Annotated in this window: 49 protein-coding genes, 1 pseudogene and 1 riboswitch (1 of these 51 running past the window's edge); of the genes and pseudogenes, 31 read left to right on the top strand and 19 right to left on the bottom strand. The window is 41.0% G+C overall.

Annotated elements, in window-relative coordinates; translation table 11 throughout:
• From ACU696_RS18725 to ACU696_RS18670, 12 genes are all read left to right on the top strand, one after another.
• On the top strand, nt 1-664 hold the 3' portion of the coding sequence (locus ACU696_RS18725; protein ID WP_109911758.1) for a FecCD family ABC transporter permease. Its footprint begins 356 nt before the window's first position; only the last 664 of its 1,020 coding nucleotides appear in the window; its start codon lies off the left edge, out of view; its stop codon occupies nt 662-664.
• Nucleotides 661-1,401 (top strand): ABC transporter ATP-binding protein, encoded by a 741-nt coding sequence (locus tag ACU696_RS18720; protein WP_123382283.1) that lies wholly within the window; start codon nt 661-663, stop codon nt 1,399-1,401. Before ACU696_RS18725 ends, ACU696_RS18720 begins: the two co-directional genes overlap by 4 nt.
• Nucleotides 1,402-1,436: 35 nt before the next feature.
• Nucleotides 1,437-1,787 (top strand): cupin domain-containing protein, encoded by a 351-nt coding sequence (locus ACU696_RS18715; protein WP_004908515.1) that lies wholly within the window; start codon nt 1,437-1,439, stop codon nt 1,785-1,787.
• Nucleotides 1,788-1,800: 13 nt separating this feature from the next.
• The gene (locus tag ACU696_RS18710; protein ID WP_109911760.1) at nt 1,801-2,571 is read left to right on the top strand and encodes a class I SAM-dependent methyltransferase; all 771 of its coding nucleotides are present in this window, start codon (nt 1,801-1,803) and stop codon (nt 2,569-2,571) included.
• Nucleotides 2,572-2,793: 222 nt separating this feature from the next.
• On the top strand, nt 2,794-4,995 hold the full coding sequence (locus tag ACU696_RS18705; RefSeq protein WP_109911761.1) for a TonB-dependent siderophore receptor: 2,202 nt from the start codon (nt 2,794-2,796) through the stop codon (nt 4,993-4,995).
• 78 nt (nt 4,996-5,073) lie between these two features.
• Nucleotides 5,074-6,174, top strand: a complete 1,101-nt coding sequence (locus ACU696_RS18700) for an ABC transporter substrate-binding protein (RefSeq protein WP_004908526.1) — start codon at nt 5,074-5,076, stop codon at nt 6,172-6,174.
• A gap of 284 nt (nt 6,175-6,458) precedes the next feature.
• Nucleotides 6,459-7,118, top strand: a complete 660-nt coding sequence (locus ACU696_RS18695; RefSeq protein WP_109911762.1) for a helix-turn-helix transcriptional regulator — start codon at nt 6,459-6,461, stop codon at nt 7,116-7,118.
• A gap of 11 nt (nt 7,119-7,129) precedes the next feature.
• On the top strand, nt 7,130-8,197 hold the full coding sequence (locus ACU696_RS18690; protein WP_117162533.1) for an alanine racemase: 1,068 nt from the start codon (nt 7,130-7,132) through the stop codon (nt 8,195-8,197).
• A 15-nt stretch (nt 8,198-8,212) separates the two neighbouring features.
• A complete protein-coding gene (locus ACU696_RS18685) occupies nt 8,213-9,373 on the top strand; it encodes a M20 family metallopeptidase (RefSeq protein ID WP_196719675.1) in 1,161 nt (386 codons plus the stop codon).
• Between the two features lie 9 nt (nt 9,374-9,382).
• Nucleotides 9,383-9,844, top strand: coding sequence for a RidA family protein (locus ACU696_RS18680; RefSeq protein WP_109911765.1), 462 nt, complete (start codon nt 9,383-9,385; stop codon nt 9,842-9,844).
• Nucleotides 9,845-9,937: 93 nt separating this feature from the next.
• Nucleotides 9,938-11,233 (top strand): MFS transporter, encoded by a 1,296-nt coding sequence (locus ACU696_RS18675; protein WP_004908541.1) that lies wholly within the window; start codon nt 9,938-9,940, stop codon nt 11,231-11,233.
• Nucleotides 11,234-11,466: 233 nt separating this feature from the next.
• Entirely contained in the window at nt 11,467-11,766 is a 300-nt protein-coding gene (locus tag ACU696_RS18670; RefSeq protein ID WP_209101879.1) for an HdeA/HdeB family chaperone, read from the top strand.
• A 112-nt stretch (nt 11,767-11,878) separates the two neighbouring features.
• Here the strand turns inward: ACU696_RS18670 and ACU696_RS18665 are convergent, their stop codons facing one another.
• Nucleotides 11,879-12,778 carry a LysR family transcriptional regulator gene (locus ACU696_RS18665; RefSeq protein WP_209101881.1) on the bottom strand — a complete coding sequence of 300 codons (900 nt, stop codon included), beginning with the start codon at nt 12,776-12,778 and terminating at the stop codon, nt 11,879-11,881.
• 99 nt (nt 12,779-12,877) lie between these two features.
• Between ACU696_RS18665 and ACU696_RS18660 the strand changes: the two are divergent.
• The 3 genes and pseudogenes from ACU696_RS18660 (at nt 12,878) to ACU696_RS18650 (ending at nt 16,231) form a co-directional block, all read left to right on the top strand.
• Nucleotides 12,878-14,208: pseudogene (locus ACU696_RS18660) on the top strand (MFS transporter).
• 14 nt (nt 14,209-14,222) lie between these two features.
• The gene (locus ACU696_RS18655; protein WP_109911767.1) at nt 14,223-14,630 is read left to right on the top strand and encodes a hypothetical protein; all 408 of its coding nucleotides are present in this window, start codon (nt 14,223-14,225) and stop codon (nt 14,628-14,630) included.
• A gap of 140 nt (nt 14,631-14,770) precedes the next feature.
• Nucleotides 14,771-16,231, top strand: coding sequence for an MFS transporter (locus ACU696_RS18650; protein ID WP_109911768.1), 1,461 nt, complete (start codon nt 14,771-14,773; stop codon nt 16,229-16,231).
• Nucleotides 16,232-16,299: 68 nt separating this feature from the next.
• On the opposite strand, the gene rpoD is transcribed toward ACU696_RS18650, so the two are convergent.
• From rpoD to rpsU, 3 genes are all read right to left on the bottom strand, one after another.
• Nucleotides 16,300-18,240: an RNA polymerase sigma factor RpoD gene (gene rpoD / locus ACU696_RS18645; protein ID WP_109911769.1), complete on the bottom strand. Its 1,941-nt coding sequence runs from the start codon at nt 18,238-18,240 to the stop codon at nt 16,300-16,302.
• Nucleotides 18,241-18,342: 102 nt separating this feature from the next.
• Nucleotides 18,343-20,088 (bottom strand): DNA primase, encoded by a 1,746-nt coding sequence (gene dnaG / locus ACU696_RS18640; RefSeq protein ID WP_004908557.1) that lies wholly within the window; start codon nt 20,086-20,088, stop codon nt 18,343-18,345.
• A 171-nt stretch (nt 20,089-20,259) separates the two neighbouring features.
• Nucleotides 20,260-20,475, bottom strand: coding sequence for a 30S ribosomal protein S21 (rpsU, locus tag ACU696_RS18635; RefSeq protein WP_001144069.1), 216 nt, complete (start codon nt 20,473-20,475; stop codon nt 20,260-20,262).
• Nucleotides 20,476-20,804: 329 nt separating this feature from the next.
• Here rpsU and tsaD point away from each other — a divergent pair, with 329 nt between their 5' ends.
• Entirely contained in the window at nt 20,805-21,824 is a 1,020-nt protein-coding gene (gene tsaD / locus ACU696_RS18630; RefSeq protein ID WP_004908561.1) for a tRNA (adenosine(37)-N6)-threonylcarbamoyltransferase complex transferase subunit TsaD, read from the top strand.
• A 68-nt stretch (nt 21,825-21,892) separates the two neighbouring features.
• Here tsaD and ACU696_RS18625 read toward each other — a convergent pair whose 3' ends face one another.
• Both ACU696_RS18625 and plsY read right to left on the bottom strand, forming a co-directional pair.
• Nucleotides 21,893-23,425: a methyl-accepting chemotaxis protein gene (locus tag ACU696_RS18625; protein WP_164529111.1), complete on the bottom strand. Its 1,533-nt coding sequence runs from the start codon at nt 23,423-23,425 to the stop codon at nt 21,893-21,895.
• Nucleotides 23,426-23,701: 276 nt separating this feature from the next.
• A complete protein-coding gene (gene plsY, locus ACU696_RS18620; protein ID WP_004908566.1) occupies nt 23,702-24,358 on the bottom strand; it encodes a glycerol-3-phosphate 1-O-acyltransferase PlsY in 657 nt (218 codons plus the stop codon).
• Between the two features lie 108 nt (nt 24,359-24,466).
• Between plsY and folB the strand changes: the two genes are divergently transcribed.
• A complete protein-coding gene (folB, locus tag ACU696_RS18615; protein WP_004908569.1) occupies nt 24,467-24,826 on the top strand; it encodes a bifunctional dihydroneopterin aldolase/7,8-dihydroneopterin epimerase in 360 nt (119 codons plus the stop codon).
• Between the two features lie 39 nt (nt 24,827-24,865).
• On the opposite strand, the gene ACU696_RS18610 is transcribed toward folB, so the two are convergent.
• Nucleotides 24,866-26,110 (bottom strand): multifunctional CCA addition/repair protein, encoded by a 1,245-nt coding sequence (locus ACU696_RS18610; protein WP_004908571.1) that lies wholly within the window; start codon nt 26,108-26,110, stop codon nt 24,866-24,868.
• A gap of 14 nt (nt 26,111-26,124) precedes the next feature.
• Complete coding sequence (locus ACU696_RS18605; RefSeq protein WP_036958005.1) at nt 26,125-26,739, bottom strand: TIGR04211 family SH3 domain-containing protein; 615 nt, start codon at nt 26,737-26,739, stop codon at nt 26,125-26,127.
• A gap of 280 nt (nt 26,740-27,019) precedes the next feature.
• Here ACU696_RS18605 and ACU696_RS18600 point away from each other — a divergent pair, with 280 nt between their 5' ends.
• The 3 genes from ACU696_RS18600 (at nt 27,020) to hldE (ending at nt 32,361) form a co-directional block, all read left to right on the top strand.
• Nucleotides 27,020-27,982, top strand: a complete 963-nt coding sequence (locus ACU696_RS18600) for a CYTH domain-containing protein (protein ID WP_117162530.1) — start codon at nt 27,020-27,022, stop codon at nt 27,980-27,982.
• Between the two features lie 12 nt (nt 27,983-27,994).
• A complete protein-coding gene (glnE, locus tag ACU696_RS18595; protein ID WP_117162529.1) occupies nt 27,995-30,841 on the top strand; it encodes a bifunctional [glutamate--ammonia ligase]-adenylyl-L-tyrosine phosphorylase/[glutamate--ammonia-ligase] adenylyltransferase in 2,847 nt (948 codons plus the stop codon).
• Between the two features lie 92 nt (nt 30,842-30,933).
• Nucleotides 30,934-32,361 (top strand): bifunctional D-glycero-beta-D-manno-heptose-7-phosphate kinase/D-glycero-beta-D-manno-heptose 1-phosphate adenylyltransferase HldE, encoded by a 1,428-nt coding sequence (hldE, locus tag ACU696_RS18590; protein WP_004908578.1) that lies wholly within the window; start codon nt 30,934-30,936, stop codon nt 32,359-32,361.
• Between the two features lie 105 nt (nt 32,362-32,466).
• On the opposite strand, the gene ubiK is transcribed toward hldE, so the two are convergent.
• A complete protein-coding gene (gene ubiK, locus ACU696_RS18585; protein ID WP_004257742.1) occupies nt 32,467-32,733 on the bottom strand; it encodes a ubiquinone biosynthesis accessory factor UbiK in 267 nt (88 codons plus the stop codon).
• Nucleotides 32,734-32,991: 258 nt separating this feature from the next.
• Nucleotides 32,992-33,143: riboswitch (FMN riboswitch) on the top strand.
• Between the two features lie 158 nt (nt 33,144-33,301).
• Here ubiK and ribB point away from each other — a divergent pair.
• Together ribB and ygiD are read left to right on the top strand one after the other, a co-directional pair.
• On the top strand, nt 33,302-33,955 hold the full coding sequence (ribB, locus tag ACU696_RS18580; RefSeq protein ID WP_004908582.1) for a 3,4-dihydroxy-2-butanone-4-phosphate synthase: 654 nt from the start codon (nt 33,302-33,304) through the stop codon (nt 33,953-33,955).
• Nucleotides 33,956-34,210: 255 nt separating this feature from the next.
• Nucleotides 34,211-35,014 (top strand): 4,5-DOPA-extradiol-dioxygenase, encoded by an 804-nt coding sequence (gene ygiD / locus ACU696_RS18575; protein ID WP_004908585.1) that lies wholly within the window; start codon nt 34,211-34,213, stop codon nt 35,012-35,014.
• 82 nt (nt 35,015-35,096) lie between these two features.
• On the opposite strand, the gene ACU696_RS18570 is transcribed toward ygiD, so the two are convergent.
• From ACU696_RS18570 to tolC, 3 genes are all read right to left on the bottom strand, one after another.
• Entirely contained in the window at nt 35,097-36,260 is a 1,164-nt protein-coding gene (locus tag ACU696_RS18570; RefSeq protein ID WP_209101889.1) for a glutathionylspermidine synthase family protein, read from the bottom strand.
• A gap of 6 nt (nt 36,261-36,266) precedes the next feature.
• Nucleotides 36,267-36,971, bottom strand: a complete 705-nt coding sequence (locus ACU696_RS18565) for a DUF1190 family protein (RefSeq protein WP_042851529.1) — start codon at nt 36,969-36,971, stop codon at nt 36,267-36,269.
• 397 nt (nt 36,972-37,368) lie between these two features.
• Nucleotides 37,369-38,757, bottom strand: coding sequence for an outer membrane channel protein TolC (gene tolC / locus ACU696_RS18560; RefSeq protein WP_042851530.1), 1,389 nt, complete (start codon nt 38,755-38,757; stop codon nt 37,369-37,371).
• Nucleotides 38,758-39,062: 305 nt separating this feature from the next.
• On the opposite strand from tolC, the gene nudF reads away from it, so the two are divergent.
• The 7 genes from nudF (at nt 39,063) to ftsP (ending at nt 48,156) form a co-directional block, all read left to right on the top strand.
• Nucleotides 39,063-39,701, top strand: coding sequence for an ADP-ribose diphosphatase (gene nudF / locus ACU696_RS18555; protein WP_004908597.1), 639 nt, complete (start codon nt 39,063-39,065; stop codon nt 39,699-39,701).
• A gap of 143 nt (nt 39,702-39,844) precedes the next feature.
• Complete coding sequence (gene cpdA / locus ACU696_RS18550) at nt 39,845-40,684, top strand: 3',5'-cyclic-AMP phosphodiesterase (protein ID WP_109911776.1); 840 nt, start codon at nt 39,845-39,847, stop codon at nt 40,682-40,684.
• Nucleotides 40,685-40,691: 7 nt separating this feature from the next.
• A complete protein-coding gene (yqiA, locus tag ACU696_RS18545) occupies nt 40,692-41,273 on the top strand; it encodes an esterase YqiA (RefSeq protein ID WP_209101891.1) in 582 nt (193 codons plus the stop codon).
• Nucleotides 41,274-41,360: 87 nt separating this feature from the next.
• Nucleotides 41,361-43,256, top strand: a complete 1,896-nt coding sequence (parE, locus tag ACU696_RS18540; protein WP_447343209.1) for a DNA topoisomerase IV subunit B — start codon at nt 41,361-41,363, stop codon at nt 43,254-43,256.
• 33 nt (nt 43,257-43,289) lie between these two features.
• Nucleotides 43,290-45,545, top strand: a complete 2,256-nt coding sequence (parC, locus tag ACU696_RS18535; RefSeq protein WP_213637064.1) for a DNA topoisomerase IV subunit A — start codon at nt 43,290-43,292, stop codon at nt 45,543-45,545.
• 108 nt (nt 45,546-45,653) lie between these two features.
• Entirely contained in the window at nt 45,654-46,388 is a 735-nt protein-coding gene (locus ACU696_RS18530; RefSeq protein ID WP_004908611.1) for a 1-acylglycerol-3-phosphate O-acyltransferase, read from the top strand.
• A 352-nt stretch (nt 46,389-46,740) separates the two neighbouring features.
• Entirely contained in the window at nt 46,741-48,156 is a 1,416-nt protein-coding gene (ftsP, locus tag ACU696_RS18525) for a cell division protein FtsP (RefSeq protein ID WP_109911778.1), read from the top strand.
• 72 nt (nt 48,157-48,228) lie between these two features.
• Here ftsP and ACU696_RS18520 read toward each other — a convergent pair whose 3' ends face one another.
• The gene (locus ACU696_RS18520; RefSeq protein WP_004908618.1) at nt 48,229-48,843 is read right to left on the bottom strand and encodes a LysE family transporter; all 615 of its coding nucleotides are present in this window, start codon (nt 48,841-48,843) and stop codon (nt 48,229-48,231) included.
• A 235-nt stretch (nt 48,844-49,078) separates the two neighbouring features.
• Here ACU696_RS18520 and folA point away from each other — a divergent pair, with 235 nt between their 5' ends.
• Nucleotides 49,079-49,573: a type 3 dihydrofolate reductase gene (gene folA, locus ACU696_RS18515; RefSeq protein ID WP_004908621.1), complete on the top strand. Its 495-nt coding sequence runs from the start codon at nt 49,079-49,081 to the stop codon at nt 49,571-49,573.
• A 72-nt stretch (nt 49,574-49,645) separates the two neighbouring features.
• On the opposite strand, the gene apaH is transcribed toward folA, so the two are convergent.
• From apaH to lptD, 6 genes are all read right to left on the bottom strand, one after another.
• A complete protein-coding gene (gene apaH / locus ACU696_RS18510) occupies nt 49,646-50,473 on the bottom strand; it encodes a bis(5'-nucleosyl)-tetraphosphatase (symmetrical) ApaH (protein WP_004908624.1) in 828 nt (275 codons plus the stop codon).
• A 2-nt stretch (nt 50,474-50,475) separates the two neighbouring features.
• Nucleotides 50,476-50,853: a Co2+/Mg2+ efflux protein ApaG gene (gene apaG, locus ACU696_RS18505; protein WP_004908625.1), complete on the bottom strand. Its 378-nt coding sequence runs from the start codon at nt 50,851-50,853 to the stop codon at nt 50,476-50,478.
• A gap of 18 nt (nt 50,854-50,871) precedes the next feature.
• Nucleotides 50,872-51,681: a 16S rRNA (adenine(1518)-N(6)/adenine(1519)-N(6))-dimethyltransferase RsmA gene (gene rsmA / locus ACU696_RS18500; RefSeq protein WP_164529108.1), complete on the bottom strand. Its 810-nt coding sequence runs from the start codon at nt 51,679-51,681 to the stop codon at nt 50,872-50,874.
• A complete protein-coding gene (pdxA, locus tag ACU696_RS18495) occupies nt 51,678-52,670 on the bottom strand; it encodes a 4-hydroxythreonine-4-phosphate dehydrogenase PdxA (protein ID WP_196718176.1) in 993 nt (330 codons plus the stop codon). Before pdxA ends, rsmA begins: the two co-directional genes overlap by 4 nt.
• Complete coding sequence (gene surA / locus ACU696_RS18490; RefSeq protein WP_042851532.1) at nt 52,654-53,973, bottom strand: peptidylprolyl isomerase SurA; 1,320 nt, start codon at nt 53,971-53,973, stop codon at nt 52,654-52,656. The genes pdxA and surA overlap by 17 nt, the downstream gene beginning before the upstream one ends.
• 194 nt (nt 53,974-54,167) lie before the next feature.
• Entirely contained in the window at nt 54,168-56,543 is a 2,376-nt protein-coding gene (gene lptD, locus ACU696_RS18485; RefSeq protein ID WP_042851533.1) for an LPS assembly protein LptD, read from the bottom strand.
• A 178-nt stretch (nt 56,544-56,721) separates the two neighbouring features.
• Here lptD and djlA point away from each other — a divergent pair, with 178 nt between their 5' ends.
• Nucleotides 56,722-57,537 (top strand): co-chaperone DjlA, encoded by an 816-nt coding sequence (gene djlA / locus ACU696_RS18480; protein ID WP_004908636.1) that lies wholly within the window; start codon nt 56,722-56,724, stop codon nt 57,535-57,537.
• The last annotated feature ends 134 nt before the right edge of the window (nt 57,538-57,671 follow it).

Below are 57,671 nucleotides of genomic sequence, written 5' to 3'. Positions count from 1 at the left end.
GTTGATCACCATTTCATTGGCTTTTGTCGGTGGGTTGTTAGCTATCGTGCTAGTTTTTTTACTCGGCTTGAATCGCCAAGGCAGCCAGCTATTAATGTTAATCCTTGCGGGGGTGATTATTAATGCTTTTTTTGCTGCATTAATTTCGTTAATTACCTATTTTGCAGACCCTAATAATACTTTGCAAACCATTGTTTTTTGGCTTATGGGCAGCTTTGCCAGTGCGTCTTATCTTAAACTTAATATTGTTTTTCCTGTTGTTATGGTCTGTGTTTTAGTCATTTTTGCACTGCGTTTTCGTATCAATGTGCTCTCCTTAGGGGAAGAAAATGCACAAGCCTTAGGGATGAAAATTAATAGAACCCGTTGGGCCGTGTTACTCAGCGTGACTTTGATCACTAGTGCGACAGTGGCGGTATCCGGCACCATCGGCTGGGTAGGGCTGATTGTTCCGCATATTGCACGGCTAGTGGTAGGACATGATCACCGGATATTACTGCCCGCTAGTGCAGTTATTGGTGGGATTTATATGGTAGCTGTCGACACCTTTGCCCGCAGTATGACGAATGCGGAAATTCCATTAAGTGTGATCACCGCACTAATCGGTGCCCCCATTTTTGCACTACTGATCCATACATTAAATAAAAAGGTGGCCGATTTATGATCCAAGTTGAACACCTTAATTTCAAAATTGCACAGCGCCAGTTATTTACGAATTTAACTTTTCAGCAGCCCAAAGGCAGCATTGGCGCGATTTTAGGGCCGAATGGCCGTGGAAAAACCACCTTATTAAAACTCTTGCTCGGTTTACAAAAAGGAGCCACTGGCAATATTTCACTAAATGCCCCCGTCGCTTATGTTCCACAGCTTAGTGGTTCACTATTTCATTATTCTGTTCGCACCATGGTGAGTCTCGGGCGTATTCGTCACTTGCCGTGGTATGCCTCACCCAATGAAAAAGATAACCAAATTGTAGAGCGGTGTTTAGCATACTTAGGCATAAGTAATTTTGCGGGCCAACCCTTTAACTGTCTCAGTGGAGGGGAAAAACAAATGGTTATGATTGCGAGAGCATTAGCCAGTGAACCAAAAATTTTGATTCTGGATGAACCGACATCCGCGTTGGATCTTGCCAACCAAGACAGTGTGCTCAGCGTTTTACGTGATTTAGCCATACATCGCGGAATGACCATCTTATTTACGAGTCATTATCCACAGCATGCGCTGCATATCGCTGACTATTCATTATTGCTGTTTAACAGTAGCGGCTGTTTATTTGGTGAAACTGAACAAATTTTAACGGAAGAAAACCTGACACAACTGTACCAATTACCTGTTGCAATTACGCCAATAGACTATCAAGGCCGGCAGACCCAAGGGGTCATTCCGCTATTTAGATAACTGAATGAAAATGATTAAATTAAGGAATATAAACGATGAGCAATAACACAATAACACCCGCAGAAGCGCTGATTATCAATCAGTTAATTAATTATACCGAACAAGGTATTGCAAGCCGTGTATTAGCGAAAAATGGTGGGGGGAATATCACCTTATTTGCTTTTGATAAAGGCCAAGCGCTCTCTGAACACAGCGCCCCTTTTGACGCCATTGTGATGGTTGTTGAAGGGAGTTTACAACTCACCATCGAAGGTAAGCCAGTGACGGCTAAACCTGGGGAAATTGTCAGAATGCCGGCTAATATCCCTCATGCGGTAGATGCACTTGAACCCGCAAAAATGCTGTTAGTTATGTTACGTGAGCCTGAAATGGCTTGTACACACTAACTTGGAGGTGCAAATGGACCAATCATTTACTGCCCATGAAGCAGGGCACAAATTTCTAGCTCGTTTGGGGAAAAAACGCCTACGCCCAGGAGGGAAAGAAGCAACCGAGTGGTTACTTAGCCAATCAGGATTACATAAGAACAGCCAAGTTCTTGAAGTTGCGTGTAATATGGGAACCACAGCTATTGAAATTGCCTCTCAATTTCATTGCCATATTACAGGTATTGATATGGACAAACAGGCGCTTGCACAAGCACAAAAAAACGTTGCGAATAAAGGGTTAACAGAATTAGTGACAATTCAAATGGCAGATGCATCGAAATTACCGTTTGAGGATAACAGTTTTGATGTGGTCATTAATGAAGCCATGCTAACCATGTACGCTGATAAAGCGAAAGCAAAGCTATTGCAGGAGTACTATCGAGTACTAAAGCCAGGCGGATGTTTATTAACCCATGATATTGCATTTAAGGATGCCCAAGCTGTCCAAAATGTCGTTTCTCAAATGCAACAAGCGATTAATGTCAAAGCGCAACCATTACCGGAAACACAGTGGGTGGAATTATTCCAACAAGTGGGCTTTCAGCAAGTGGTATCCCATACTGGCCCAATGACGCTATTATCGCCAAAAGGGTTAATTTACGATGAAGGTGTATTCGGTGCGCTAAAGATTATCCGCAATGCATTGAAGAAAGAAAACCGTCCTCAATTTTTGCGTATGTTCCGTCATTTTCGGCAAAATCGTGGAAAATTGAATTATATTGCAGTCGTTAGCGTGAAGTAACCTATAGGAAGATCTTACGCAGGGATGCGTGATTTGTATTTTTATGTTGAATAACCTTATATTTTATATTGCTAATAATAATAATTCTTATATTTATCTTGATTCTTAGTTACTGTTGATAATAATTATTTGATAAAATAATAAATAGTAATTTAATCATGCATTGTGATTTATTTTTTAGATTCAATAACAGCAATTCTAATAATGTAAAGGTTTAATTTAATGAAAATAAAGCATTTTTTTATTATCTCTCCTTGCTTTTTCCCTTTTATTTCCCCCTCCGTATTTGCCGCTGATAAAAAAGAAGAATCCATAACCGTATCCGCTACACGTGGTTATAAAACCGTTTCAGAAATGGCGCAAACCACATGGGTGATTGATAATGCTGAAATTGAACAGCAAGCTGAAGGTGGAAAAGAGTTAAAAGATATTTTAGCGCAGCTTATTCCAGGAATGAGTGTCAGTGGCCAAGGGCGGACAAACTATGGCATGAATATGCGTGGCCGTTCAATGATTGTGATGGTGGACGGGGTACGCCTTAACTCTTCTCGTAGTGATAGTCGCCAATTAGATTCCATCGATCCTTTTAATATCAATCATATCGAGGTTATTTCAGGTGCAACGGCGATGTACGGCGGTGGCAGTAGTGGTGGCTTGATTAATATCGTGACGAAAAAAGGCCAAGAAGAAAAACAGGTTTCTCTGCAATTAGGTGGAAAAACAGGCTTTAACAATGGTAAAGATCACGATGAAAATGTTGCCGCAGCAGTAAGTGGTGGTAATGAGAACGCTCACGGACGAATTTCTGTTGCTTATCAACGCTATGGCGGTTGGTATGATGGCAAAGGCAATGCGATTAATATTGATAATACCCAAACAGGGCTGCAATTTTCTGATCGTCTTGACGTGATGGCATCAGGTACTATCAAAATCGATGAAAAACAACAGCTTCAAGCCGTTTATCAGCATTATAAAAGTGAGTCTGATGGTAAACACGGCCTCTATTTAGGAAAAGACTTTTCCGCGGTTAAAGGACAAGGTGAAGCTTATAACAGCAGTAAATTAAGCTCTGATCGTTTGCCAGGAACTGAGCGCAATTTGCTCAATTTACAGTATTCAAATGCAGATGTGTTTGGGCAAGATTTTGTTGCTCAAGTTTATTATCGTGATGAATCACAAAAGTTTTATCCCTTCCCAACCTTGACTGGCAAGGATGTTACAAGTATCAGCTCATCGGATCAAAAAACCAATTTTTATGGAACCAAGCTGACATTCAATAGCCAACCTATCGATGAATTAACGTTAACTTATGGTGTGGATGCAGAGCATGAGCAATTTCGTGCGAATCAAATGTTTTTTGATTTAGATAAAGCGAAAGAATCAGGAGGAATGGATTTAACTAAAGCTTTCCAAATCGGCCGCTATCCAAGTTATACCACCACCAATATGGCGACATTTTTACAAAGCAGTTATGACATTACGCCGATGTTCACGTTAAGCGGTGGTGTGCGTTACCAATATACTGAAAATAAAGTGGATGATTTTATTGGTTATGCGCAGCAAGAAGCGATTGCTAATGGTAAAGGTAAATCAGCGGATGCAGTACCGGGTGGGAAAACGGATTACAACAACTTACTGTTTAATGCAGGGCTGCTGGTTAACCTAACTGAAGAGCAACAAACATGGTTTAATTTCTCTCAAGGCTTTGAAATTCCTGATATTGCTAAGTATTACGGAACAGGTGACTATGCGAAGACCCCAGATGCCAATGGCCACTACCATCTCAATAAAAGTGTTAACATTAATGATACCAAGGTAAAAGGAATTAAGGTTAACTCGTTTGAGTTAGGATGGCGTTACACAGGGGAAAACCTGCGCACACAAGTTGCCACCTATTATTCGTTGTCTGATAGAAGTTATGGTATTAATAAAGATGATATGACCATCTATATGAAAACCGATAAACGCCGTATTTATGGGGTTGAAGGCGCGGTGGATTACTTCTTTGCTGATTCAGATTGGAGTGTAGGAAGTAATTTCAATCTACAAAAATCAGAAACTAAAGTGGATGGTAGCTGGGAAAAATGGAGTGTTGACTTCGCGAGCCCGTCAAAAGTGAATGCTTATATTGGTTGGGAACCGAATGATTGGGCACTACGCTTACAAAGCCAACAAACATTCAATTTAACGGATGCGGCAGGTAAGAAACTTGATGGTTATAATACCGTTGATTTATTAGGAAGTTATATGCTGCCAGTGGGTAAAGTCAGCTTTGCAGTGGAAAACCTACTAGATAAAAATTACTCCACAATTTGGGGGCAGCGGGCACAAAGTTTATATAGCCCGAAATACGGAGCTGCAAACCTGTACGATTATAAAGGCCGTGGCCGAACCTTTGCCCTTAATTACAGTGTGACATTTTAATTAATTGAAAATAAGTCACTATGTATTAGTGGCTTATTTCTAGCAGATTATTAGCAATAAAAAGTAATGAGATATTCCATGAAATCATTTCTTATAGGGTTATTTTGCTTGCTCAGTTTTTGGTCGCAGGCAAAAACATCAACGGTGATCACTGACTTACAAGGTCGTGAAGTTACTGTTAATCTTCCCGTCGAAAAATTATTTTTGGTGGATAGCCGTGATATTTTGCCAGTGGATATTGCTGCTGGTAAAGAAGGGATATCACGCATTGCGGGTTGGAGTGATTCGCTTACGCAATACGCACCAGATTTAAAACAAGCTTATTTCAGTGTGTTGCCTGAATTAGGCAAAATACCCACGTTAAAGAAAACACGTGAAGCCGGTCTCCAAGTGGAAAAGTTGATCGAGTTAATGCCTGATGTGGTAGTTATGCATAAGGCTAATTATGGTGCGATGCGTGATAGTCAAATTTTACCGCAACTCGAAGCTGCAGGTATCCAAGTCATTTTTATTGATTTTCGAATGGATATTGCGAAAAATACGCCGAAAAGCATTTTATTATTAGGAGAATTATTAGGAACACAAGAAAGAGCGGGGCAGTTTGCAACGCTGTATCAAGAGAAATTAGAGGCCATTGAAAGCCAACTATCTCAGCCATTTCCAACTGTTTTGATTGAAGCAAATGCCGGGCTATTTGCGGATAGTTGCTGTCAGCTTTATGGGCGTTCAGGTTATGGTGTTTTAGCATCCTTGGCAGGTGGAAATAATCTTGTTGCAGATAGCTTTCCTGCAAAAGGGGCTGAAAGCTCCATTGAGAATATTATTACATTAAACCCAGAATTCTATTTACTGACTGGCGCTGATTGGCACAATTTTAATCGTCGCTCGCTCGCAGTAAGCTTAGGATATAATGCAGATAAAGCTAACGTGCAGAAGCAGTTATCGGTATTAATGGATAGGCAAGGGATTTCATCATTAACGGCAGTTAAAGAAAAGCGCGTTATGGCGATTTACCATAATTTTTACAACAATCCGATGAACATATTTGCCATTGAAGCTATGGCTAAATTTATGCATCCAGAGCGATTTAGCGCATTAAATCCAGAACAAAACTTAATTGACTTTCAAAAGCAGTTTACAGAGATCCGAGAAACGGGGGTGTTCTGGGTGAATCTATAAAAATAGGATCGCTAACTTTTTGTCGGGAATAGAAACTAACAAAAAGTTAGGCGGCTAGTTTATCTCTATATAGCTTTCCATTCATTAACAAACTCTCTGAAATCCCTTGTTCTATCTTATCTCCCAGTTTTTTTATAAACTGGGATTATTGCTATGTTAGTCATGGCAACTAAAAATTTGTTAGCTAGAATCAAGATATAGATCACAAATTGCTCAAATCTTGATTGAGTCTCCATTATGATCTAACTAATATTTAGTTAGGCTTAAAATAAGTTTGGTAGAAAATGAAAATTATCCAAGACAACTTTGAAATGTTATTGGCAGTTATGAAAGGGATTGCGGGCCAATTTGGCGACACTTGTGAAGTGGTATTACATGACCATAGTAAAGGGCTAGAAAGCAGTATTGTTGCAATTATTAATGGTCATGTAACGAAGCGAAAGGTGGGAGACCCAAGTAGTAATTTAGGGCTTGAGGTATTGCGCGGCACTGATGTTGATGGCGACAAATACAATTATTTTACCCAAACCAAAGATGGGAAAATGTTGCGTTCAACTTCAATCTATTTACGTGATGAAACTGGCAAAGTTTCTGGGGCACTTTGTATTAATCAAGATATTTCAGAATTTATTGCTGCAGAAAAAGCTATTCAAGGCATTACACAGCGCAATAGCATTGAGCAGGATACGGTTAAGGAAGTTTTTGTCACGGACGTTAATGAAATATTAGATCACCTTATTCAAGAATGTATGCAGGTTATTAAAGTCCCCGTCATCAATATGGGAAAAAAAGAAAAAATGGATGCAATTAAATTCTTTGATGATAGAGGTGCGTTCTTAATCAAAAAAGCAGGTGAGAAAATCTGTGAATTTTTAAATATTTCCAAATATACCCTTTATACCTATTTAGCGGAATTAAAAGGGGAAGACAATAATGAAGAATAAGAGAGGTTTTTATGCCAATAACGCCTTATGTTGCTTTAGATTTACAGCAACTTGAAAAAAATGTCAGAGGCATGACAGGCAAGCTAACACAGCAAGATATTGAACACTGGCCACATATAAAAACGCATAAATCAGTAGAATTAGCAAAATTTGAGATTGCCTGTGGTGCAAAAGGAATTACGTGTGCCACATTGCAAGAAGCGACAGTTATGGCGGAAGGCGGAATTGATCATATTCTACTTGCTTACCCAATGATCGGTGAACAAAAGTGCAAGCAATTTATTGAGTTAGCTAAAAAAATCAGATTAAGAACAATTATTGATAGCCTACAAGGTGCTGAACAATTATCAGCAGCAGCAAAGCAAGAAAACCAAATTATTGAGGTCTATATTGCTGTTGATTATGGTGCTCACCGAGAAGGAATTCAATTAGATGACTTAGAGCCATTTGCACTGGCAATACAAAAATTACCTAATTTGAAAATTATTGGTGTATTTACTTATGCAGGAACAATATACCAATACCGTACAGAGCCTGAAATACGTAAAGCGGCAAAAGCAGAAGCAGAGCTTTTATTATCTTGCCAAAAACGGTTAGAGAAATTGGGTATCGAAGCGCCTCGGACATCTGGCGGCTCAACATTATCTTCATTCTATGCTGATGAATTAAAAGGGATTACAGAGTCACGGGCTGGGAACTTTATTTTTGGCGATATGAATGCTATCTATGGTGGTATTTATACGCCTGAAGATTGCGCTTTAACAATAAGAACAACGGTTGTGAGTATTCCTATTGAGGGGTATGCAACAGTAGATGCAGGGACAAAAACATTAACTTCTGATCAATCCGCAGAACCAGGGTTTGGTTATATAGTGGAAGACCCAAATATAAAACTAGTTAAATTAAATGAAGAGCATGGCTATCTTCGCTATGACCCAAAACAAATTAAATTAAATATTGGTGATGTATTAAATATTATACCGAATCACAGTTGTGTTATTCCTAACTTAACAAACAAAATATATGCATTAAATAATAATGAAATAGACCATATTATTATACCAGACGCACGATATTAAATATCGGAGAATAAAATGTATAAATTAAATGAACAGCAACAACATGAGTTGCTAGAGCTTCTTTGTGCCTTAATTCGGCATAAATCTGAAAACCCACCAGGGGAAGAACAACAAGTTGCTGAATTTATATATCACTACTTTAAACAAGAAAATATTGATGTTGAAATGCAAGAGGTTGCTCCTGGACGTCCAAATGTTATTGCACATTTAAAAGGTTCAGGAAAAGGTAAACATTTATTATTCAACGGTCATATAGATGTTGTGCCTTGTGGTTGTGGTTGGAGCACCGAGCCATTCGACCCAGTGATTAAAGATGGCAAAGTTTTTGGGCGAGGAGCCGCAGATATGAAGTCTGGTGTTGCTGCAATGATGTATGCGGCAACATTATTAAAGCGTAATCAAGATGCATTTTCAGGTAATTTAACATTAGTATTTAATGTGGATGAGGAGAGAATTAATCTTGGCATGCTGCATTACATTAAAGATGGAATTTCTGCAGATTATGCCATTATTGGTGAACCAACGTCTCTTGGTGTTTGTATCGCACATAAAGGCGTTAGCCGTTATAACTTAAGTACTAAAGGCACCGCGGGTCATGCAGCAAAAACTCGTTATCCTGATAGTGCCATTTCTAAGATGGCCAAAATACTACCTGCGATAGAGCAACATCGCACTTCTGTTGAGGAAATTAGTCACCCACTATTAGGAAATGCTTCAATGATTATTACCACCATAAATGGTGGTACAGCTCCGAATATCGTTCCGCAGCATTGTGATATTGAAATAGATAGAAGACTCGTTCCAGGGGAAGAAAAGCAAGAAATAGAGGCGAGATTGCATCAAGCTATTGCGCAATATAATAAAGGTGAAGAGATAGATTATCACTTAGATAATTACTTATTTATTCCCGCTTCAGATATCCCAGTAGATCACGAATTAACTAAAGTTGCATTAGATACAGTGAGCCGTTTTACAGAAAAAACAGCGCAACCAGAAATATTTGAAGCGACATGTGAGGCGCCTTTTTTCTCGGTTACCAGTGAGATCCCTACACTTATTATGGGGCCAGGGGGATTAGCTCAAGCTCATGTTAAAGATGAGTTTGTTGAAATAAAAGAATTATACCTTGCTGCGGAAATTTATTATGACATGGCTAATATCTTGCTCAATAAATAGGAAAATTGAATGAATATTGAAAAAAAATTAGAAGATAAAGGGATTAAACTTGCCACACCAGGGGCACCAAAATTTTCATATGTATCCATTAAGCAGTATGGGGATTTATTATATACATCAGGCCATGATTGCCAAAAAGATGGCGTTTTAATTTATAGTGGTACATTAGGTAAAGAATTAACAGTCGAGCAAGGTCAAGAAGCAGCAAAACAGTGCATTGTTAATATATTTTCCTCGTTGAAAGCATATTTAGGAGATTTAGATAGAATTGATGAATGTATAAAATTATTAGGTTTTGTACAAAGTACTAATGATTTTAAAAACCAACCACAAGTCATGAATGGAGCTTCAGATTTTTTAATTGAAATACTCGGTGATAAAGGTAAGCATGCACGTTCAGCAATCGGTACGAATACATTACCTTTTGATACGCCAGTGGAAATAGAATTAATATTAAAGTTAAAGTCGTAAATAATAGATAAAAAATAAAGATTATTAATAAAATAAATCTGCGGAGTAAATATTATTCCGCAGGGTCCTGTTACGTCTTAAAGGTACTTAATTATGTCACTACATGCGAGTAAAAGGCTAAAGCGCTGGCAGCTTATTGCGCTTACATTTTTGTTGATAGCAGGTATCATTAATTTTTTAGATAGAGCATCACTCTCTATTGCTAACTCTACAATAAGTAAAGAATTAGGATTTAGTGCAACCCAAATGGGATTATTGTTATCGGTATTTTCATTTGGCTATGCGTTATGCCAACTACCTATAGGTATGGTAATGGAACGCTTTGGGGTTAAAAAGATCTATGGCTTCGGTTTGTTCTTATGGTCATTAGCACAAACCGTGACAGGGCTATTATCTTCATTTACCCATTTAATTATTGCACGGGTTATTTTAGGTATTGGTGAAGCACCGCATTTACCGACAGGCGTTAAAGTCGTTAATGATTGGTATAATATCCGTGAGCGTGGTCTGCCAATGGGGATTGTAAATATGTCCTCTACTCTAGCTCAAGCATTAGCGCCACCTTTGCTCATTGCATTAATGTTAGCTTTTGGCTGGCGTACAATGTTTATTATTATCGGTATTAGTGGGATTATTCTGTCTATACTTTGGTTTATTTTCTATCGTAATCGTGAACAATTAGAATTAACAGATGATGAATTAAACTATTTAAATGACGGTGCTCCACCATCTTCAACGAATAAAGTTTCTTTCAAGGAATGGGCGTCATTATTTAAACAACGTTCTTTATGGGGAATGATCATTGGGTTTAATGGTGTGGGTTATATGGTTTGGTTATACCTCACATGGTTGCCTGCTTATCTTGAAAACTCCAGAGGTTTAAGTCTAGAAAAAACCGGCTGGGTTGCAGCAATACCCTTTTTATTTGGTGCGCTGGGAATGCTGGTAAATGGTGTTGTTGCAGACTATGTGGTGAAACGCGGTGCTGACAAAATGAAAAGCCGTAAGTGGATGATTTGCTTAGGCTTGTTATTCGCTGCGATGTTTACATTGCCTGCCGCTTATACTGACAGTACCTTTTCAGCCGTTGCGTGTATTAGTATGGCACTATTTTCTATTCACTTTGCGGGGACTTCTGCTTGGGGATTGATTTTAGTTTCAGTGCCTTCTCGCTTAATCACTTCTGTGAGTGGCATTCAAAATTTCGGTGGTTTTATTGGAGGGTCGTTTGCTCCGATTATTACCGGTATTATTATTGACCAAACACATTCATTTACCTTAGCCCTTGTGGTTTGTGCAACTGTCGCATTCCTAGCATCATTGGTTTATTTCTTCTTTGTTAATGAACCAATTAAAGATCCTGCTGAGATGGAAGTAAAAACAGTCTAATTAAATAATCATAGCCACTTTGTATAAGTGGCTTTTTTATAAAAAAATATATCGTATATTGATGGTCTAATTAAGTAATTGTTCATAGTTATTTGTTTTTATTATTTATTATTCGAATTTTTGACTCGGTATAAATTTAATCATCAAAATTAGAATATGTAAGTTCCATAAATAATATGCTAATAATATTCCGGCACATGATTCTGTGTTTTTAATTTTCAAAGGAGTTCAAAATGAGAAAGGTTATTATATCTAGCGTATTACTTGCTGTATCTACAATTTCATTTAACTCAATGGCGGCAGACAAAAATACGGTTACACCTGAAAATATGACTTGCCAGCAATTTATTAATTTAGACTCTCAGAGCTGGGCACCTATTGCGTTATGGGTAACAAATCAAGAAACGCAATTTAAAGGTGGAGATTATGTTGCGCTAACAGAGCAAAGTGTTGCCGAAGTCCCTCAGATTGTTGAGTTTTGTAAGAAAAAGCCGGAAGGCACTCTACAAGATTATTTAGCATCTAAGAAATAAAGCAAACTATTATGCCATGGAGGGCATAATAGCCATTTCCGATTAGGAAAATAGCTATTATACTGTGGTAGATTAGAAATCTCTATTTTAGAAACATTGAACCGACCTATCTTTATTTCTTTGCCGCTAATTTATCGGTTAAGAAATCGATAAATGCACGTGTCTTAGCCGGTAAAACAAAAGTATTTGGGTAAAGTAATTGAATATTTTGTTTCGGCAAACGGTATTCAGGTAATACATGAACTAAGCGTTCATACCGCAAGTCATCATCAACCATCCAAGCTGGGCATATTGCAATACCTAATGAGGCTAACACCATATGGTGAATAACGGCGGCAGAATTAGACTCATATTGGTTTTTAATTAAAGGTAAGTAATATTTTTCATTTTTTGAATTCTGTAAAAAATATTGAGGATCTTGCCAGTTTAATAGCGCATGGTTAATCCATGGAACATTTGCTAAATCAGTGAGTTGTTTGATTGGGTGTTTTTTTAGAAATTCAGGGGTGGCAACTAAGTAAATTTCATATTCACTCAGTTTTTTCATTTTATGGGATGAATTTTTTAAATTACCTAACCGAATAGATAAATCGAGTTTCTCTGTGATAAGGTCATCTAAGGATGAGTTAAATGAATACTGTAACCTTAGCTTAGGATAAAGGCGGCAAAATTCAGGTAGTAGTGGCAAAATAAAACGTTGGCCAAATTCACTTGTTGATGAAAAGCGCAGCAAACCTACAATATTAGTTCCTAAATTTTGGCTTTTTTCGAAAGCTTCATCTATTTGACTTTGAATACGTTTAAAGTCGTCATAAAAATGTTTTCCCACCTCTGTTAATGCAATATTTCGCGTATTTCGTGTTAGCAAGCTTACATTAAGCTGAGCTTCTAATTGTTTGATATCGACACTCACCATAGAACGGCTTAGCCCTAAAATATCTGCGGCTTTAGTGAATGAGCCCGAATCAACAACTTGTAGAAAACTGATAATCTTTTTGAGATTTTTTTGCATAATAACAATGATTGTTCTTATTTATTAAACAATCATGTTACCTCCCTTGTATCGACAAAGAAAGGACTAAAACTTATTCTTTGCCACCGGAGGAAGTCCATGACTTATCGATACAAAATTGCCACAGTATTTTTACTTGGTTTCTTTATTGATTGTATTAACATTTTTATGTCAGCGATAGCATTACCTGATATTGCATCGTCCTTTTCAGTAAGCCAATCTCAAGTTGCATGGGTTGCCAATGCCTATATTTTAGGTCTAGTTTTAGTGATGCCAATCAGCTTATGGCTAGCAGGTAGGTTAGGCAATCAAAAATTACTGTGTTATTCCATGTTACTTTTTTCTGTTGCTGCTTGGTTTAGTGGAAGCAGTGGTTCAATTTATAGCTTAATTTTTTGGCGCTTTATCCAAGGTGCAGCAGGAGGGTTATTAATTCCGGTAGGTCAGGCGTTAGTTTTCGCATTATTTCCCAATAATGATCGCCAGCGTATATCAACATTGATTATGACTGTAGCGTTAATTGCTCCCGCATTTTCGCCTGCAATTGGCGGCCTAATTATTGATTCTCTGTCTTGGCATTGGGTGTTTTATTCTAATTTGCCTTTCTCATTACTAACAGCAGTACTAGCCTGGAGTTGGATAAAAAATGAAGGAGTAAAAATAAGAGAAAAACCAGATATTTTGGGATTAATAATGGTGAGTTTAAGTTTGTTAAGCCTATTATTATCATTCTCTTTTTATAATGATTATCACAATTTATTATTGGCTTTGGTGAGTTTTTTTACTTCAGCCCTCGTATTTATTGTTTACCTTAAATACGCTAAAAAATGCCGAGAACCTATTTTAAATTTTCAGTTATTAAAGAATTCCAACCTACGCAACGCTTTTATTATTTACTATGCTGTTCCCGGTATTTTTACGGGAGTTAATTTACTCAATATTTTTAATCTACAAGAAAATATGGGGTTCAGTGCTGCACAAACCGGGCTATTTATGGTGCTATATGCATTGGGGGCAGTAATATCAATGCTAACCGGTGGACGCCTTTATTTGCAGATAGGAAAAAAGCGATTATTTATTATTGGTATTACACTGCATAGCTTTGGTATTTTTCTGCTTTATTGGGTTTCATCTTCAAACCAGCTCAGTTTATTAATAATCGCTTATTTATTGATGGGGATGGGGGGGGATTGAGCGCCAATACTGCACAAATTAGCTCGTTAATGGATTTTAAAGACAAAGATTTACTTCAAGGTAGCGTATTGTGGAATATTAATCGACAAGTCGCATTTAGTGTTGGTGCAGTCGTATTTATTTCTATATTTAGCTTAACGACTTTCTCGAATGATTTAATACGTTATCAATATACGTTTTTTATCGCATCAATACTCGGGTTACTTTCATTAATTTCAGTGATCAAGGAAAAATAAATGAGTGAAACAAAATGAGTGAAACAATGAAAAGAGCGCTGCAAAGCGTAGTGGATTTACATGTTTTAATTGAAGATGTATTTAAGGGACGAAATAGCGATAAAAGCTTATCTCTTTTATTAAGCAGTTTTGATGACAACTTCAAAATGGTCACAATACAAGGCTATTGCATTGGTTTAAATGACGTCACCACGTTATTTAGCCAAAATATTGGGACTCGAGCATCATTTACGACAAGATGTACTAATCTGGTTCCATTAAGAGAGGATAATGGCTATTGCTGGATTCAATATCAAGAGAAACAGCAAATTAGTGATATAGAAACATTACGAACTTCCGTTGTTTGCATTAGAGTGGAAGCGGAGAAATGTTATTGGGTTTATCTACATGAAACTCCGGTACTTTCAACTCAAACGGATTAAAATAAGAATAAAACGGCTAAAGGCCGTTTTTTCAAAGAGTAAAAAAATATAAGTGATAAATGATATCTATTCTCATTTTTATTGACCGTCGGTCGGTCGAATATTATCATATTGCTATGATCGATGATGAGGTATAAAAAATGAGACGGCTTTTTTTGATCCTAGCAGTTTGCTTGGGTACCTTTATGGCAACGTTAGATATCAGTATTGTAAATGTTGCACTACCTGCTATTGGGCGTGACCTCAAGGCTCATATGTCAATGCTACAATGGATTATTGACGCCTATGCGTTATGTCTGTCAGCGTTGATCCTATCTGTTGGCCCGATAAGCGACCGTTATGGGCGTAAAAAAATTTGGTTAACAGGGATTGTTATCTTTACTCTAGGATCTGCAATTTGTGCATTTTCTGCGTCGCCACACATGTTGATAGCGGGGCGGGTTATCCAAGGAGTCGCTGCTGCTGCTTTAATTCCAGGGGCACTTTCTATTATTACGCAAGCTTTCTCGAATGATATCGAGCGCATCAGAATTATTGGTATTTGGTCAGCAGTGAGTGCACTTTCGTTAATTATCGGTCCTATTTTAGGGGGCTTTTTAGTCGATAGCTTCGATTGGACAACGATATTTTTAATTAATATCCCGATTGGACTACTGACATTACTGTTAGGCTGGTTAGGTATACAAGAAAGTGCAGATCCAGATAAAGCCGCATTAGATCCAATGGGACAAGTTTTAAGTATCATTGCGTTAGGTGGGTTAACTTTTGCTTTAATCGAAGCTGGAGAACACGGTTGGGGCAGTTACCTCACATTGAGTGGGTTAATCATTGCGATTTTTGCATGCTTAGGGTTTATTTGGGTTGAACTTCACGTAACTCGGCCATTATTACCGCTTTTTTTATTCAAAAAAAATCCTTTTTTCTTTCAATATAATATGGCGTCTTTTGCTTTGGGTTTTGCAACTTACAGTAATGTATTCTTCATCGCACTATTTTTGCAAAAAGGCCAAGGGTGGGGGGCATTTGAAGCCGGGATCCGCATGGCTCCTGAGTTTATTGCCATGGCTATTTTTTCATTTTCTTTTGGTAAACTGTCTCGCCGTTTAAGCGTGCGAAACCTCATGATTTTGGGTTTTATTTTAATTGCATTGGCTTCATTATTATTAACTCGTGTGAATACTGAAACACCTTATATTCCTATTGCGATAACCTTATTTATTTTGGGGGCTGGAATGGGGATGTCTACCCCAGCAATTGGGGCACTGGTTATGGCGAGTGTTGATAAGGCCTATTCTGGTATTGCTTCTGCGGTCATGAACGCATTAAGGCAAACAGGTATGACCCTTGGCATTGCTTTTTTAGGGACATTGATGACACATCGCGCTGTAGAGCAGCTATTACAGGATAACAAGCTGGCCATGATGTTGTCGGCACAGGAAATCGAACGTTTGATTCAAACTTCCTCGGTGATGCCATCAACATTTATTGAGCAGGCAACGCGTTCTGCTTTTGTTTCCGGTTTTAATCTGGCGATGTTAGGTGGCGCGATAGCGATATTGATAACGTTATGTCTGATGGCAAGGAATAAATCAGAGAATTAGCGAATATTGGGTAGTAAGCATAAAAAAACACCTGCCGGAGCAGGTGTTTTTAGATATAAATGAATCAATTATTCGTCAAGGAAGCTGCGTAGCACTTCTGAGCGGCTTGGGTGACGTAATTTACGTAACGCTTTCGCTTCAATCTGACGGATACGTTCACGGGTAACATCAAACTGTTTACCAACTTCCTCAAGGGTGTGGTCAGTATTCATGTCGATACCAAAACGCATACGCAGTACTTTTGCTTCACGAGCGGTTAAGCCTGCTAACACTTCGTGAGTTGCAGAGCGTAAGCTTTCTGATGTTGCAGAGTCTAAAGGCAGTTCTAAAGTGGTATCTTCAATAAAATCACCTAAATGTGAATCTTCATCATCACCAATAGGGGTTTCCATTGAAATCGGTTCTTTAGCAATCTTCAGTACTTTACGAATTTTATCTTCCGGCATTAGCATGCGTTCTGCCAGTTCTTCTGGCGATGGCTCACGGCCCATTTCTTGCAGCATTTGACGAGAGATACGGTTCAGCTTGTTGATAGTTTCAATCATGTGAACCGGGATACGAATAGTACGTGCTTGGTCAGCGATTGAACGCGTGATAGCCTGACGGATCCACCAAGTCGCATAAGTTGAGAACTTATAGCCACGGCGATATTCAAACTTATCAACGGCTTTCATCAGACCGATGTTACCTTCTTGAATCAGGTCAAGGAACTGCAAGCCACGGTTGGTATATTTCTTAGCAATAGAAATTACCAGACGTAAGTTTGCTTCAACCATCTCTTTTTTCGCACGGCGTGCTTTCGCTTCACCGATAGACATACGACGGTTGATATCTTTAACTTGTTCGATTGTCAGACCCGTTTCTTCTTCAATTTGGCGCAGTCTTTGTAGGCAACGCAGAATTTCTTCTTCAACTTCAAGTAATTTTTCTGACCAAGGCTTGTTCATTGCTTTTGCAGCAGTTAACCAAGTTTCACTGGTCTCATTACCACTAAATAAAGTAATGAAGTTTTTCTTCGGCATTTTACATTGTTCAACACACAGTTTCATGATGGTACGCTCTTGTAAGCGAACTCGGTCCATCATTTCACGCATGTTATTGACCAAATAGTCAAATTGCTTAGGAACTAAACGGAACTCTTTAAATACTTCGGAAAGCTGCTCGATAGCGGCAGCCGTTTTCGCGTCACTACGACCATATTGTTTAATATGTTGACGCGTTTTTTCATATTGCTCACGAAGATCAGAGAATTTTTGACGCGCTAATTCAGGATCGATGCTGTTATCGTCATCGCTATCGCTGTCATCGCCGTCTTCATCTTCTTCGTCTTCGTCATCGTCTTTATCAAGCTCTTCTTGTGGTAATTCAGAGCCAACGTGAGTCGCTGTTGGTGCGAGATCTTCTTCCGCGTTAGGGTCAACAAAGCCGGTGATTAAATCAGATAAACGGCTTTCTCCTGCTTCAACACGGTCATACTGCTCAAGAAGATAGGTGATAGCCTCAGGGTATTCAGCTACAGAGCACTGAACCTGATTTATCCCATCCTCGATACGTTTTGCAATGTCGATTTCGCCTTCTCGAGTGAGAAGCTCGACGGTTCCCATTTCGCGCATATACATGCGGACAGGGTCGGTTGTACGGCCGATTTCACTTTCAACACTGGACAGCACTTGTGCAGCGGCTTCAGCTGCATCTTCATCAGTATCGGAAGTATTTTCAGCCAAAATTAAATCATCGGCATCAGGTGCTTCTTCCATGACCTGGATGCCCATGTCATTAATCATCTGAATGATATCTTCGATTTGATCTGAATCGACGATATCTTCCGGCAGATGGTCGTTGACCTCAGCATAGGTTAAGTAACCTTGCTCTTTACCCTTGGTTACGAGTAGCTTAAGCTGCGACTGCGGGTTTTGCTCCATAAGACGGTATCCACACTTCTGAGTATTTAGATTGGTGTCGGTCGGCGAAACATTCGGCCAACAAGAACATACAAAGGGAACATTTATTATTTGCTACGCCCTTTATTTTTCGTAGCATTTTACAGGCATCTGCCTTGTGTTTATCGGCACTTAAGCCGTTTAAAATACTAATTCTGTTTTGGGTTGATACTATGTTTTCACTCTAGAAAGAGTGATTAAGCGGACTTCTTCGCGCTCTTCTGGGGTCAGCCCTTCAGTTCGTTCTTTTGCTATTAAGTAGTCAAAACGTTCGTCGAGTGCGCTGTTAAATAGATGGTTTAAGGCATCTATAAAAGTATTTTCCGCTATCTCCTCTATTTCTATATCGTTCCACGTTGCGAGTTTTTCAAGCTGTTTCGCAAATTTATTATCACGATAACGCTCTAGCAACTGCCCAGTTGACATTCCGGGGGTGGAACGGCAGACATCGACCAATTCCTGAAATAGAGAAAGCCCCGGCATTTGAATATGGGCAATTCCCTCTAACGAGGGAACAAGTTCCGAAAAGTTCGGATTCTGTACCAACAGCGCGATAAGTATTCGCATTGTGGTTGGTTTTAATTTGGGCGCCTGATAGTTAACTTGTTCTGTGCTCTCTCTATCAATCATAGCAAGAACTTGAGAAATATCCGGTATACCAATAAAATTTCCTAGCTCTTGTGCCATATAAAGGCGCAGTGTTTCACCAGGTATTTGTTTAATCAAAGGGATAGCCAGTTTACTAAATTTTGCTTTCCCTTCTTGTGTTTTTAAATCTACCTGTGGCACAAGTGAATCAAATAAAAAAGCAGAAAGGGTTTGAGCATCTTTCATACGTTGCTCAAAAGCGTCTTTGCCTTCTTTTCGTACTAATGAATCTGGGTCTTCACCGTCGGGTAAAAACATAAAACGCAATTGACGGCCGTCAGTCAGATAAGGCAGTGCTGTTTCAAGTGCTCGCCATGCCGCTTCTCGGCCAGCGCGGTCTCCATCATAACAGCAAATAACCGTATCTGTTGAACGATAAAGTAACTGAATATGTTCTGAGGTTGTTGATGTGCCAAGTGAAGCAACCGCATAGCGGATATCGTACTGAGCAAGTGCAACAACGTCCATATAGCCTTCAACTACCAGTAATTTTGATAATTCATTACTGTTTTGTGTTGCTTCATAGAGGCCAAATAACTGACGGCCTTTATGGAAAATATCTGTTTCGGGGGAGTTTAAGTATTTAGGGAGAGCATCTCCTAATACGCGCCCACCGAAGGCAATCACACGACCGCGCCTATCCCGAATTGGGAACATGACACGCTCTCTAAAGCGGTCATAGACTCGGCCATTATCATTTGTCACTAACATGCCTGCATCATCAAGCTGTTTGCGACTTTCTGGGTTTACAGCGAATTTTTTGAGCAAATTGTCCCAGCCCGCAGGGGCGAAACCAATTGAAAAATGCTCAATAATTTCGGCACTTAAACCACGTTGGCTTAAATAATCTTTCGCTTTATTAGCTGAAGAATGACTTAAGGCAGCACAGTAAAATTGATTAATTTTTTCCATCAACTGATATAAATTTTGTCGTTGATGAAGTTCTATTTGGCTTGAACCCGTTCCTTTTTCGTAAGGAACATCAAGGCCATGTAGTGCAGATAATTCTTCAATGGCTTCAACAAAATCGAGTTTGTCATAGTTCATTAAAAAATCGATAGCGTTGCCATGAGCACCACAACCAAAACAGTAATAAAATTGTCTTTCACCATTTACGGTAAAAGAAGGTGTTTTTTCATTATGGAACGGACAACAAGCGTGATGGTTTTTACCCTGTTTTTTTAACGGGACTTTTGCATCGACTAAATCAATGATGTCGGTTCTTGCTAACAAGTCATTGATAAATGAACGCGGAATTCGTCCAGCCATAAGCCTCTTTTTCGCCTGTTGATGAACGATAATAAGCCGCGCTTCCTTTAGGAAAGCACGGCCTTTAACTGCTTAGCTATGTACTACTACAAAAACTGGAGTGACTACAAGAGAAACTAAAGTTTTGTATTAGCTATCGTCTACAATGAATGCGGCTTTCACCGCAAACAATTAATACAGACGAGTACGGCGTGCGTTTTCGCGAGCCAGTTTCTTAGCGTGACGCTTTACAGCTGATGCTTTAGCGCGTTTACGTTCAGTCGTTGGTTTTTCATAGAATTCACGACGACGAACTTCAGCTAAAACACCTGCTTTCTCACAGGAACGTTTGAAACGACGCAGTGCAACGTCGAATGGCTCGTTTTCACGTACTTTAATTACCGGCATGTGCCTCTCACCTCAATAGAAATCGGTTTGTTGCTGGTACTGATTCACCAGCCTTCATTTAAAATGGTGCGGAATTTTACTTCAATGAGTACGGGTTTGTAAAGTGCCGTATAAAATTGAATCACACAAGATTACCTGATTTGCAGTTCATTTGATGAAAAAGCAAACAAAACCAGATAATAATGAGAATTAGCCACACGAAATTTTTATTACAGGGGACTGATTATAGACTATACAGTCAGGAAAGTCAGCCTTTTGACAACATTAATTACGCGATTGAACGAAAATAGTGATAGACTTGCGGTTATGCAATAAACAAGGGTAGTGCAATGCGTGTTTTAGGTATCGAAACCTCTTGCGATGAAACTGGTATCGCAATCTATGATGATGAGCATGGCTTATTAGCCAATCAATTATACAGCCAAATTAAAGTTCATGCAGACTACGGTGGTGTCGTGCCTGAATTGGCTTCACGCGATCATATTCGTAAAACAGTGCCGTTAATTCAAGCAGCGTTGAAAGAAGCCAATTTAACAAGTCAAGACATCGACGCTGTAGCCTATACTGCGGGGCCAGGTTTGGTTGGGGCTTTAATGGTTGGTGCAACAGTAGGGCGTTCATTAGCTTTTGCCTGGAACGTTCCCGCCGTGGCCGTTCACCATATGGAAGGCCATTTATTGGCACCGATGTTAGAAGAGAAAAGCCCTGAATTTCCTTTTGTCGCGTTACTGGTTTCTGGTGGGCATACTCAGCTTATCAGTGTGACCGGAATTGGTGAGTATGAGCTGCTAGGCGAATCCATCGATGACGCAGCAGGCGAAGCGTTTGATAAAACAGCAAAACTATTAGGTTTAGACTACCCAGGTGGCCCTGTGTTATCTCGCATGGCGGAGCAGGGTACTGCGGGTCGTTTTGTGTTTCCTCGCCCAATGACCGACAGACCAGGGCTGGATTTCAGCTTCTCTGGGCTAAAAACCTTTGCAGCCAATACCATCCGTGAAAATGCGGATGACGACCAAACTCGTGCGGATATTGCGAGAGCCTTTGAGGATGCCGTGGTCGATACTCTGGCAATTAAATGCAAACGCGCTTTAGAACAAACAGGTTTTAAACGTTTGGTGATGGCGGGGGGTGTTAGTGCTAATCGCGCACTTAGAGCTAAAATGGAAGATGTTCTCAAGCAGCGTGGCGGTGAAGTTTTTTATGCTCGCCCTGAATTTTGTACGGATAACGGCGCAATGATCGCGCTGGCGGGGCTTATTCGCCTTAAAGGTGGAACCACTACAGGGCTTGGGGTGACGGTTCGCCCACGTTGGCCTTTGGCAGAATTGCCCCCGCTAGAAAAATAGTGTTGTTGGTGTATCTCTATTTTTGTAAAAGGGCTGGGATGACAGCCCTTTTGTTATTCAGTTAAGTACTAATGTAAAATAACGACCGCATCTTCCAGCCGGCTTGACCGTTCTTTTACCATTTTCGATGTCTCTGTGCTTTGTTCTACCAGTAATGTGCTTTGTTGTGTGATGGTTTCGAGCTCACTGACTGCTTGGGTAATATCGGCTATCCCTGCCGCTTGTTCAGAGGTTGCTTGGCTAATATGGGTGATCAATTGCGTGACGTTTTGTATTTGGTCAACAATCTCCTTCATGGTATCCCCTGCCGTATGGACTTGATTTTTCCCTGAATTGACTTTCTTTTCACAATCATTAATTAATTCACGAATATCATTTACTGCACTTGCACTACGGCTTGCTAGGCTACGAACCTCATTTGCGACAACGGCAAAGCCTTTGCCTTGTTCACCTGCACGTGCGGCTTCTACCGCGGCATTTAACGCGAGTATATTGGTTTGAAATGCGATGTCTTTAATCACGTCAGTGATGGAGTTAATTTTGCTGGTGCTACTGACAATTTCATCCATGGTATCCACAACAGCTTCCATCATGGCGCCCCCATTCACTGCTGTTTTGCTCGTTGTATTCGAAAGTTGGTCAACTTGAATCGTGTTATCAGCATTCATTTTTACGGAAACGGCCATTTGGTTCATTGTTGCAACGGTTTGTTGCATATAGCCGACGGTTTGTTGAGTGTGAGTGTCTAATTCATGACAATCGGAGACTAAAGATTCACTGCCTTTGCGAACGTTATCAACTTGTTCGGAGACATCTTTTATTAACCAACGGCAGATTAGCCCAAGTTGCCCGATAGAACGTAATATTAAGCCAATTTCATCTGTGCGCTGCATATGGTTAACGCTATGTCGATTTCCTCGTGCAATACCAAGTGCCTGTTTGGTCATGTTTTCCAGTGGAGTTGCTAGCATTTTTTCAAGTATCACATCACCGACCAATAGTATGATAAATGTACAGGCACTCATCAGCAGTAGAGGCACGCTTGGCTGCAAAATAAAGCTAGCCGTAATAAGCCAAAGGATAAATAACAGACTCATGATGAGTCGGATACGTGAACGTGTTGAATATGTTGAGAAGTGAAATGGTAATTTTTTAGAAAGCACAATCCCCTTGAAAATTTTTTGTTGGCTTTTATTTTCATTCATTGCTGCATAGAGTGGTTCTACCGTTGCAATTTCTTGGCGTGTTGCTCGAGTACGAATGGACATATAGCCTGTAATAACGCCTTTGCGTTCCACTGGGACAATATTAGCTCGAACCCAGTAGTGGTCACCATTTTTCCGACGATTTTTCACAATGCCAGTCCAGGGTTCTCCTTTTTTAAGTGTTGTCCACATGTCGGCAAAAGCTTCTTTGGGCATATCTGGATGGCGGATAATATTGTGTGGACGTGTTAATAATTCATCTAATTCATAACCACTAACCTGCACAAAGAAATCATTAGCGTGAACAATGTTTCCTTGTAGATCGCTGGTTGTCATTAATGTGATGTTTTCATCTAACACATATTCATTTTGAGTGATATAAGGGGTTCTGCTCATTATAAATACCATTATTATAGTTTAATTTTCCTTTTATATAGTCGACAGCTTTTAAATATTCCTTAGTAATAAATTTGCAATAATTTAACTTTTTTTTAAAAGTGTGCGCTAGTTATGGCAAAAATGTAACGTAGCACAAATTACTACTAGTACAGTTTTAAGGAGGGATATCACGCTGTTGTTATCAATGAGGATTTTTGGGAAATTTTAAACAAGGCAAGTAACATAAAAAAAGAGCTGAAATCAGCTCTTCTTAGAGAAAATCAAATGTCACCATTAGTCATCGAGTTCTTGTTCTTTAGCTTCTTGGGCTATTTCTTTATTGGTTTTTCGTTTTTTATTTTTCAGCTTTTGCCAAATACGACTTTCTTGACCACGCCAAAGGCGTTGTATATTACCGTGATGGCGAACTAACACTAAACAAGATAGCATAGCGACCGGAAAGGTGAATTCAGGTTTAAACCACCAAACATAAAAGGGAGCAAGTAAGGCGCTGACAATCGCTCCTAGTGACGAATAACCACTAAGTAACACCGTCAGTAACCATGTTCCTGCGACTAAACCAGAAAGATCCCAACCAATAGCGGCAATTGAACCAAATGCGGTTGCTACCCCTTTTCCGCCTTTGAAACGAAAGAAAATGGGATATATGTGCCCAAGACAAGCTGCAATTGCAACAAAGCCAAGATAGAATGGTTGCACATTTAAATAATAAGCAAGCCAAACTGGGATCATCCCTTTTAATACGTCACAAATGAGTACTCCGGCAGCGGCTGCTTTACCGCCTACACGTAATACGTTAGTTGCACCAGGGTTACCAGAGCCGTGTTGACGGGGGTCGGGTAGTCTCGCCAAACGACAGATCAGTATCGCACTCGAAACTGAGCCGCAAAGATAGGCGAAGATTATCATGCCAAGCGCGGTTGCACTCATAGCTAGCTCCAAAAACGGTTAAGGCCATAAATTCACTTCAGTCTTGGATAATACGCATATTTTTGCTGAAGTGGTATCAATTCAGTACATAAATGAGAAAATGACGTGATGGATATCGTATTTATTGAGCAATTATCAGTCATCACCACGATTGGTGTATATGACTGGGAACAAGATATTGAACAGAAATTGGTGCTCGATATCGAAATGGGATGGGATAACAAACGCGCGTCTATGAGCGATAATGTTGAACATTGCTTAGATTATGCCAAAGTTAGCCAAGCTATCCTTGCTCATGTTGGGAATAATAAATTTGGTTTAGTTGAACGTGTTGCCGAAGAAGTTGCACAATTATTGCTAACACAGTTTGATAGTCCATGGGTTCGCATTAAAGTGGCTAAACCGGGGGCAGTAGCACGCGCTAAACAAGTTGGGGTTGTTATCGAAAGAGGCACGAAAACCGCTTAAATGTTGTCTGGCGGTGTTTAACCGCCAGTTTTGTATCTATTAGGCAACGACAACTATGATTTTTTGTCGCTGTTGCCAATTGCCGACCGCTTCTATACGTTGTCGAGTGAGTTCTTGACGAATTTCAGGGCCTTTAAACCCTTGCTCAACAATAGGTTTGACTTCAACAGCTTGCGCAATAGCAAAAGCTTGCCTGAAATATACCCCTTGTGGGTACGGCTGTTGTTCAAGACCTAACCGACCTCTGGCATCCGCTTCACTGATTAAACTTAGTTGTTCAACACGTTCTGGTTTACGCCAACTATCAAGTCCATCAAAAATCGCAATTAGATCATTAGCATGTAATTTATTGATAACATGGATTTTATCATGATATCGTGCCGCTAGACGAGCTAAGTCACGAGCCGTGGTTGGTACTTTTAATCTTACACAGAGTGTTTCTATTAATGGAATACCTGCTTCACCATGGTTTGGATGGCTTGGCCAAATATCGGGTGGTGTTAGAGCCTTGCCTAAATCATGGCACAATGCGGCAAAGCGAATATCCACATCCTTAGATAAGCGGGAAATCACTTTCATTACCATTAGAGTGTGGATACCTGTATCAATTTCAGGGTGCCATTTTTCAGGGGCAGGAACGCCAAATAGCGCATCAATTTCAGGAAAAAGTACAGCTAAAGCACCGCATTGGCGTAAGACATCAAAATACACCTGTGGGGAATTTGATTTCAGCGCTTTTTCTGTTTCGGTCCAAACTCGCTCGGCGGTGAGATGAGATAATTCCCCTGTAGCGGCCATCGTTTGCATCAAGGCGAGTGTTTCTGGTGCGATAGTAAAACCATGCTCAAAGTAGCGAGCGGCAAAACGAGCAACCCGTAAAACCCGTAAAGGGTCTTCAGAAAATGCATCGGAAACATGGCGTAAAATACGCTTATCGAGATCAATGACACCGTGGAATGGATCAATAATTTCACCTGACTCATCTTGAGCTATCGCATTAATCGTCAAATCACGACGCAGTAAGTCATCTTCGATAGTGACATCCGGTGCGCTATAGCAGCTAAAACCGGTATAGCCTGCACCAATTTTACGTTCTGTTCGGGCTAAAGCGTATTCTTCATGGGTTTTTGGGTGCAAGAAAACAGGAAAATCTTTTCCGACTTGTTGAAAACCTTGCGATAGCATTGCCTCGGGGGTTGCGCCAACCACCACGTAGTCTCTGTCTGAAATAGGCAGCCCAAGCAGTTGGTCACGTACTGCTCCACCCACGAGATATACTTTCATTCGAATGGCCTCAATTACATCCAGCCGTCATTACGTTTTTTACGACGTGGAATAATGTGCGGTAAAATTAGGCCTAAAATTAAGCCAACACCAGCAACACCACCACCATACATAAACCATTGTAAGATCAATTCGCGACGGCGATCGTCTAAGTTAACTTCTGCAATTTCGAGTTTTTTACCTGACTTGATCAACTCGTTTTTTAATTTTTCATTTTCAGCCTTCAGTTGGCTGACGATATTGTCATTATCAGCGACTTTTTGCTGCATATCAGCCGTTCGTGTATTCCACGTGCTGTCAATATTGTCGAGCTGTTGGCGTAATTTTTGGTTCTCAGCTTCAAGTTCTGGAATTCGGGTTTTCATACTTGGCGTATTGCTGAGTTGGTCAACAGGTAACCAGACCGTTCTGCCTTTTTCATCACGGACTTGTGCGAACTTGTTATCTGTGGAGAGCAATTCAACCGCTTCCCCTGCATTGAGCGTACCTACAATACGATATTTTGTGCCAGGTCCACTATGAACGTATGTGGATAAATCATCTGACACATAACGTTTTTCTGCTGCGTGTGAATTTAAGGAAAGGCCTAGCCCCATGATTGAAATTAATAATAATGGAATTTTTCGCATGGTATTTACAGTCTTTTGGTGGTGAGTGAGTTTTATATTATTTGAATATTAATGAGTAAAGTGTATGGGTGCAAACCCTAAACGCAGATGTCTCTACACTCTAAAGGAGAATGAGAACTATCCTAACTGTCTAAATTACCCTTATTTTTACTCTATTTTTAATATAACTCACTGAAAGAAATATGACAGGTAGAATTTTTGATTACCATACAGTTTCTTTTCTCAGCTTAGCTCGATTGGGGTAATATGAGTGAAGTGAAATAATTAAATAAGGATATGTATGAGCCACGTAGAGGTTGAACTCAAACTTGCTGCTAAGAGTTCCGCAATAGAGGCTGTACGACAGTGTTTATCGACATTGTCTCACCAATACAGTGAGCCGACAAAGTTAACTAATATCTACTTTGATACGGCAAACAAGCAGTTACGTCAGTGGGATATGGGCTTACGCATCCGAGGTTGTGATGGGCGTTATGAAATGACCATGAAAACAGCTGGGCAGGCGATTGGTGGTTTACACCAACGGCCTGAATATAATGTTGACATTGATTCGCCAGAACTTGATTTAGCGGCATTACCCGCTGAAATTTGGCCCGAAGGAACTGATATTTCTCAGCTTCAGTCTGAATTAAATATCCTCTTTAGCACCAATTTTACCCGTGAAAAATGGTTAGTGACTTTTGAAGATAGCGAAATAGAAGTAGTTTTTGACCAAGGCGAAATTTCCTCAGGCGCAAAGGATTTGCCTATTCAAGAGTTTGAATTAGAGCTTAAAAAAGGCTTTATTGCTGATGTACTTAATTTAGCAAAGAAATTTGCAGATATCGATGGTCTGCATTTGTCATCACTTAGCAAAGCTGCGCGCGGATATTCATTGTTATCGCCGCTAAAAGAACCATTAACTCGCCCAGATTCGTTGTTTGACTATGAAGAGCAACCTCTCGAAAAGTCATTAACTCATATGCAATTACTTTGCCAGCAGCATGAAGCTTATTGGTTAGCCAATGGCAGCAATGCACGCCAAGGCTTTAGTGAATTTTTACGCTTTGTTCAGGCATTTTTAGTCCATTACCAAAATTCAGCGCCTCACTTTATTCATGACACTCCGCTAGAGCAATTACGTTCGGATATTGCCAATGAAGCGGTTAGTGCTGAGGATTTTTGCTATAGCAGCCAGTGGTTAAAATGTAAATTAGCCTTTATCCAATGGTTAAGTGCTTTAACCTATCAAGAAGCCCATTAAGGTACTGATAACATGCATGCTTTTCCTGAATTATTGCAAAGCCAAGGTGAACGCGTTTTAAGACAATTAGCAGAACAAGCGAATGAATTATTACCGTTAAATGAACAAGAAATTCAAGTGCTTACCTTTAGTGATTTTGTGTTAAAGCAGGTATTGGCACATTCACGGTTTTTACTTGAAATTCGCGCTCAACCACCCAAAGCCGATGAATGGAAAAGTTATGCGTCATGGTTAGCTCAAGACTTGTTATCTGTTAGCAACGAAGATCACTTGATGCAAGTGTTACGCTCATTTCGTCATCATATGTTAGTGCGCTGCGCCTGGATGCAAGTACTGGAAATAAGCACGCAAAAAGAAACGATTTATCAGCTCAGTGTATTGGCAGAAACCTTGGTTGTTGCGGCGCGAGACTGGTTGTATCAAGAATATCGTCAGTCATGGGGAACGCCTTGTAATGCAGAAGGCAAGCCTCAGCCGCTATTGATTTTAGGAATGGGGAAATTAGGGGGCAGAGAGCTCAATTTTTCTTCAGATATTGATCTGATTTTTGCATACCCAGAAAATGGAGTTACTCAAGGTGGCAGAAAAGAGTTAGATAACGCGCAATTTTTTACCCGTTTAGGGCAAAAATTAATTCGCGTACTCGACCAAGTGACTGAGTATGGTTTTGTCTATCGGGTCGATATGCGTTTGCGGCCATTTGGTGATAGCGGGCCGCTGGTTTTTAGCTTTTCCGCGCTTGAGGATTATTACCAAGAACAAGGGCGTGATTGGGAACGCTATGCGATGGTTAAAGCTCGTATTATGGGCGCTGATAGCCTCCATTATGAGGAGTGTTTACGAAAACTTTTGCGTCCTTTCGTTTATCGCCGCTATATTGACTTTAGCGTGATCCAATCCTTACGCAATATGAAAAATATGATTGAGCGGGAGGTTCGGCGCCGTGGTTTGGTCAATAACATCAAATTAGGGGCTGGAGGTATTCGTGAAGTTGAATTTGTTTCACAGGTTTTCCAGTTAATTAGAGGGGGACGGGAACCTGTTTTACAGTCACAATCCTTATTTTCAACGCTACAAGGTATCCGAGAACTCGCATTATTAACCGAAGATCAAGTTAATATTCTGCAAAATAGCTACCTTTTCTTGCGTAGAGCCGAAAATTTACTGCAAAGTATTGATGACCAACAGACACAAACGCTCCCTGAAGAGGCTTTAAACCAAGCGCGTTTAGCGTGGGGAATGGGTTTTGCTGATTGGCCTGCATTTTATCAGGTTTTGAATCAGAAAATGTCGGCAGTGCATCAAATATTTACTGAGCAAATAGGCCAGGAAGATGACACCGAGAACACTGATGCATTTGATGAAATCTACATCACATTATGGCAAAGTGAATTGTCAAAAGAAGAATTAGCCACCTATTTGCCGTCTAAAAATGAAGAGATTGCACAACGTATTATCCACGGCATAGTGATGTTCCGTCATGACCTCAATAAACGCACAATTGGCCCTCGTGGACGGGATGTACTTGATGAATTAATGCCTAAATTATTGGCAAAAGTCGGTGAGCGCGATGATGCAGGGCAAGTCATTGAACGTATCACACCACTGTTATTGAGCATTGTTAGCCGCACAACTTACCTCGAGTTAATGCTTGAATTTGACGAGGTTTTGACGCACGTTATTCGCCTATGTGCGGCTTCACCAATGATAGCAGAGCAGTTAGCCCGTCACCCATTGTTACTTGATGAGTTGCTCGACCCTCAATCGTTATACCAACCTCTACCACTAACCGCTTACCGTGATGAATTGCGCCAATATTTAATGCGCGTTCCTGAAGATGACGAAGAACAACAACTGGAAGCATTACGTCAATTCAAACAAGCCCAGTTATTGCGTATCGCTGCTGAAGATATTTCAGGTGTTTTACCCGTAATGAAAGTTAGTGATCATCTGACTTACCTTGCAGAGGCGATTATTGATGCGGTGGTACACCAAGCATGGCAAAAAATGGTAAAACGTTATGGTGAGCCAGCACATCTAGCGCAAAGTGACAAAAAACAATATGGGTTTGCGGTATTAGGTTATGGAAAGCTAGGCGGCTGGGAATTGGGTTATGGCTCTGACTTAGATCTCGTTTTTCTTTTCGATTGCCCTTTAGATGTGGTTACCAATGGCGAACGCTCCATTGATGCACGCCAATTTTACTTACGTGTTGCTCAGCGTATTATCCATTTGTTTAGTACTCGAACACCTTCAGGCGTGTTGTATGAAGTTGATGCGCGGCTCAGGCCTTCCGGTGAGTCAGGAATGTTAGTCAGTACGATACAATCATTTGATGATTACCAAAAAAATGATGCTTGGACATGGGAGCATCAAGCGCTCATACGAGCCCGAATGGTATTTGGTGATGAGGATTTACAACGGCAATTTATACAGACTCGCCACGAAACTCTGTGTATGCCAAGAGACCCTCACACCTTGCAGCAGCAAGTGCGTGATATGCGCTTGAAAATGCATCAGCACTTAGGAAGCCATCAAGCCAATGAGTTCGATTTAAAAGCCGATCCCGGTGGGATCACTGATATTGAATTTATCGCACAATACTTAGTTTTGCGTTTTGCCACAGAAAATAATGTGTTAACGCGTTGGTCCGATAATGTGCGTATTTTCGAGCTGATGGCGCAATATGGCTTTATGCCAGAAGATGAAGCAAATGCCTTAACTCAAGCGTATGTTACGATGCGTAATGAACTTCATCACTTAGCATTACAATCATTGCCAAGCCGTGTTGAAATGACCCAATTTACTCAACAACGTGAACAAGTTTTAGCGAGTTGGCAAAAATGGCTTGAGGAATAAGGAATAAACGCATTTTATTTAGCTAAATAGCGCAATATGCTAGTATTGTTGCTAATTATTATCAGATTTCCTTTTTAAAACTGGAGTGCAGGATGAAAGTAACTCTTCCGGATTATAAACAAGCCGGTGTGCTGGTGGTTGGTGATGTTATGTTAGACCGTTATTGGCATGGTCCTGCAAACCGTATTTCGCCAGAGGCCCCTGTTCCGGTCGTTAAAGTCACGATGGTAGAAGAGCGTCCCGGTGGTGCGGCTAACGTCGCGATGAACATTGCCTCGTTAGGGGCAAATTCACGTCTTGTCGGGTTAACTGGGATTGATGACGCGGCAAAAGCACTGACTGAAAACTTAAATGCGGTGCAGGTGCGTTGTGATTTTGTCGCTATTCCAACCCATCCAACGATTACTAAATTACGTGTACTTTCACGTAATCAGCAACTTATCCGTCTTGATTTTGAAGAAGGTTTTGACAATGTTGATGTCGCACCTGTGTTGGAACGCATTGAACAGGCGTTACCTCATATTGGTGCTCTGGTGTTATCTGATTACGCGAAAGGGGCGTTAACTCATGTCGAGAAGATGATAGCGCTTGCCAACAAGGCCAATGTTCCCGTCTTGATTGACCCGAAAGGCAACAATTTCGAACGTTACCGCGGGGCAACATTACTAACGCCAAACATGTCTGAGTTTGAAGCGATTGTTGGGCCTTGTAAAAACAATCAAGACGTTGAAGAAAAAGGCATGAAGCTGCTTCAGTCATTGGAGCTTAAAGCACTGTTAATTACGCGCTCAGAACAAGGTATGAGCTTAATTCGTCGCGATGAAGCACCATTGCATTTACCGACTCAGGCGCAAGAAGTGTTTGACGTAACAGGAGCCGGGGACACCGTAATCGGCGTACTTGCAGCGTCTATTGCATCTGGTCGCCCATTACATGAATCTTGCGCATTGGCTAATGCCGCAGCAGGCGTGGTCGTGGGTAAATTAGGAACCTCCACGGTTTCGCCAATTGAATTGGAAAATGCCATTCGTGGCCGTGCTGACACCGGGTTTGGTGTGATGAGCGAAAGTGAATTGAAACAAGCCGTTGCGAATGCAAGACAGCGCGGTGAGCGTGTGGTGATGACGAATGGTTGTTTTGATATTCTTCATGCAGGGCATGTGTCGTATTTAGCCAATGCACGTAAATTGGGAGACCGTCTGATTGTAGCTGTAAATAGCGATGCATCGACACGCCGCTTAAAAGGTGAAACACGCCCAGTCAACCCATTAGAACAACGCATGACCGTTTTAGGTGCTTTGGGGGCAGTGGATTGGGTTGTGGCTTTTGAAGAAGACACTCCGCAACGCTTAATCGCAGAAGTGCTGCCAGACATCTTAGTTAAAGGGGGGGATTACCGCCCTGAAGAGATAGCGGGCAGTGCGGAAGTGTGGGCCGCGGGAGGCGAGGTCAAAGTCCTTAACTTTGAAGATGGTATTTCCACAACGAATATCATTAAAAATATTATGAAAACGAGTTAATTTATCATTATTAATTAGTTAGTTAAAAACCTCACGTGGGTATGTAAAAACGCCGTGAGGTTTTTATTTATCTAAAATTAAAGAGGTGTCACTTTTTCAATTTAATTACTCAGCTGTCTTTTCTTCTACATTTAAATGGGCTTCAAGTGCGCTAACGCGTTGTTCCATTTTCGCTAATTTTTCGCGGGTACGTAATAAAACTTGAGTTTGAATATCAAATTCTTCACGGCTGACTAAGTCTAATTTACCGAGCTGTGATTGTAACAGTGAACGCAGTTTTTTATCAAAATCTTCACCTAAATCACGTACGCCTTGCGGTAAAGCGCCTTGAATTTGGCGGGCAACTTGTTCAATTTTTTTCGGATCGAGCATTCGCGGGTCCTTCAGTTAATCAAGATATTATTAAGCGTAGTGTAATACCTCTTTTCGCCTTGTGCTAGCTCGAATTAGTTAGCAAAAAGGCCTCGTTGTATTATCTGTGACGAGAGCAGCTTGCTATTCGTCTAAGGTAGTAAAATTAACCGTGATAACTCTAAGTTTTTATTCATGTTTTTTGACTAAAAGTGTGAGTCATTCGCCAATTTTGATTATCATCGTTGCGAACTTGAATTATTGGCGTTATATTAATTGCGTATATCTCAGGGCGGGGTGAAAGTCCCCACCGGCGGTAAACATGCATCACGCATGAAGCCCGCGAGCGCTTTACCATTTTGTGGTAAAGGTCAGCAGACCCAGTGTGAATCTGGGGCCGACGGTTATAGTCCGGATGGGAGAGAATTAACAGTATCTGCATGTTTGTGCTGTTACGCACAATAGTGTTCTGCATACCTGAATAGGTAAATGCCTGTTGTTGGCTATTTATATATTCACCATTTCTCGTATTCCTAAGACTGCCTTGATTCTGGTAACTAGTTAATAACTATTTAAGAGGTTTTTTACCATGGATCATTCGCTACTTTCTGTATTCGGTAATCCTATCGAGCGTGTTGAAAATGCTATCGAGGCTTTACGCCAAGGTAAGGGTGTTCTTGTTCTTGATGATGAAGATCGTGAGAACGAAGGCGATTTAATTTTTGCTGCAGAAACCATGACCGCGGAACAAATGGCATTTACCATTCGTTATAGCAGTGGGATCGTATGTCTTTGTATCACTGAAGAACGTCGCAAGCAGCTCGAATTACCAATGATGGTGGAAAATAACACCAGCCAAAACCAAACTGGCTTTACGGTAACCATCGAAGCGGCAAAAGGCGTGACTACGGGGGTTTCTGCGGCGGATCGTATCACCACTATTCGTGCTGCTATTGCTGATAATGCAGTTCCTGCTGACCTAAATCACCCTGGCCACGTTTTCCCATTGCGTGGACGTGATGGTGGGGTATTAGCGCGTCGTGGACACACTGAAGCATCTATCGACCTTGCAACTCTAGCGGGTTTCAAACCTGCTGGTGTGTTGTGTGAGTTGACTAATGATGATGGCTCTATGGCTCGCACCCCAGAAGTGGCAGCATTTGGTAAGCAGCATGGTTTGACGGTTGTGACAATTGAAGATTTAGTGCAGTACCGTCTTCAGGTCGAGAAGAAAGCGAGCTGATCCTCATAATATTTTGAGGAAGAGCTCTAGATAGAGATTTTGATAAGTTTAAATATTAATAGGCTAAAATAAGCTAATTTATTTAAATTATTGATAGTACGTTAAGCATATAGAATGTTATTAAGGCCACTGAGTTGCACACCTCGTGGCCTTTTCAATTTTTTTGATGATCATACTCATAATTAGCCCACTGTGTTTTTGACAGGAAAGCGTATGCTGTAGGAAGAAACTAATTGAGTTGGAGTTGAAATCATCATGTCGCTAAATACTTCAGTGGTAAAAAATAAGATCCCTGCCATTTTTATTGGTCATGGTAGCCCCATGAACGCGATTGAGGATAATCCTTATACTCAAACGTGGGAGAAACTCGGTAAAGCTTTACCTCGGCCAAGTGCAATTTTAGTGATTTCAGCCCACTGGTATACGCGTGGAACCGCAGTTACTTCGATGTTAAAACCGAAAACGATTCATGATTTTGGTGGGTTCCCTGAAGCCTTGTACCAAATCGAATATCCTGCCCCTGGTTCTCCTGAATTAGCTCAGCAAGTTGCCTCATTATTAGCCCCTGAGCCAATTTACCTTGATGAACAAGAGTGGGGATTAGACCATGGCACGTGGGAAATTTTGGTACGTATGTATCCAGAAGCCGATATCCCCGTAATCCAATTGAGTATCGATGGTAGCAAGCCTGCTATTTGGCACTATGACCTTGGAAAAAAACTATCCGTTCTAAGGGATGAAGGTGTATTGATTATGGGGAGTGGCAATGTTGTACACAATTTACGAGCGATGAATTGGCAAAATTCCCATGCTGAGCCATACCCGTGGGCAATATCTTTTGAGAAATTTGTGTATGACAATCTGAAAAGCCATGAAACGCCACATCCACTAGCTAGCGGATTGGAACGGGAGGATGGCAAATTGTCGAACCCATCACCAGAACATTACTTGCCTATTTTACCTATTTTAGGCACTTGGGATGGTCAAGAAGAGATTAGTACACCGATTGAAGGAATTGTGTCAGCATCGTTAAGTATGTTGTCTATTCAGGTAGGATAAATTTTTCTGCGATAGCTTTGTTTCATAAAAAAGCCCAAATCATATTGCTATGTTTGGGCTTCATTTTTAGCTTTAAGTATGATTAGTCGATGATCGTATGTGGGTAAAAACGTGATAAATCTTGAGTGATCAATTCTTTATCTTCACGAATACAGATCCCCGCAGGTTGATCATTCACCAACCAGCTTCCGACTAAGGTGTAGTTACCTTCAAATTGTGGAAGTGGGTGGAACTGTTGAATAATCATACCTTCTTCGCCGTATGGGCCATCCGCGGCTGCAATTTCTTTACCGTTTTCGATAATACGGATATTAGCACCTTCGCGAGAGAATAGGGGCTTAATAACGTATTTTTCGAGTTCTGGTTGGGTTTTGCCATCTGCAAAATAAGCAGGCAGTAAATTTGGGTGATCTGGGAACATTTCCCATAACATTGGCAATAAAGCTTTATTAGAAATGATGCTCTTCCATGCAGGTTCTAACCAGCGTACACCAGCATCTTGCAATTTAGTCGAGAAAATTTCTCTTAGCATAAATTCCCACGGATATAGCTTGAACAGGTTACTAATCACCTGATCTTGTGTATCCGAAAATTCACCTTTTTCACCTAGACCAATTTCATCGATATATAAGAATTCAGTGGCAATACCAGCTTCATTTGCACAGTCTTGTAAATATTGAACAGTACCGCGATCTTCTTCTGTGTCACGGCAACAAGACATATGCAACAAACGGAAACCATACTGATCTTTTAATTGCGTAAAGCGCTCGATCAATTGCTCTTGAATGCTATTAAATTGATCGGCGTTTTCAGGGAGTTTTCCTGCTTCAATTTGATCTTCTAGCCAGATCCATTGGAAAAATGCAGACTCATATAATGAGGTTGGAGTATCCGCATTGTTTTCCAATAGCTTAGGTGGGTTAATACCATCGTAAGCGAGGTCAAGCCTGGAATATAAAGAAGGTTGTTCGCTTTTCCATGAACTGCGAACAAATTCCCAGCAATGCTTAGGGATCTGAAAACGTGCAATTAGCTCATCGCTTTCAAGAACACGTTCAACCACTTTTAGGCACATTTGATGCAACTGCTCGGTTGCATCTTCGATTTCTTCAATCTGTGCCATAGTGAATTGGTAATACGCATCTTCTGACCAGTAAGGCTCACCATACATAGTATGAAATTCAAAGCCAAATTCAGAGGCTTTTTCGCGCCAGTTTGGGCGCTCTACTATAGGAACTCGTTTCATTACTTATCAACCACCCATCGAACGGGAAGAAGAGGTTGATTTTGCAGAAGAAGATGAACGTTGTGCCATCGCTTGTTTATTTACGGTGTCACCAAAACCACCACGGGTAACGGTTGAAGTTGTTGGTGGTTTAGGTGCCATGGCTGTTTTCGGTACGCTCATTGAACGACCACCTGCAACTGCAGGGCCATAGCTTTTACCTGATGCATCCACAAACTTACCGTTGGCTGGGCTAGCTGGGTTTTTTGAGCTGAATAATGGTTGTGATGCAGCGCTACCGCCCATCATACGGCCCATCATATAACCCATCATTAATGGCATCCACATGCTACCACCGCTGCTTTGTGCTTGGGCCGTTTGTTCACCATTGGTTGAACTAGTGCCTGCAAGACCTGCTTGAGCTGGAGCTTGAGTACACATTGATTCACCAAACTCAGCAATGCAGTCAGCTTGAGTTTCATATTTAGGTGCAGTTTTAGCCGCTTCTTGTAGAGCATTATTGTAGGCGATGGTGCACTGTTCTGCTTGCGATGGGTTCGCTTGGCTACAATCTTGCGCATTGGTGTACAGTGATACGGTTTCATCGCTTTCTTCACAAGCGGAAAGCATAAATACAGCACTGACCGCAACAGCCACAGGTGCTAAACGGTATGAACGCCAAGACTTACGGAAGGCGCTCTGGTTAATATTTTTGGTACGCTTCATGGTCATGGTAATTACCCTGAATTAAATTAAGTAAGATGTTTTTAGATGTTAGCTCTAGGATAGGGGATAAACGCTGAAAATTAAAGCAGAAATATAGGAGAAATGAGCTGAATTTATCATTTTGATAACTTTCTGCTATTTTTCCCTAATTAGCATGGCGTTTATTGAAGAGAAAATAATATTTTTATTTTATATCAATATATTAGATGTAGGTTGTTTTTTGCTCTAATGCGTAGTAATAAGAGTGAGAATTCACTGAATTTGTGCCCGTGGCTAATGAAAAGGCGTTATAAACGGTTTAATTAGTACAAATTAGCAATTCTAAGTAGTTTGCAGGATTACCCTCAAAAATAACCCGCTATGTAAGCGGGTCATTATGTCATTTTCACATGAGCTAAATATTTTAGTTCATTTTTGGCGCATTGGTATTACGGATAATACTACTTGCAGAGGTTGAAATCTCTTTACCTAAATTCGCATTCAGGCGTGCAATATCGTCTTCGTTCAATGTGCCGCGAGCAAATTCGATATTCAGTTGGTTAATCATGTAGTCATAACGCGCATTAGACAGATTCTGCTTCGCTTGGTATAGCGCTGTTGTTGCTGTCAATACGTCAACAATGGTACGTGTTCCTACTTGGTAGCCTGCTTCCATCGCATCTAATGAGCTTTGTGCGGAAACAACAACTTGTTTGTAAGCATTAATACTACTGATTGACGATGCTACGTTATTAAATGATGAGCGAACTAACTGAACCACATTGCGATAAACGCTTTCTAGTTGCTCACTAGCACCTTGGAAACCATATTGTGCTTGTTCGACCTGAGAACTTACTGCACCACCACTATACAGTGGAATGCTTAAATTTAAGCCAATGCTATTTTGGCCGTTGTAGCTATTGCTCGCACTACCGCCATATGGAGTATTATAACCACTGCCGTGTTGGTAACTATTTGTGACTGATGTTGAGGCATCAAGGCTAACCGTTGGCATGTGACCTGTTTCCGCTAAACGGATGTTTTCACGAGAAACGTCTTGTGCTAAACGTGCGCTTAACAGGCTGAGGTTACGCTCTTCCGCTTCTTTTAAGATAGCGTTGATATCGCCCAGTTCATTGGTTTTAAAACGGTCGATATTTAAAGAGGCAAGTTGGTTATAGTACACGCCGCTGACTTGACGCAATTTTTCAATCGCATTTTCTAACTCGTTACGGCCTGCAACTTCTTGTGCTATAACGCTATCATAGTTTGCACGGGCGTTTTGCACGTCAGTAATAGCAACAAGACCAACGTTAAAGCGTTGTGTCACTTGGTCTAATTGGCGATAAACAGCTTCTTTATTCGCTTCAATATAAGATAACGCGTCAATCGCTTTTAATACGTTAAAATACGCAATTGCAGTATCTAAAATTAATTGCTGCTGACTTGTTTGGTAAGTGACATCAGAAATACCCGCTGTTTTTTCTTGGATAGTTAATTGACGCCATTTAGACATATCAAACACAACTTGGGTTAGTTTCAGTGAAGCATTTAAACCTGTGCTTTCAGTGTTTCTTGCATCACGGTAACCGCTTCCGTAGCTAGCTCCTGCACCTAAACCTAATTGTGGCAATAATGGGCTACGAGATTCATTAATTTTTTCAAAAGCTTGATTACGTTCTGCTAATGATTTTCTTAACTCAGGGTTACTTTCTTTGGATTTTTGGTAAACCTGTAGTAAATCTTCTGCGTAGCTATTGGTACTGAGACCCACAAAACTCATCGAAATTAAAAGGGGAAGCAGTTTCTTCATTTTGATTCCTTGATTAAACAGCAAATTAAGTTGAGTCTGTTGCCTAAAACGTACCATGCCTAACTAGGCGATAGATATTAAATTATCCGTTTTAGAGACAGTTATTAAAAACAGACACTACGTTGCTCTTAGATTTGAATAATGGCGCTTATTGTAACAGAGTATCACTTCTATTAACGGTAGCCTTTTGTGCCATTTTGTCTCAATTTATTAAACATTACCTCATCTGAGGTTAAAAAACCTTAAAAACTGTTTTAATCCACAATTATTTCCTTAAGATGGAATAATTGGGTTTGGAGAATGCAATGACAAAACAAATAAAGCAGCCAATTAAATATGGCAAGAATGATGTTGAAATTATATCCAAGCGTAAATTATTTAACGGTTTTTTTCAAATGGTTGAATATCAATTTCGACATCGCCTTTTCGCGGGCGGATGGAGTAAAGAAATTCGCCGTGAAGTTTTTGAACGTGGTCACGCAGGTGTGGTTTTACCCTATGACCCGAAAACGAATAGTGTTGTTTTAATTGAACAAATTCGGTTACCTGCGATCGAAACTAGCGAAACACCTTGGCTGCTTGAAGCAGTTGCTGGAATGATTGAGCCAAACGAATCGCCCGAAGAGGTTATTCGTCGTGAAGCCGTTGAGGAAGCTGGGCTTATTATTGGTCGTACTGAAAAAGCAGTAAGTTATCTTTCTAGCCCGGGTGGTACGACTGAACGTATGCATGTATTTATCGGTGAAGTCGATAGCAGCCAAGCGAAAGGGGTGCATGGGCTAGCGTCAGAAAATGAAGATATTTGTGTGCATGTGGTTAGCCGAGAACAAGCTTATCAATGGGTTGAAGATGGCACAATTGATAATGCAGCAACCGTTATTGCTATTCAGTGGTTACAGCTCAACCAGCAAAAACTTTATGAAAAGTGGATGAAACAGTTTTAAATAACGATTAATCTGGTGAAGTGTGTGCTGATTATCAGAAAGTTAGAAAGTAAAGTTTTAAGATAGTTATAAGTGTGTTTAGCTTTTATATAGTTTTAATGAATAGATTAGGTACTAAATAATATTTAAGGAAAGGAATACTTTTGGACAGCCAGCTTGAAGTGACTGCGAAGAACTCTAAAATTGTGAGAATTTTACAGGTTACTGATACGCATCTTTTTGCTAATACAGAAAATACGCTTTTAGGGGTAAATACTTACCGTAGCTATCAGGCGGTACTTGATGCTATCACAGAGCAAAATCTTCCAATTGATTTAATTGTTGCGACAGGGGATCTGGTTCAAGACCAATCACCACAAGCTTATCAGCATTTTGCGGATGGTATTGCGCGTATTCCTGCCCCTTGTGTATGGCTTCCTGGTAATCATGATTACCCACCTGCTATGGTAGAAACACTGCGAGTTGCTGGGATTTCAAGTGCTAAACAAATTTTAATTGGCGATGAATGGCAAATTCTGATGCTTGATAGCCAACTTCAAGATGTACCTCATGGTGAGCTTTCTGAACAACAATTGGAATGGATGAAAGCCAGCTTAGATGCTGAACCTGAACGTACCACATTGATTATGCTGCATCACCATCCTCTAGCTTCGGGTTGTACTTGGCTTGATCAGCACAGTTTGAGAAATTCACATATTTTAGCTGACTACTTAAAAAACTACCCAAATGTTAAAGCGATGCTATGTGGCCATATTCACCAAGAAATGGATGAAAACTGGCACGGGATTCGGTTATTAGCTACGCCTTCTACTTGCGTACAATTTAAACCTCACTGTACTAATTTTGCCCTTGATACTGTCGCGCCGGGTTGGCGATATTTAGAATTAAGCATTAATGAGCAAAGTCAAAGGCATATTACAACCCACGTTCACCGTTTAGACACAAGAGAGTTTAGCCCTGACCTTGACTCTGACGGTTATTAATTCGCTTATGTCTACTCTACTTTATATTCATGGTTTTAATAGCTCACCTCAATCCGCTAAAGCTAATAACTTAAAGCAATGGATTGACGAGAATTATCCACATATTAATATGCTTGTACCGCAATTGCCGAACTACCCTCAGCAAGCTCAAGCGATGTTGGATGATATTATCCAACAGCACCAGCATGAAAAAATGGGGCTAGTTGGGTCTTCACTAGGCGGTTATTTTTCGATTTGGTTTTCAGAGCGTTATCAGCTCCCAGCTGTCGTTGTAAACCCTGCAGTGCGTCCTTTTGATTTACTGCAAGATTACTTAGGCGACAATACAAACCCATATACTCATGAACAATATGGGTTGGAAGAAAAGCATATCCATGAGCTAAAATCCTTATACATTGAAAGACTCGCATCTCCTCATCTTATCTGGCTACTACAGCAAATGGGCGATGAAGTACTTGATTATCGAGAGGCAGTTGCCTATCTTTCAAAGTGCAAACAAACTGTGGAACCTGACGGTAATCATGCCTTTATTGGTTTTGAAGCTTACTTTTCTCAAATTGTTGATTTCCTTCAATTGGCAGAGAAATAGTGTCAAAACGTATGAACACTGTTATTATCAACAGTAACTCACTGATTGAATAGTTCAATTAATCACCTATTACCGCAGAATGACAACATGACTCAATCTAGTTATAACGCAGAGGCCATTGAAGTCCTCAGTGGTTTAGAGCCTGTTCGCCGTCGTCCGGGGATGTATACCGACACCAGTCGACCGAACCATCTGGCTCAAGAAGTAATTGATAATAGCGTCGATGAAGCGCTTGCGGGGCACGCGAGCCACATCGAAGTTATTTTACATGCCGATCAATCCCTTGAAGTAATCGACGATGGGCGCGGTATGCCTGTCGATATCCACCCTGAAATGAAAGTGTCAGCTGTTGAGCTGATTCTAGGGCAATTACATGCAGGGGGAAAATTCTCCAATAAAAACTACCAATTCTCAGGTGGTTTGCATGGTGTCGGGATTTCTGTCGTCAATGCGTTATCAAAACGTATTGAAGTTACTGTTCGTCGTGATAGCCAAGTGTATCAAATTGCTTTTGAGAACGGCGACAAGGTTGAAGATTTGCATGTAATAGGGACTTGTGGCAAACGTAACACAGGTACTAGCGTGCATTTTTGGCCAGATGGCAGCTATTTTGATAGTCCAAAGTTTTCAGTAACTCGTTTAACTCATAACTTAAAAGCTAAAGCCGTTTTATGCCCTGGCGTGAAAATCACGTTTAAGGATAAGCTCAACAATACAGAGCAAAGCTGGTGCTACAGTGACGGGTTGACCGATTACCTAATGGAGTCAATTGACGGCCTTGAAGCGTTACCGCCAAAACCGTTTACAGGCGAATTTTCCGGGGAAACTGAAGCCGCACAATGGGCGTTGCTCTGGTTGCCTGAAGGCGGGGAATTACTAACAGAAAGTTATGTCAACCTTATCCCAACAGCGCTAGGTGGGACCCATGTTAATGGTTTACGCCAAGGGTTGCTTGATGCAATGCGTGAGTTTTGTGAATTCCGTAATATATTGCCTCGTGGTGTTAAGCTCTCCGCTGATGACATTTGGGAGCGCTGCACTTATGTGCTTTCCGTTAAAATGCAAGACCCACAATTTGCAGGGCAAACGAAAGAACGTCTGTCTTCGCGTCAATGTGCTGCGTTTGTTTCGGGTGTGGTAAAAGATGCTTTCAGTTTATGGCTTAACCAGAACGTGCAAGTGGCTGAACAACTCGCAGAAATGGCAATTTCTAGCGCGCAACGTCGAATGCGTGCAGCGAAAAAAGTGGTGCGTAAAAAACTCACCAGTGGCCCTGCATTACCGGGTAAATTAGCCGATTGTAGCTCCCAAGACCTGAGTATGACGGAATTGTTCCTTGTAGAAGGGGACTCCGCGGGAGGGTCTGCAAAACAAGCTCGTGACCGCGAATATCAAGCTATCATGCCGTTGCGCGGTAAAATCCTCAATACATGGGAAGTGTCTTCTGATGAAGTTTTAGCTTCCCAAGATGTACATGACATCTCTGTTGCTATTGGGATAGACCCCGATAGCGAAGACCTTAGCCAATTGCGCTATGGGAAAATTTGTATCCTTGCGGATGCGGACTCCGATGGCTTGCACATTGCTACACTGCTATGTGCATTATTTGTCCGTCATTTCCCAACATTAGTAAAAGCAGGGCATGTCTATATGGCAATGCCACCGTTATATCGTATCGATTTAGGTAAAGAAACGTTTTACGCCCTTGATGAAAGCGAAAAAAATGCTGTGCTTGAACGTCTTAGCCGCAAGCGCGGTAAACCCAATGTTCAACGTTTTAAAGGGTTGGGTGAAATGAACCCACTGCAATTACGTGAAACGACATTAGATCCAAATACTCGTCGTCTTGTACAGCTAATTATCGATGATGAAAACTACCAAGAAACACTTGCTGTCATGGATATGCTTCTTGCTAAAAAACGCTCTGAAGATCGCCGTAATTGGCTGCAAGAAAAAGGCGATATGGCTGAAATTGATGTCTAATATTCGAATTGCGATGAGAAAGGAACGAATTGAATGAGTGAAATTACTCATGATGGTGTAGAGCGTTTACCGCTGCATGCCTTCACTGAAAATGCCTATCTGAACTATTCGATGTACGTCATCATGGATAGGGCATTACCATTTATTGGCGATGGGCTTAAACCTGTTCAGCGCCGTATTGTGTATGCGATGTCAGAACTTGGCTTAAGCAACACTGCGAAATACAAAAAGTCCGCCAGAACGGTGGGCGATGTTCTCGGTAAATATCACCCACATGGTGATATCGCTTGTTATGAAGCGATGGTGTTGATGGCGCAGCCATTTTCTTACCGCTACCCGCTGGTGGATGGCCAAGGGAACTGGGGGGCACCCGATGACCCTAAATCATTCGCAGCAATGCGTTATACAGAATCACGTTTATCAAAATATGCTGAAATTTTACTCAGCGAACTTGGCCATGGCACAGTTGATTGGGTACCAAACTTTGATGGTACGCTAAACGAGCCAAAAATGTTGCCGGCACGTTTACCGAATATTCTGCTAAACGGTACAACGGGAATTGCGGTTGGGATGGCGACAGATATTCCACCCCATAACGCCCGAGAAGTGGCTCAAGCGTTGGTTGCTTTACTGGATAAACCGACACTAAATCTTGATGACATCATGGCATTTGTACCGGGGCCTGATTATCCAACTGAAGCAGAAATTATTTCTTCCCGTGATGATATCCGTAAAATTTATCAAAATGGGCGCGGTTCTGTACGCATGCGTGCTGTGTGGGAAAAAGAAGATGGTAATGCGGTTATCACGGCTCTACCTCATCAAGTTTCTGGGGCGAAAGTCCTAGAACAAATTGCCAGCCAAATGCGTGCAAAAAAATTGCCGATGGTTGAAGATTTACGTGATGAATCAAACCACGAAAACCCAACTCGTTTAGTGATTGTTCCGCGCAGTAATCGTGTTGACCTTGAACAAGTCATGACACACTTATTTGCGACAACAGATTTAGAGCGTAGTTACCGTGTTAACCTAAATATGATTGGTTTAGATAACCGACCAGCGGTAAAAGGGCTTGTTGAGATCTTAAATGAGTGGATTGCTTACCGTCGTCAAACCGTACGTAATCGCTTAAATCATCGGTTAGAAAAAGTATTAAGACGTTTACATATTTTAGATGGTTTATTAATTGCCTATCTGAATATTGATGAAGTCATTGAAATTATTCGTACAGAAGATGAACCGAAAGCGGTTTTAATGTCACGTTTTAATATCAGTGATACCCAAGCTGAAGCTATTTTAGAGCTAAAATTACGCCATTTAGCCAAGCTTGAAGAAATGAAGATTCGTGGCGAGCAAGATGAGTTGGCTAAAGAACGCGATGATTTACAAGCGATTCTCGGGTCTGAAAGACGTTTAAATACGTTGATTAAAAAAGAGATTCAATCTGACGCCAAAGATTACGGTGATGACCGTCGCTCCCCGTTGCATGAGCGGGAAGAAGCGAAAGCAATGAGCGAGCATGAAATTTTACCGTCAGAACCGATTACCGTTGTGCTTTCTGATATGGGATGGGTGCGTAGTGCTAAAGGGCATGATATCGAACCGACTAACCTAAATTATAAAGCAGGAGATGGTTTTAAAGGAGCAGCACGAGGCAAGTCAAACCAAGCGGCGGTGTTCCTTGATACGACAGGGCGCAGCTATTCTGTGGACCCACTGGAATTACCTTCAGCGCGTAGTCAAGGTGAGCCTCTAACGGGTAAATTAACTCTGCCTCCAGGTGCGACCATTGAGCATGTATTAATGGCGCCTGACGAACAGAAATATTTAATGGCTTCTGATGCAGGTTACGGTTTTATTTGTACCTTTAATGATTTAGTCACTAAAAATAAAACAGGTAAGGCCTTAATCTCCTTACCTGAAAACGCCAAAGTATTAGCACCAATTGAACTGCATAATGAACAGGAAGATTTGCTATTGGCAATTACCAAGGCAGGGCGTATGTTGATATTCCCTGTAGCGGATTTACCTCAACTTTCAAAAGGTAAAGGTAATAAAATTATCAATATTGCTGGCGCGCAAGCGGCAACGGGTGATGATTTATTGACTTGGTTGATGATCTTGCCTGTGGGGGCATCAATGACCTTGCATTTTGGTAAGCGGAAACTGAAATTTAAAGCAGAAGATTTGCAAAAATACCGTTCAGAACGTGGCCGTAAAGGGACGTCATTACCGCGTGGAATGCACAATATTGAGCGTATTGATATTGAGCCAGTAGATACTGAATAATTAACAAAAACAAACCTTATAAATCTTGTTGAGTATGAAGTTCAAAAGGTTTATAAGCAGACAATATTCATCATGGGGCTGCGAAGCCCCTTACAATTTGGGGTTAGTATGTTAGCGCTGATTAGAGCGATCATTGTCATTATCTACACTATTTTTGTGTGCATAGGCGGCGGTATTTACTGCTTGTTTAGCCCACGCAACCCAAAACACGTAATGACATTTGGCCATATGTTTGGGCGGTTATCCGTCGTGTTTGGGATTAAGGTTATTAATCGTGTACCTGAGAAAGCCAAAAGTTATGGCCCAAGTATTTATATAGGGAATCACCAAAACAATTACGACATGGTGACTATGTCAAATGGGGTATTACCGAGAACAGTTACAGTCGGTAAAAAAAGCTTGGTTTACATTCCATTTTTTGGTTTTCTGTATTGGATCACCGGTAATATTTTGATTGACCGTGCGAATCGTTCTAAGGCGCATAATACGATCACGCAAGTCGCAGACCAGATCAAAAAACGTAAAATATCCGTATGGATGTTCCCTGAAGGAACGCGTAGTCGCGGTCGTGGTTTATTGCCATTTAAAACAGGGGCATTTCATGCGGCTATTGCAGCAGGGGTACCTATTGTGCCTGTTTGCGTTTCGAGCACACAAGGTAAAATTAAGCTAAACCGTTGGAATAACGGTAGCGTAATTATTGAAATGTTAGACCCTATTGATACATCACTTTATACCCGTGAGCAAGTGAGGGAATTATCGGAACATTGCCATGCTTTAATGGAAGCAAAAATTAAAGAACTCGATCTTGAGGTTGAAGAGATGGCAAAACAGGGTAAATAGCCTAACCGATTGAATTTATCTTAATAATAGGCAATATGTGAATATTGCCTATTATTTTAGATAGAACATAGCATAAACTGTCTTTATTGTTATCGACTGCCTGACTTTCCTTTTCTAATTACTTACCCTTACTATTTATAATCTTATTAATTAAATTTTAATGTATTGGATAGATATTTTTAGAATTTAGCCTTTTTTCGCGATATCATGGCTCACAAATTATTGCGGTCTTAAATTGTTGTATCTAAGTAGTTATATTGCTAGCGCCAACCTAAAATTAGCCATATCATTGGCTGAATATTTATAATATCAAATAATAAAATGCGCTGGAATTTTGTTTAGCGGAGAATTTATGTCATTCAATCGATGCCAAACCCTAATAGCGGCAGGGATGGCTCTATGTTTGTCCTATGCGCCTATTTATGCAAATGCAGAAGGGGCAACAGCTTTACCTGTACCACCGTTATTAGAATCACGGTCTGGACAGCCATTATTTTTAACATTACAAAAAATTCATTGGTCTTTTGATGGAAAATATTCAGCCGATATTTGGGGAGTTAATGGTTCTTCTCCTGGCCCGACTGTCAAAGTAAAAAATGGCGATGATATTAAGCTTATTTATAGTAATCGCTTACCTGAAGCCGTTTCGATGACTATCAGTGGCTTGCAAATACCAGGAACACAAATAGGTGGAGCCGCACGGTTAATTTCACCTAATGCGGACTGGTCTCCGGTGATCCCGATACGCCAAAATGCAGCTACGCTCTGGTATCATGCGAATACTCAAGGGAAAATGGGCGAACAAGTCTACAATGGTTTATTAGGGATGTGGATCATTGAAGATGATGTGACGAAAAACCTGCGTTTACCGAAACACTATGGTGTTGATGATTTTCCGGTCATTATTCAAGATAAGCGCTTAGATAATTTTGGCGTTCCAGAATACAAAGCGGATGAAAATGGTTTTTTAGGCGATACATTACTGGTTAACGGCGTGCAAAATCCATACATTGAAGTTTCTCGAGGATGGGTGCGCTTACGGTTATTAAATGCGTCGAACTCCCGTAATTATGTAATGAAAATCAGTGATGGCCGCCCATTTTCGTTGATTGCATCTGACCAAGGTTTACTAACTGTCCCTGTGAGTGTTCAAGAACTACCGTTAGCGCCGGGTGAACGACGCGAAGTCTTGATTGATATGGCTAAAACGCAAGAGTTAACTATCACGGCAGGTGAGTCGGCGACCTTTATGGACCGCTTAAAGGGGTTATTCGAGCCATCGAATAATTTAATTTCAACTAATGTGCTAACTATCAAAGCGACAGGGTTAATGTCATTAGTAACAGACGGCTTACCGACACAATTAGTTGAAGATAAAACGCAAGTCACATCCAGTATTACACAACGCAATATTCACCTTAATGATGGTTTTGGTATTAACAATGCGACCATTGATACAAATAGGGTCGATTTCTCAAGTCTCCAAGGTAATTGGGAGCGTTGGGTTGTGACGACGAATGAACCGCAAGCGTTTCATATTGAAGGTGTGCGTTTTAAGGTTTTAAACCGTAATGGTAAACCAACTCCACCAGAAGACTATGGCTGGAAAGATACGGTATGGGTTGATGGTCGCGTTGAATTATTAGTGGAAATGATGCAGCCATCCTATAACCACTTTCCTTTTTTATTCTATAGTCAAAACTTGGAAAAAGCGGATTTAGGTTCAGTGGGGCAGTTGGTTGTTGCACCGCAAGACACAATGCAATAATTCGTATTACAACAATATTGAATATTTAAAAAGCAGGCATTTAGCCTGCTTTTTTGATGGGAGCTAATAAGGCTAGCTTAGCGCCACTCGAACACCAAAGGCGATTAATACCACTCCGAGAACCTTATCAACATAGGTTTGTACTTTTGCTAGGCCTTTTCTGACAGGGGCACTTTGGATCAAAAAGACTAATATTGGCCAATAAATGACAGCTAAGCCCCAAATAATAAAGGCAAACCATAATTTTTCACCGACGGTAGAATTAACATCTAATACTTGAGTGAAGACGGCTAAAAAGAATAGCGTGGCTTTTGGGTTTAATACATTGCAGAGGAAACCTTGCATAAAGGCTTTCTTGAATGAAACAATTTCGTGTTTACTGGTCGTAAGATCAACGCTATGGCCGGATTGCGGAAGTAAGCTTTTGACACCGATCCAAATTAAATAGGCCGCACCTGCGTATTTTAAGATATTAAACAGCCAAGGTGTGGTGGTAATTAAAACAGCTAGGCCCGCAACGCAGTAGGACATATGCAACGCGATAGCGACTATCACACCACATGCAGACATTAATGCCGCAGAGCGTTGATAGCGAGCTGAGTTTTTGACAATTAAAAAGAAGTCAGGCCCTGGAGAAAGCATACCGAGTGCCGCGATGGTCGCAACCATAATACTCGTTTCGTACATTTTTGATCTCTTTTCCCGTTCAATGTTGGTAAATAAAAATGACCGACTAAATACTCGTATTTAGGCTGATATCAGAGGGTTCATTTTGTTTTTTCATGTTATTTTTAGTCGTAAGTTTATCAATTTGAGTATAAGTGATTCAAACCTGTTTAAGGAAGCTTAAATTTAGTCGACGAAACAATTCTCTTTCCGTATAGTGTGCTCAATTTTTATATCTTGTTTCTAAGGTGAATAGATGAATATTAGCTTAATCGCAGCAATGGCGATCGATCAGGTTATCGGCATGGAAAAAGCGATGCCTTGGAATTTGCCGGGGGATCTAGCGTGGTTCAAACGAAATACGTTAAATAAACCGGTTATCATGGGGCGTGTGACCTATGAATCTATTGGGCGCCCATTACCACAACGTGTAAATATTGTATTAAGCAGTGTTCCTGGCACTGATTCTGATGTGATTTGGGTAACGTCAATTGAAGAAGCGTTAGCCGCGGCACAAGCAATTGAAAATGTTGATGAAGTGATGGTGATTGGCGGTGGTAAAGTTTATCAACAATTTTTACCATTAGCGAATAAACTCTATTTGACTCATGTTGATGCCGAAGTTATTGGTGATACCCATTTTCCAACTTATGAGCCTGATGAATGGGATTCTATTTTTACGGAATACCATGAAGCTGATGAAAACAATACCCATGGTTATTGTTTTGAGATCCTAACCAAAAGAGCTTAATTTTTGGTTTGATCACAAAATGGCGCTTAATTGCGCCATTTTGCTATAACTTACAGTTGATCATATAAAAAGTTATTCTTTGCGGCGTTTTTGATATGACTTTTGGCGGTGATACTGCTTGGTTTCCCAATGGAATAGCGTCAAGTCTCCTCCCCAGCAGCACCCAGTATCTAAAGCATAGACGTTATCGGGGGTACATTTTCCTTCGAGCGATGCCCAGTGACCAAAAAATACCGAGTAATCATCAGGAATTTGGCTTGGTAGATCGAACCACGGTTTTAGTGGGGCAGGTGCCTTTTTGGGGTTTTCCTTGCAAATCATATCTAATTGCCCGTTCGGAAAACAGTAGCGCAGACGTGTTAAGGCATTGGTACTAAAACGCAAGCGTGCTAGCCCCATTAGGCTTTCAGACCAGTTATTTGGCATATCACCATACATGGAGTCGATAAATAGTGGATATGCATCACTGGAAAGCACTGCTTCAACTTCTCTTGCACACATGCGTGCTGTTTTGATATCCCATTGCGGTGTCATACCGGCATGGGTCATCAAGATCTTTTTTTCTTCATCAATTTGTAATAAAGGTTGGCGACGTAACCAATTGATCAGTTCGTCAAGATCAGGGGCATGTAATAACTCATCGAGGTGATCTTTGGGTTTATTGCGACTGATCTTACAGTAAATTCCCAACAGATGGAGATCATGGTTACCAAGCACTAGACGTACGGCTGAGCCAAGGCTTTTTACATAGCGTAAAACTTGCAGTGATTCAGCTCCGCGAGCAACGAGATCGCCTGTTAACCATAATGTGTCTTTGGTTGGATCAAAATGAACACTTTCCATCAAGTCACGGAGTTCACGATAGCAACCGTGAATATCACCTACTAAATATGTCGACATAATTAATTAATCAGTGTTGGGATGGCAAGACGAAAAGCAGGGATATCAACGTGGAAACTGTCCCCTTGCGTACTTATCATCACATAATAACCTTCCATCGTACCCATTGGTGTTTCAAGGATTGCGCCACTGGTATAACGATATTCTTTTCCTGGCTGAATAAGGGGTTGTTCACCCACTACTCCTTCACCTTGAACTTCGGTTTTATGGCCATCACTGTTAGTAATGAGCCAATAACGGCTCATTAATTGGATAGGTTCTCGCCCTAAATTACGAATGCAGATTGTGTAAGCAAACACATATCTCGCAATATCGGGTTGAGATTGGCTTTCTATATAGACACTCTGAACTTGGATGCTAACATTCGGCTCATTAAGCATAGTGCCTCCTTCAACAGACTATTCTGAACGGTTAGAGAGATAGTTTGCCATTTTACAATATTGTTCAACAGAAATATTTTCTGCTCGAGTGCTTAAATCAATACCCAGTTCTGTTAACTCTTCAACGCTGAATAAATCCCCAAGACTGTTACGAACAGTTTTACGGCGTTGATTGAAAGCTTGTGTGGTAATGCGACTTAAAAATTTAATGTCTTTTACCGGATATGGGTTTTCACGATGAGGAATCAACCTAACAATGGCAGAATCTACTTTTGGTGCGGGTGTAAATGCAGTCGGCGGTACTTCCAATACAGGCACCACGTTACAGTAATATTGTGCCATGACACTCAAGCGGCCAAAGGCTTTGCTGCCAGGGCCTGCGACCAGACGATTCACCACTTCTTTTTGTAACATGAAGTTCATGTCAGCAATGGAGTTGGTGAATGTGAATAGATGGAACATTAATGGTGTAGAGATATTGTAAGGCAAGTTACCAAAAACGCGCAGGGGTTGACCTGCTTGTTTGGCTAATTCACCAAAATCTACTGTCATTGCATCTTGCTGAATGATAGTTAATTTATCTTTTAGCTGAGGGTGAACGTGTAAGCGTGCTGCAAGGTCACGGTCAAGTTCAACTACAGTCATTTTATCGATTCGGTTACCGACAGGTTCGGTTAAGGCACCTAAGCCGGGACCAATTTCTACAATGGACTGACCCGGCAGCGGGTTCATGGCATCCACGATGCTGTCGATAATAAATTGGTCAGTTAAAAAGTTCTGCCCGAAGCGTTTGCGGGCAAAGTGCCCCTGATGGACTCGATTATTCATGTATTCTTAGATGTCATTTGGATAGCTAACTTTAATGCGGTGATAAAACTTCCCACATCAGCATGACCCGTACCAGCGAGTTCAAGGGCTGTGCCATGGTCGACAGAGGTACGGATAAAAGGCAGGCCGAGAGTAATATTTACTGCTCTGCCAAAACCTTGGTATTTTAACACAGGAAGGCCCTGATCGTGATACATTGCTAACACTGCGTCTGCATGGTCTAAATACTTAGCTTGAAATAGGGTATCTGCAGGCAATGGCCCAATCAAATTAATCCCTTTTGTGCGCAGGTTTTCGAGCGCGGGCTCTATCGTATCAATTTCTTCGGTACCCATGTGCCCGCCTTCTCCTGCATGTGGATTTAAACCACAAACATAGATGGCTGGTTTTTCAATACCAAATTTTGTTTGTAAATCATGGTGTAAAATCGTGATGACTTCATTCAGGCTTTGTTGAGTGATGGCAGCTGACACGTCCTTGAGTGGCAAATGCGTTGTGGCTAATGCAACACGCAGTTCTTCGGTAGCTAGCATCATAACAACGCGTTCACAGCCACTTCTTTCTGCAAAGAATTCAGTGTGGCCGCTAAATGGTACGCCAGCATCATTAATGATGCCTTTATGTACAGGCCCTGTGACTATGGCTGAGAATTCACCCTTTAAACAGCCGTCACAGGCTTTTGCTAAGCTTTCTACGACATATTGGCCATTATCAACGTTAAGTACACCTGCCTTTGCAGCCGTTGCTAAATGAACAGGTAGAACGGATAAACTACCCGCAGGTTGTACTTTAGTGACGGTATTGGGGATATATTCGGTTAATGTCAGTGGCAAATTCAGCGCTTTGGCACGCTGGCGTAACAATTCAGGATCAACACAGGCAACCAGCTCAACAGGCCATTGCTGTTGAGCAAGCTGAATCAGTAGGTCAGGACCAATCCCGGCAGGTTCGCCGGGAGTGATGACAATAGGCTTAATTTGATTTTTCATCTGTAGACTGGCTGTCACGGCCATCAACCATTTTCACATAAGCGGAAGCACGTTGTTCTTGCATCCAGCTCTGTGCTTCTTCATTAAATTTACGGTTGAATAGCAGGCGGTACGCTTGGTCTTTTTGTGCCGCATCTGTTTTATCAACGTTACGAGTGTCTTCTAATTGGATTAAGTGCCAACCAAAATTTGATTGAACAGGTTGGCTTAATTCGCCTTTATTCAGTCTCATTAATGCATCACGGAAAGCCGGGTCGTAGACATCAGGCATATTCCAACCTAATTCACCACCTTTTAATGCGCTACCTGGATCCTCAGAATTCTCTTTTGCTGCATCTTCAAATGAAACTTTGCCTGAACGAATTTCCTGAGCAATTTTGGTTAATTTTTGTCTTGCCTGTGCATCATCCATAATTGGTGATGACTTAATTAAGATGTGACGTGCTTTCACTTCTGTGACAGAAATCGGTTGGCTGCCACCACTTACATCATTTACGCGTAAAATATGGTAGCCGACACCGGAACGAATTGGGCCAGCAATATCGCCTTTTTTCGCATTTTTCAGCTGTTCAGCAAAGACAACAGGCAATTCTTGTAGGCGTGACCAACCCATATTACCGCCTTTCAGCGCTTGAGGGTCTGCTGAATAAGCGATAGCTAACTTACCAAAATCTCCGCCTTTTTTCAGTTCAGCTAAAATTTTATTCACTAATGCTTCAGCGTTTTTTAGTTGTTCTTGCGTTGGGTTTTCTGCCAACGGGATCAAGATATGGCTTAGATTAACGCCCATTTCATAATTGGCTTGTGAGCTCATTTGCTCTGCAAGAGAATCAACCTCTTGAGGTAAAATGGTAACGCGGCGGCGAACTTCATTGTTACGCACTTCAGCGATCAGCATCTCTTTACGAATTTCGCTACGATATTGATTCATATTGATGCCATCTGCGGTTAAGCGTTGTTGCATTTGCTGCAGTGTTAAACCGTTTTGACGAGCGATATCCGTAATAGTTGCATCCACGGCTTCATCTGGAATATTGATTTGCATTTGGCTAGCCATTTGCAAAATGATGTTATCCATAACGAGACGCTCGAGGATCTGATGACGCAGAGTTTGATCATCAGGCACTTGTTGACGTGCGTTCTGAGCGTTCAGTTTTACTGTGTTGATCATATTCTGGACGTCACTTTCCAGCACAACACCGTTATTGACGACCGCAGCGACTTTATCCATTTGCTGAGGCGCAGCCAAAGCAGTGGAGCTTGCGAACATCAGTCCCAGAATAAGCGTTCTCCAATTCTTCATAATGGTCCTATAAATATTGACTTTGATTCCGCAAAAGCGGGCTAATCTCTTTTTTACTCGTCATACTTCAAGTTGCAGTGTTGTTGACTGCGTTCATTCGCACTAGTCACATACTTATGTATGCTCCTAGCGACTCACTTGCTTGTCGCCTAACTGCAACTCGAATTATTTAGAGTAAATTTATGTTATTTTTATCAGAAAGCACGTTGATAAGGCATAATGCCACTTTCTAACATTTTCTGACTACCTAAACTATGATTGTTATTTAGGCCTCTAAGTTCCACATTGATTGACCATTTATTGTCATATTCACTGCTAAACTTCTCTTTTTGCCAACCAACTATCTTACGTTCATAGCCAAGATTGACTGCCCAGCAACAAGTATTGTATTGCAAACCAACCAGTTGGCTCGCAGGTTGCTGTTGTTTGGTATCATAATAATATGAACCTACAAAGCCCCAACGCTCGCTTAATGGCCAACTCATGACAGCACCCACTTGTGAAATACCGCGTTGGTATTCAGGCAGTGTATAGGTATAGCCACCATTCGCAGTATCTTCACGACGGAAGGTTGCTTGAATATAATCGCGGTCAACGAAACGGTAGTTCAACTGAACTAAACGATCGGCATCTAAACGGTATTCTGCAACCGCATTCCCCATTGTGACATTACCGAGACGGCGGTCATATTGTAACCCACCACGCAAGCCCCAGTTATCATCAATTCGCCACATAGAGTCAGTGGCCCACAATAATGAACCTGTGTTGCTTTTATCATCTATTGGGCGATTTGAATCACCAGCACGTGGGCGTTCAAAGTAATAAATTTGCCCCACAGAGAAGTTAAAGCGCTCAGCTAAAGTATCGTCATAAACACGTGTTGTGACACCTGTGGTGAACTGGTTTGCAGAGGCGATACGGTCAAGGCCACTGTAAATCCGGTCACGGAATAAACCGCTATAGTCTGACTGCAGCAATGAAGAGTCAAAGTTATTGATATTATCTTGATCTTTATACGGAATATACAAATATTGGACACGTGGTTCTAATGTTTGAACGAAATCGCTGCCTTGGAAAAGGTCTCGTTCGAAGACAACTTTTGCATCGCTTTTAAACATGGGTAGAACACGCGTAACATTTTTTTCTAAGCTAGTATCCGTATTCGAGCGAGGAATATCTTGGTCGTAATGAGTCGCATACAATTTGATGCTGTTATTCATATTTGCCCAACCATTAGACAATGGCAGGTTTACTTCTGGCTCAATGTGTAAGCGAGTTGCGTCTGGGTTATTTTTACCCACACTCGTAAAACGAGCAGCTTGTGCGTAAGTATGCACGTCAAAGGCACCTAAATTATTTTTATAATAATTGAAGTCCACTTGTGGCTCTGCTTTATAAGCGCGCTTGTTGGGGTTATCCGCAAAAATTTGGAATTGCTTGTGAGTGACTTTCGCATTCCAGTTTGTATCTGAATAACCTGCACTGAATTTTTGCGTAGCGTAGCCATCAGTGGTGCTACCGTACTGGGAACTAAAGTCAGTAAAATAGCTAGGGTCGCTCACTTTGGTATAGTCAGAGCTGAAGTTCCAATGCCCCGCGTAAGTCCCAGAATGGCGCCAGTAGAATAACCAACGGTCATCGCTATCACGATCTTCACGCTTACCACGTTCTTTGTCTTTGATATAAGCACGGTCATGATTTAGAAAATCAAAGGCCACGGTGCCTGTACCTGGAGCAATAAGGTAGCGGAATTCATTATTTAATTTTACACCACGGTGGGTCATAAATTGCGGTGTAATTGTGGCATCGTAGTTTGGTGCAATATTCCAATAATAGGGTAATGAGAACTCTAGCCCATCGTTACTTGAATAACTTCCCGTCGGAATTAAAAAACCTGAACGGCGCTTATTGCCAATCGGTAATTGCATATATGGGCTATAGAAAATAGGCACGTCACCCACTTTAAAGCGCGCATGCCAAATTTCAGCGACTTCTTCTTCGCGGTCGATAATGACTTCAGAGCCCGCGACGCTCCAGCTATTATTACCGGGTAAACAGGTTGTGAATGTACCGTTTTCCATAATAGAGTAACGGTTTTCACCACGCATTTTCATTTTCGTCGCATCACCACGCCCCTGACGGCCTACCATCATGTAGTTACCGTCATTCACATCAGTGTTTTTATTATCTAAGTTAGACCACGCAGAAGGGCCTTTTAAGATAATTTGTGGGTCATCGTAGTGCACATTACCAGTGGCTGTTACTTCACGCACAGGGAGTTCACCCGCTGTTTCTGTTTGGGTGAGTTTAACGTTATCAGCGGTTAATGTTTGGTTCCCTTGTTGAATATCGACATTACCTTCATATTCAACAAAATTAGGGTATTCACCACGGACATCTTCAGCGGTAATGTGAATCGGCAGGTTATTAGGGTCACCTTTTACAATCGGTTTGGTGTAAACAGGGACACCCAGCATACACTGCTGTGCAAGGTCAGCATGCGCTTGCTGACTATAAATTGCCGCCCATACCATGGTGGCGAGTAGTGTTGGATAGCTTTTTTTCATCATTAAATATGGGGTTCCGTCATCATTGGCATCGCCAGCAAACGCTCAAAGACTAACTTAGCCAACCACTTTGCGCCAGTATAATGTAAGAAACTTTACGCGCGGGTAGTTATGCATAGAGCTGAATGAATAGTATGATAATGCAAAATTGCATTTTGAGCATTGAAGAATTGAGGGATATATGCACTATTGGGGCAAAATTATTGGCGTTATACTCGCAATCGTCTCTGGATTGGGCTTTTGGGGAGCGCTAGTTGGGTTAATTATTGGGCATGGTTTTGATAAAGCATCGATTCAACGTAAATTTGCAGGGAGAATGAATAAGCGAGATCGCCAAATCATTTTCTTTGCGAGTACCTTCCAAATTTTGGGGCATTTAACGAAGTCCAAAGGCCGTGTAACCGAGACAGATATTCAGCTTGCGACCAATTTAATGGACAGAATGCAATTACATGGAGAAACACGAAAAGCGGCTCAACAAGCATTTAGAGAAGGCAAATCCCCTAACTTTCCATTGCGTGATGTATTAAAACAATTACGTATGGCCTGTTATGGCCGTTTTGACTTGATTCAGATGTTTCTGGAAATTCAATTACAAGCTGCTTTTGCTGATGGACAATTACACCCGAACGAACGAAAAGTGTTGTTTATTATTGCCGAAGAGCTCGGTATTTCTAAGGTTCAGTTTGAACAGTTCTTGGATATGATCCAAAGTGGTCGCCAATTTGGCCAAGGATACTCTCAGCAGCAATCAGGAGGGTATTATCAGCAATCAAATGGCCCAACCCTTGAAGATGCTTGTAAAGTGCTTGGCGTGTCTCCTAGTGATGACCCAACAAAAATTAAGCGAGCCTATCGTAAACTGATGAGCGAGCATCACCCCGATAAACTGGTTGCGAAAGGTTTGCCGCCAGAGATGATGGAGATTGCGAAGCAAAAGGCGCAGTCTATCCAAGCCGCTTATGACTTAGTTAAGAAGGAGCTCGGCTTCAAATAAATTTCCCCGTCATATTTCGCGCCGCAGCGTTGTTGGCTGCGCTCGCGCACCCTAGTCACATACTACTGTATGCTCCTAGGGATTTGCTCTCTTGCCGCCTAGCTGCAACACGAACTATTTAGGGGAAATCAGGC

The organism is Providencia sp. PROV_01, assembly GCF_053098325.1.
This window is presented reverse-complemented; position numbering and strand designations above follow the sequence as displayed.

Coding starts and splice junctions, on each gene's coding strand:
- ACU696_RS18720 (WP_123382283.1), top strand. CDS start 661: ATGATCCAAGTTGAACACCTTAATTTCAAAATTGCACAGCGCCAGTTA.
- ACU696_RS18715 (WP_004908515.1), top strand. CDS start 1,437: ATGAGCAATAACACAATAACACCCGCAGAAGCGCTGATTATCAATCAG.
- ACU696_RS18710 (WP_109911760.1), top strand. CDS start 1,801: ATGGACCAATCATTTACTGCCCATGAAGCAGGGCACAAATTTCTAGCT.
- ACU696_RS18705 (WP_109911761.1), top strand. CDS start 2,794: ATGAAAATAAAGCATTTTTTTATTATCTCTCCTTGCTTTTTCCCTTTT.
- ACU696_RS18700 (WP_004908526.1), top strand. CDS start 5,074: ATGAAATCATTTCTTATAGGGTTATTTTGCTTGCTCAGTTTTTGGTCG.
- ACU696_RS18695 (WP_109911762.1), top strand. CDS start 6,459: ATGAAAATTATCCAAGACAACTTTGAAATGTTATTGGCAGTTATGAAA.
- ACU696_RS18690 (WP_117162533.1), top strand. CDS start 7,130: ATGCCAATAACGCCTTATGTTGCTTTAGATTTACAGCAACTTGAAAAA.
- ACU696_RS18685 (WP_196719675.1), top strand. CDS start 8,213: ATGTATAAATTAAATGAACAGCAACAACATGAGTTGCTAGAGCTTCTT.
- ACU696_RS18680 (WP_109911765.1), top strand. CDS start 9,383: ATGAATATTGAAAAAAAATTAGAAGATAAAGGGATTAAACTTGCCACA.
- ACU696_RS18675 (WP_004908541.1), top strand. CDS start 9,938: ATGTCACTACATGCGAGTAAAAGGCTAAAGCGCTGGCAGCTTATTGCG.
- ACU696_RS18670 (WP_209101879.1), top strand. CDS start 11,467: ATGAGAAAGGTTATTATATCTAGCGTATTACTTGCTGTATCTACAATT.
- ACU696_RS18665 (WP_209101881.1), bottom strand. CDS start 12,778: ATGCAAAAAAATCTCAAAAAGATTATCAGTTTTCTACAAGTTGTTGAT.
- ACU696_RS18655 (WP_109911767.1), top strand. CDS start 14,223: ATGAGTGAAACAATGAAAAGAGCGCTGCAAAGCGTAGTGGATTTACAT.
- ACU696_RS18650 (WP_109911768.1), top strand. CDS start 14,771: ATGAGACGGCTTTTTTTGATCCTAGCAGTTTGCTTGGGTACCTTTATG.
- dnaG (WP_004908557.1), bottom strand. CDS start 20,088: ATGGCTGGACGAATTCCGCGTTCATTTATCAATGACTTGTTAGCAAGA.
- rpsU (WP_001144069.1), bottom strand. CDS start 20,475: ATGCCGGTAATTAAAGTACGTGAAAACGAGCCATTCGACGTTGCACTG.
- tsaD (WP_004908561.1), top strand. CDS start 20,805: ATGCGTGTTTTAGGTATCGAAACCTCTTGCGATGAAACTGGTATCGCA.
- ACU696_RS18625 (WP_164529111.1), bottom strand. CDS start 23,425: ATGAGCAGAACCCCTTATATCACTCAAAATGAATATGTGTTAGATGAA.
- plsY (WP_004908566.1), bottom strand. CDS start 24,358: ATGAGTGCAACCGCGCTTGGCATGATAATCTTCGCCTATCTTTGCGGC.
- folB (WP_004908569.1), top strand. CDS start 24,467: ATGGATATCGTATTTATTGAGCAATTATCAGTCATCACCACGATTGGT.
- ACU696_RS18610 (WP_004908571.1), bottom strand. CDS start 26,110: ATGAAAGTATATCTCGTGGGTGGAGCAGTACGTGACCAACTGCTTGGG.
- ACU696_RS18605 (WP_036958005.1), bottom strand. CDS start 26,739: ATGCGAAAAATTCCATTATTATTAATTTCAATCATGGGGCTAGGCCTT.
- ACU696_RS18600 (WP_117162530.1), top strand. CDS start 27,020: ATGAGCCACGTAGAGGTTGAACTCAAACTTGCTGCTAAGAGTTCCGCA.
- glnE (WP_117162529.1), top strand. CDS start 27,995: ATGCATGCTTTTCCTGAATTATTGCAAAGCCAAGGTGAACGCGTTTTA.
- hldE (WP_004908578.1), top strand. CDS start 30,934: ATGAAAGTAACTCTTCCGGATTATAAACAAGCCGGTGTGCTGGTGGTT.
- ubiK (WP_004257742.1), bottom strand. CDS start 32,733: ATGCTCGATCCGAAAAAAATTGAACAAGTTGCCCGCCAAATTCAAGGC.
- ribB (WP_004908582.1), top strand. CDS start 33,302: ATGGATCATTCGCTACTTTCTGTATTCGGTAATCCTATCGAGCGTGTT.
- ygiD (WP_004908585.1), top strand. CDS start 34,211: ATGTCGCTAAATACTTCAGTGGTAAAAAATAAGATCCCTGCCATTTTT.
- ACU696_RS18570 (WP_209101889.1), bottom strand. CDS start 36,260: ATGAAACGAGTTCCTATAGTAGAGCGCCCAAACTGGCGCGAAAAAGCC.
- ACU696_RS18565 (WP_042851529.1), bottom strand. CDS start 36,971: ATGACCATGAAGCGTACCAAAAATATTAACCAGAGCGCCTTCCGTAAG.
- tolC (WP_042851530.1), bottom strand. CDS start 38,757: ATGAAGAAACTGCTTCCCCTTTTAATTTCGATGAGTTTTGTGGGTCTC.
- nudF (WP_004908597.1), top strand. CDS start 39,063: ATGACAAAACAAATAAAGCAGCCAATTAAATATGGCAAGAATGATGTT.
- yqiA (WP_209101891.1), top strand. CDS start 40,692: ATGTCTACTCTACTTTATATTCATGGTTTTAATAGCTCACCTCAATCC.
- parE (WP_447343209.1), top strand. CDS start 41,361: ATGACTCAATCTAGTTATAACGCAGAGGCCATTGAAGTCCTCAGTGGT.
- parC (WP_213637064.1), top strand. CDS start 43,290: ATGAGTGAAATTACTCATGATGGTGTAGAGCGTTTACCGCTGCATGCC.
- ACU696_RS18530 (WP_004908611.1), top strand. CDS start 45,654: ATGTTAGCGCTGATTAGAGCGATCATTGTCATTATCTACACTATTTTT.
- ftsP (WP_109911778.1), top strand. CDS start 46,741: ATGTCATTCAATCGATGCCAAACCCTAATAGCGGCAGGGATGGCTCTA.
- ACU696_RS18520 (WP_004908618.1), bottom strand. CDS start 48,843: ATGTACGAAACGAGTATTATGGTTGCGACCATCGCGGCACTCGGTATG.
- folA (WP_004908621.1), top strand. CDS start 49,079: ATGAATATTAGCTTAATCGCAGCAATGGCGATCGATCAGGTTATCGGC.
- apaH (WP_004908624.1), bottom strand. CDS start 50,473: ATGTCGACATATTTAGTAGGTGATATTCACGGTTGCTATCGTGAACTC.
- apaG (WP_004908625.1), bottom strand. CDS start 50,853: ATGCTTAATGAGCCGAATGTTAGCATCCAAGTTCAGAGTGTCTATATA.
- rsmA (WP_164529108.1), bottom strand. CDS start 51,681: ATGAATAATCGAGTCCATCAGGGGCACTTTGCCCGCAAACGCTTCGGG.
- pdxA (WP_196718176.1), bottom strand. CDS start 52,670: ATGAAAAATCAAATTAAGCCTATTGTCATCACTCCCGGCGAACCTGCC.
- surA (WP_042851532.1), bottom strand. CDS start 53,973: ATGAAGAATTGGAGAACGCTTATTCTGGGACTGATGTTCGCAAGCTCC.
- lptD (WP_042851533.1), bottom strand. CDS start 56,543: ATGATGAAAAAAAGCTATCCAACACTACTCGCCACCATGGTATGGGCG.
- djlA (WP_004908636.1), top strand. CDS start 56,722: ATGCACTATTGGGGCAAAATTATTGGCGTTATACTCGCAATCGTCTCT.